This is a genomic window from Rhodospirillales bacterium (assembly GCA_016872535.1).
Classification (GTDB): Bacteria; Pseudomonadota; Alphaproteobacteria; order Rhodospirillales; family 2-12-FULL-67-15; genus 2-12-FULL-67-15.
On sequence record VGZQ01000014.1, the window covers coordinates 1 to 47152 of the forward strand.

Annotated in this window: 39 protein-coding genes and 1 riboswitch; of the genes, 17 read left to right on the forward strand and 22 right to left on the reverse strand. The window is 65.2% G+C overall.

Annotated elements, in window-relative coordinates; genetic code table 11:
* The first annotated feature begins 93 nt into the window (after positions 1–93).
* The 8 genes from FJ311_04310 to FJ311_04345 all read left to right on the forward strand — a co-directional run bounded on the left by FJ311_04310 (position 94) and on the right by FJ311_04345 (position 13729).
* Positions 94–693: a cytochrome c4 gene (locus FJ311_04310; protein ID MBM3950659.1), complete on the forward strand. Its 600-nt coding sequence runs from the start codon at positions 94–96 to the stop codon at positions 691–693.
* A 63-nt stretch (positions 694–756) separates the two neighbouring features.
* Complete coding sequence (locus tag FJ311_04315; protein MBM3950660.1) at positions 757–1944, forward strand: acyl-CoA dehydrogenase; 1188 nt, start codon at positions 757–759, stop codon at positions 1942–1944.
* Between the two features lie 8 nt (positions 1945–1952).
* Positions 1953–3650 carry a thiamine pyrophosphate-binding protein gene (locus FJ311_04320; GenBank protein ID MBM3950661.1) on the forward strand — a complete coding sequence of 566 codons (1698 nt, stop codon included), beginning with the start codon at positions 1953–1955 and terminating at the stop codon, positions 3648–3650.
* A 40-nt stretch (positions 3651–3690) separates the two neighbouring features.
* Entirely contained in the window at positions 3691–7242 is a 3552-nt protein-coding gene (locus FJ311_04325) for a pyridine nucleotide-disulfide oxidoreductase (protein MBM3950662.1), read from the forward strand.
* Between the two features lie 43 nt (positions 7243–7285).
* Positions 7286–7489, forward strand: a riboswitch (cobalamin riboswitch).
* 113 nt (positions 7490–7602) lie between these two features.
* A complete protein-coding gene (locus FJ311_04330; GenBank protein MBM3950663.1) occupies positions 7603–9636 on the forward strand; it encodes a TonB-dependent receptor in 2034 nt (677 codons plus the stop codon).
* The gene (locus FJ311_04335; GenBank protein MBM3950664.1) at positions 9636–10466 is read left to right on the forward strand and encodes a TonB family protein; all 831 of its coding nucleotides are present in this window, start codon (positions 9636–9638) and stop codon (positions 10464–10466) included. Before FJ311_04330 ends, FJ311_04335 begins: the two co-directional genes overlap by 1 nt.
* Positions 10467–10533: 67 nt before the next feature.
* A complete protein-coding gene (locus FJ311_04340; protein MBM3950665.1) occupies positions 10534–11973 on the forward strand; it encodes a multicopper oxidase family protein in 1440 nt (479 codons plus the stop codon).
* A gap of 37 nt (positions 11974–12010) precedes the next feature.
* On the forward strand, positions 12011–13729 hold the full coding sequence (locus FJ311_04345; protein ID MBM3950666.1) for a Kef family K(+) transporter: 1719 nt from the start codon (positions 12011–12013) through the stop codon (positions 13727–13729).
* A 12-nt stretch (positions 13730–13741) separates the two neighbouring features.
* Here the strand turns inward: FJ311_04345 and FJ311_04350 are convergent, their stop codons facing one another.
* A complete protein-coding gene (locus tag FJ311_04350; protein MBM3950667.1) occupies positions 13742–15253 on the reverse strand; it encodes an FAD-binding dehydrogenase in 1512 nt (503 codons plus the stop codon).
* 346 nt (positions 15254–15599) lie between these two features.
* Here FJ311_04350 and FJ311_04355 point away from each other — a divergent pair, with 346 nt between their 5' ends.
* On the forward strand, positions 15600–16925 hold the full coding sequence (locus FJ311_04355; protein ID MBM3950668.1) for a nodulation protein NfeD: 1326 nt from the start codon (positions 15600–15602) through the stop codon (positions 16923–16925).
* Positions 16915–17682 (forward strand): slipin family protein, encoded by a 768-nt coding sequence (locus FJ311_04360; GenBank protein MBM3950669.1) that lies wholly within the window; start codon positions 16915–16917, stop codon positions 17680–17682. The genes FJ311_04355 and FJ311_04360 overlap by 11 nt, the downstream gene beginning before the upstream one ends.
* A 9-nt stretch (positions 17683–17691) precedes the next feature.
* Here FJ311_04360 and FJ311_04365 read toward each other — a convergent pair whose 3' ends face one another.
* From FJ311_04365 to FJ311_04405, 9 genes are all read right to left on the reverse strand, one after another.
* Positions 17692–18303, reverse strand: coding sequence for a DUF1989 domain-containing protein (locus FJ311_04365; protein ID MBM3950670.1), 612 nt, complete (start codon positions 18301–18303; stop codon positions 17692–17694).
* Between the two features lie 18 nt (positions 18304–18321).
* On the reverse strand, positions 18322–18975 hold the full coding sequence (locus FJ311_04370; protein MBM3950671.1) for a hypothetical protein: 654 nt from the start codon (positions 18973–18975) through the stop codon (positions 18322–18324).
* Positions 18976–19003: 28 nt separating this feature from the next.
* A complete protein-coding gene (locus tag FJ311_04375; protein MBM3950672.1) occupies positions 19004–19972 on the reverse strand; it encodes a lyase in 969 nt (322 codons plus the stop codon).
* A gap of 46 nt (positions 19973–20018) precedes the next feature.
* On the reverse strand, positions 20019–20930 hold the full coding sequence (locus FJ311_04380) for a 3-keto-5-aminohexanoate cleavage protein (GenBank protein MBM3950673.1): 912 nt from the start codon (positions 20928–20930) through the stop codon (positions 20019–20021).
* Positions 20931–20958: 28 nt separating this feature from the next.
* Complete coding sequence (locus FJ311_04385; GenBank protein MBM3950674.1) at positions 20959–22905, reverse strand: TRAP transporter fused permease subunit; 1947 nt, start codon at positions 22903–22905, stop codon at positions 20959–20961.
* Positions 22906–23016: 111 nt separating this feature from the next.
* Positions 23017–24216: a hypothetical protein gene (locus FJ311_04390; protein ID MBM3950675.1), complete on the reverse strand. Its 1200-nt coding sequence runs from the start codon at positions 24214–24216 to the stop codon at positions 23017–23019.
* Positions 24217–24322: 106 nt separating this feature from the next.
* Positions 24323–24598, reverse strand: a complete 276-nt coding sequence (locus FJ311_04395; GenBank protein ID MBM3950676.1) for a hypothetical protein — start codon at positions 24596–24598, stop codon at positions 24323–24325.
* Positions 24599–24656: 58 nt separating this feature from the next.
* On the reverse strand, positions 24657–26198 hold the full coding sequence (locus tag FJ311_04400; GenBank protein MBM3950677.1) for a sodium:cation symporter: 1542 nt from the start codon (positions 26196–26198) through the stop codon (positions 24657–24659).
* Positions 26199–26354: 156 nt separating this feature from the next.
* Entirely contained in the window at positions 26355–27152 is a 798-nt protein-coding gene (locus FJ311_04405; protein ID MBM3950678.1) for a GntR family transcriptional regulator, read from the reverse strand.
* Positions 27153–27372: 220 nt separating this feature from the next.
* Between FJ311_04405 and FJ311_04410 the strand changes: the two genes are divergently transcribed.
* The 3 genes from FJ311_04410 (at position 27373) to FJ311_04420 (ending at position 30610) form a co-directional block, all read left to right on the forward strand.
* Positions 27373–28524 carry a sulfotransferase gene (locus FJ311_04410; protein MBM3950679.1) on the forward strand — a complete coding sequence of 384 codons (1152 nt, stop codon included), beginning with the start codon at positions 27373–27375 and terminating at the stop codon, positions 28522–28524.
* A gap of 77 nt (positions 28525–28601) precedes the next feature.
* The gene (locus tag FJ311_04415) at positions 28602–29690 is read left to right on the forward strand and encodes a sulfite exporter TauE/SafE family protein (GenBank protein ID MBM3950680.1); all 1089 of its coding nucleotides are present in this window, start codon (positions 28602–28604) and stop codon (positions 29688–29690) included.
* A gap of 155 nt (positions 29691–29845) precedes the next feature.
* A complete protein-coding gene (locus FJ311_04420) occupies positions 29846–30610 on the forward strand; it encodes an SDR family oxidoreductase (protein MBM3950681.1) in 765 nt (254 codons plus the stop codon).
* 6 nt (positions 30611–30616) lie between these two features.
* Here the strand turns inward: FJ311_04420 and FJ311_04425 are convergent, their stop codons facing one another.
* On the reverse strand, positions 30617–32074 hold the full coding sequence (locus FJ311_04425; GenBank protein ID MBM3950682.1) for a pyruvate carboxylase subunit B: 1458 nt from the start codon (positions 32072–32074) through the stop codon (positions 30617–30619).
* 4 nt (positions 32075–32078) lie between these two features.
* Positions 32079–33455, reverse strand: a complete 1377-nt coding sequence (locus FJ311_04430; protein MBM3950683.1) for an acetyl-CoA carboxylase biotin carboxylase subunit — start codon at positions 33453–33455, stop codon at positions 32079–32081.
* A gap of 127 nt (positions 33456–33582) precedes the next feature.
* Between FJ311_04430 and accB the strand changes: the two genes are divergently transcribed.
* A complete protein-coding gene (accB, locus tag FJ311_04435) occupies positions 33583–34131 on the forward strand; it encodes an acetyl-CoA carboxylase biotin carboxyl carrier protein (GenBank protein ID MBM3950684.1) in 549 nt (182 codons plus the stop codon).
* Positions 34132–34156: 25 nt separating this feature from the next.
* Here accB and FJ311_04440 read toward each other — a convergent pair whose 3' ends face one another.
* From FJ311_04440 to FJ311_04485, 10 genes are all read right to left on the reverse strand, one after another.
* Positions 34157–35665, reverse strand: a complete 1509-nt coding sequence (locus FJ311_04440) for a cytochrome C oxidase Cbb3 (GenBank protein MBM3950685.1) — start codon at positions 35663–35665, stop codon at positions 34157–34159.
* Positions 35646–36806, reverse strand: coding sequence for a heme d1 biosynthesis radical SAM protein NirJ (gene nirJ, locus FJ311_04445; protein ID MBM3950686.1), 1161 nt, complete (start codon positions 36804–36806; stop codon positions 35646–35648). Before nirJ ends, FJ311_04440 begins: the two co-directional genes overlap by 20 nt.
* Before the next feature lie 12 nt (positions 36807–36818).
* Positions 36819–37340 (reverse strand): Lrp/AsnC family transcriptional regulator, encoded by a 522-nt coding sequence (locus FJ311_04450; protein MBM3950687.1) that lies wholly within the window; start codon positions 37338–37340, stop codon positions 36819–36821.
* A complete protein-coding gene (locus FJ311_04455; protein ID MBM3950688.1) occupies positions 37337–37804 on the reverse strand; it encodes an Lrp/AsnC family transcriptional regulator in 468 nt (155 codons plus the stop codon). The genes FJ311_04450 and FJ311_04455 overlap by 4 nt, the downstream gene beginning before the upstream one ends.
* Positions 37801–38301, reverse strand: a complete 501-nt coding sequence (locus FJ311_04460; GenBank protein MBM3950689.1) for an Lrp/AsnC family transcriptional regulator — start codon at positions 38299–38301, stop codon at positions 37801–37803. Before FJ311_04460 ends, FJ311_04455 begins: the two co-directional genes overlap by 4 nt.
* Entirely contained in the window at positions 38298–38747 is a 450-nt protein-coding gene (locus tag FJ311_04465; protein MBM3950690.1) for an Lrp/AsnC family transcriptional regulator, read from the reverse strand. The genes FJ311_04460 and FJ311_04465 overlap by 4 nt, the downstream gene beginning before the upstream one ends.
* A gap of 2 nt (positions 38748–38749) precedes the next feature.
* Positions 38750–39928 carry a protein nirF gene (locus FJ311_04470; GenBank protein MBM3950691.1) on the reverse strand — a complete coding sequence of 393 codons (1179 nt, stop codon included), beginning with the start codon at positions 39926–39928 and terminating at the stop codon, positions 38750–38752.
* Positions 39925–40302 carry a cytochrome c gene (locus tag FJ311_04475; GenBank protein MBM3950692.1) on the reverse strand — a complete coding sequence of 126 codons (378 nt, stop codon included), beginning with the start codon at positions 40300–40302 and terminating at the stop codon, positions 39925–39927. Before FJ311_04475 ends, FJ311_04470 begins: the two co-directional genes overlap by 4 nt.
* Positions 40247–41038 (reverse strand): uroporphyrinogen-III C-methyltransferase, encoded by a 792-nt coding sequence (gene cobA, locus FJ311_04480; protein MBM3950693.1) that lies wholly within the window; start codon positions 41036–41038, stop codon positions 40247–40249. The genes FJ311_04475 and cobA overlap by 56 nt, the downstream gene beginning before the upstream one ends.
* A gap of 109 nt (positions 41039–41147) precedes the next feature.
* On the reverse strand, positions 41148–42893 hold the full coding sequence (locus FJ311_04485; GenBank protein ID MBM3950694.1) for a nitrite reductase: 1746 nt from the start codon (positions 42891–42893) through the stop codon (positions 41148–41150).
* Positions 42894–43076: 183 nt separating this feature from the next.
* Here FJ311_04485 and FJ311_04490 point away from each other — a divergent pair, with 183 nt between their 5' ends.
* The 3 genes from FJ311_04490 to FJ311_04500 all read left to right on the forward strand — a co-directional run.
* Positions 43077–45254 carry a 4Fe-4S binding protein gene (locus FJ311_04490; GenBank protein MBM3950695.1) on the forward strand — a complete coding sequence of 726 codons (2178 nt, stop codon included), beginning with the start codon at positions 43077–43079 and terminating at the stop codon, positions 45252–45254.
* Complete coding sequence (locus FJ311_04495; protein ID MBM3950696.1) at positions 45251–46249, forward strand: FAD:protein FMN transferase; 999 nt, start codon at positions 45251–45253, stop codon at positions 46247–46249. The genes FJ311_04490 and FJ311_04495 overlap by 4 nt, the downstream gene beginning before the upstream one ends.
* A gap of 191 nt (positions 46250–46440) precedes the next feature.
* Positions 46441–47152, forward strand: a 712-nt coding sequence (locus FJ311_04500; protein MBM3950697.1) for a hypothetical protein, incomplete at its 3' end; no start/stop codon positions are given.

The following is a 47152-nucleotide window of genomic DNA, read 5'->3' on the forward strand; positions in this document are numbered from 1 at the left end:
GGTTTGGAACCATAATTGGCCTTATTTTCATTATAGGTTTTGTTATATAAGAATTCGGTTGGTATCGTTAGAAATTCGGTTTCTTTCAGCGCAATGACCCGAATACCCGCGCCCCGCCCCGTCATAGCCGTTTGCGCCCTCGCCGCGGCTGTCTGGATCGCACCGCCCGCCGGCGCGGCCGACCCGGCTGCGGGCGAAACCAAGGCGGCCTCGTGCCGCAGTTGCCACGGCGCCGACGGCAATTCGCCGTTCGACGGCATACCGTCGCTCGCCGCCCAACCGGCGCCATTCATCCAGGCTCAGATCAATTTGTACCGCGAAAACCGCCGGCAGATTCCCGAAATGAACGCGGCGGTTGCCGATCTCAAGGACGGCGACGTCGCCGACATCGCCGCTTACTTCGCGCGACAGAAACCGACCGAGCCGCCCGCCGATACCGATCACGCCCGTTTGCTGCGCGGCCGGGCGCTGGCCGAGGCCCGCAATTGCCAAGTCTGTCACCAGCCCGATTTTTCGGGACGGGACAAGGTCGCGCGGCTCGCCGGCCAGCGCGAGGATTACCTCTTGAAGGCGATGCACGACTTCCTGTCCGGCGCCCGGGTCGGCACCGACGGCATCATGCCCGGCAAGATGCACGCCACCACCGAGCAGGAGATGGCTGACCTCGCCTACTTCTTCGCCCACATCCGTTGAATCCGGCTGGCCCCGGGGCGGGGTTTCCCATAGGTTAGGCGACAGTCTCCGGGCCTTCCCGTCATGAATCAAACGACGAAATCCGCATTCGACTGGAGCGATCCCTTCCGGCTCGACGATCAGTTGAGCGAAGACGAAAAAATGGTGCGCGATTCCGCGCGCGCCTACGCCGAGCACAAGTTGATGCCGCGCGTGATCGAAGCCACCCGACGCGAGCATTTCGACCGCGAAATCCTGAACGAGATGGGCGCGCTCGGTCTCCTCGGCTCGACGCTCCCCGAGGCGTACGGTTGCGCCGGAGTCAATCACGTCAGCTACGGCCTCGCCGCGCGCGAAATCGAGCGGATCGATTCCGCCTACCGTTCGGTGATGAGCGTGCAGTCGTCGTTGGTGATGTATCCGATCTTCGCCTATGGCACCGAAGAACAGCGGAGAAAATATCTTCCCCGCCTTGCCAAGGGCGAATGGGTCGGCTGCTTCGGCTTGACCGAACCCGATCACGGCTCCGATCCCGGCGGCATGAAGACGCGCGCCGAGCGCAAGGGCAACGATGCCTTTGTTCTTACCGGCACCAAGACCTGGATTTCCAACTCGCCCATCGCCGACGTGATGGTCGTCTGGGCCAAGCTCGACGGCGTGATCCGCGGTTTCATCCTGGAGCGCGGCCTGAAGGGCCTGTCGACCCCGAAGATCGAAGGCAAGATGTCGCTACGCGCCTCGCCCACCGGCCAGGTCGTCATGGAGAACGTGGAGGTGCCGGCCGCGAACCTGCTGCCCAACGTCGAGGGCCTCAAAGGGCCGTTCGGTTGTCTCACCAAGGCGCGCTTCGGCATCGCCTGGGGCGCGCTCGGTGCCGCGGAATTCTGCTGGCAGGCGGCGCGGACCTACACCCTGGAACGCTCGCAGTTCGGCCGGCCGCTCGCCGCCAATCAGCTGATCCAGAAGAAGCTTGCCGACATGCAAACCGAAATCGCCATCGGCCTGCAAGCCTGCCTGCGCGCCGGCCGGCTGATGGACGAGGACCGCTGCCCGCCGGAATTAATCTCGCTGATCAAGCGCAATTCCTGCGGCAAGGCGATCGAGATCGCGCGCGCGGCGCGCGACATGCACGGCGGCAACGGCATCGTCGACGAATTTCACGTCATGCGTCATGTGGTCAATCTGGAAACCGTCAACACCTACGAAGGCACCCACGATATCCACGCCCTGATCCTCGGCCGCGCCCAGACCGGCCTGCAGGCGTTCAACTGACGCGGCCCATGAGTTCGTCCCCGCAGATTTCCCGCACCGGCGGCCAACTGCTCGTTCAAAGCCTCGTCGCCAACGGCGCCTCTCACGCCTTCACGGTTCCGGGCGAAAGCTTTCTCGGCGCGCTCGATGCGCTCTATGACGCGCAAAACGCGATCCGCCTGGTCGCCTGCCGCCAGGAAGGCGGCGCCGCCTACATGGCCGAGGCCTACGGCAAGCTCACCGGCCGGCCCGGGATCGCCTTCGTCACCCGCGGCCCCGGCGCGACCAACGCCTCGGTCGGCGTGCACACCGCGTTCCAGGATTCGACGCCGATGATCCTGTTCATCGGCCAGATCGCGCGCCGCACCCGCGACCGCGAAGCCTTCCAGGAAGTCGACTACCGCCGCATGTACGGCCCGCTCGCCAAGTGGGCGGCCGAGATCGACCATCCCGCGCGCGTGCCCGAATACGTCAACCGCGCGTTCCACGTCGCGTGTTCGGGCCGGCCCGGCCCGGTGGTGCTGGCGGTGCCGGAAGACATGCTGACCGAAGCCGCGAACGCCGAAGTCCCCGAGCCCGCGTCCGCCGCCGCCCCCTACCCCGACCCGGCGGCGATGGCGCGATTGCGCGAACTTTTGGCGCGGGCGACGAAACCCTTGATGATCGTCGGCGGCGGCGGCTGGTCGGCGGACGCCACCCGCGACATCCAGGTGTTCGCCGCCGCCAACAACATTCCGGTCGGTTGCGCGTTCCGCCGCCAGGACGCCTTCGACAACCGCGACGACCGTTACGTCGGCGATATCGGCGTCGCCGTCGCGCCCAAGCTCGCCGCCCGCGTGCGCGAGGCCGACCTTATTCTCGCGGTCGGACCCAGGCTCGGCGAGATGACGACCAGCGGCTATACCCTGCTCGCGCCGCCCGCGCCCAAGCAGACGCTGGTTCACGTTCTGCCGGACGCCAACGAATTGAACAGCGTCTATCGGGCCGAACTGGCGATCGTCGCCGGCATGACGCCGTTCGCCGCCGCGTTGCGCGCGCAGGCGCCCGTGGAGCGCCGGGCGTGGGACGATTGGACGAAGGCGGCGCGGGCCGACTATCTCGACTACGTCAAGCCGCTCGCGATTCCCGGTCCGGTGCAGATGGCGGAAATCGTCGCCTATCTCAATCGGACGCTGCCGAAGGACGCCATCGTCACCAACGGCGCTGGCAATTTCGCGGTCTGGGCGCATCGGTTCTATCAGTTCGGCCAATACGGCACCCAGCTCGGCCCGACCTCGGGCAGCATGGGTTACGGCGTGCCGTCGGCGGTGGCGGCAAAGATCCTCAACCCCGGCCGGATCGTGGTGTCGTTTTCCGGCGACGGCTGTTTCTTGATGAACGGCCAGGAACTTTCGACTGCCGTCGCGCAGGGTGCCAACGCCGTCTTCGTCGTTGTCAACAACGGCATGTACGGCACCATCCGCATGCACCAGGAAAAACGCTATCCGGGCCGGGTGATCGGGACCGAATTGCGCAACCCCGATTTCGCCCAGCTCGCGCGCGCCTACGGCGCCTACGGCGAAACGATAGCGCGCACCGAGGACTTCGCGCCCGCCTTCGAGCGCGCGCTCAAGTCCGACCGCCCGACGGTGCTCGAAATCCGGCTCGATCCCGACGCCATCACGCCCGTCGCCAGGCTTTCGGATTTGCGCGCCAACGCCCTTGCGGCCAAGGGGGCGAAGGGCTAAATCCCCTGGGCGTCGCGAGTCTCCCCGGAGAAATCCCCAGATGACGACTTCCCAGGGCGCAGGCACCCCCGCTCCGCCCCGCCTCGCGCTCGGATTCGGCATGACGTTCGCGGACCTTTACGCCCACGAGGGTCTCGCGCGCCTGGATGCCGCCTTTCTCGCCGATTTGGGCGGGCGCGACGCGACGTTGCGCGCCAGGCTCGATGCCGCCCGCGCCGGCGCGGGCGCGCTCGCCAAGCTCGCCGAATCGGAACTCCTGCTCGCGCTGGCGCCGCACCTCGAATCCTTTCTCGCCCGTCTGTTCGGAATCGAACCCGAGATCGAGGCGCTACGCGCGCGCCAGCGTACCCTTGATCCCCTATGGGAAGTAAAGCGCAACTTCGTCCAGCGCAAAGCGTTGAAAGGCACCAAACCGGAAACGGCGGCGGCGACCGACGGCGCGGGCCTCGCGCGCGAACTCGAAACGCTGATCGGCGCGCCGCTCACCGAGCAATCGTTCGCCGAAGCCGTGGTCGCGTGGGCCAAGGACGCCGCGGCGAACGCCGACAAGCTCGCCAAGGCCGAAGCATACGCCGCGTGGGCCGTGCTGTCGCCCGAAGGCCGCAAGCGCCACGGCGCGGGCGTGCTGTTCCAGCAGCCGGGCAAAATCGATCCCGCCCATCTGGTGCGCCACCTCGACAGCCGGACCGACGAAGGGTTTACCCGTTATGCCATCGCCGAAGGACATCTGCGCCGGCGCGAGGGCTTCGCGCTGACCGATCCGGGCGCCGACCTCGTTCACGCCCTCGACCACGCCAACTACTGCATCTGGTGCCACAAGCAGGGGAAGGATTCCTGCTCGACGGGTTTGCGCGAAAAAGCCGGCGTGGACGGCGCAGCCCCGCCGTTCCGCAAGAGCGCGGGCGGCGTGACGCTGGCCGGTTGCCCGCTCGGCGAAAAAATTTCCGAGTTCCAGCTGCTCAAGGCCGAAGGCGTTCCGGTCGGCGCGCTGGCCATGATCGCGATCGATAACCCGCTCGCCGCCGCGACCGGGCACCGCATCTGCAACGACTGCATGAAGGCCTGCGTCTACCAGAAGCAGGACCCGGTCAACACGCCGGAACTCGAAACCCGGACGCTCAAGGACGTGCTCGAACTGCCGTGGGGGTTCGAAATCTATTCGCTGTTGACGCGCTGGAATCCGCTCAACCTGCGCGCGCCGTTCCCCAAACCTTCGAGCGGGCGCAAGGTGCTGGTGGTGGGCATGGGTCCGGCCGGATTTTCGCTCGCCCACTTCCTGCTCAACGACGGGCACGCGGTGGTTGGCGTCGACGGCCTCAAGATCGAGCCGCTGCCGGGTGAGATTTCCGGCGTCGCCGGCGACGGATCGCGCGTTCCTTTCCGCCCGATCCGCGACGTGCGCGAACTCAGGGAATCCCTCGACGACCGGATGATGGCCGGGTTCGGCGGCGTCGCCGAATACGGTATCACCGTGCGCTGGGATAAAAACTTCCTCAAGATCGTGCGCCTGCTCCTGGAGCGTCGGGCCGAGTTCGCGCTGTTCGGCGGCGTACGCTTCGGCGGCACCATCACCCTGGAGCAGGCCTGGGCGACGGGGTTCGATCACGTCGCGCTCGCCGTCGGCGCGGGGCGGCCGACTGTGATCGAAATTCCGAACGGCCTCGCGCGCGGCGTGCGGGTCGCGTCCGATTTCCTGATGGCGTTGCAGTTGACGGGCGCGGCACGGATGAATTCGCTCGCCAACATGCAGCTCAGGCTGCCGGTGGTGGTGGTCGGCGGCGGGCTCACCGCCATCGACACCGCGACCGAGGCGCTCGCCTATTATCCGCGCCAAGTGGAGAAATTCCTCGCCCGCTGCGAACAAATGAACGCCGAGAGAGGCGGCGGCCCCATGACCTGCGCCGACTGGGACGAGGAAGAGCGGCAGATCGCCAAGGAATTCTTCGCCCATGCCCGCGCCATCCGCGCCGAACGCGCGCGGGCCAAGGCCGAAAACCGCGCCCCGCGCATCGTCGAGATGATCCGAAGCTGGGGCGGCGTCACCATCGCCTACCGCAAGGGATTGGCCGACAGTCCCTCCTACACCCTCAACCACGAGGAAGTGGAAAAGGCGCTCGAGGAAGACATCGCCTTCGCCGAAGGCCTGGCGCCGGTCGAAGTCCAGGTCGACCGCTTCGGCCACGCTTCGGCGCTGGTGTTGGAACGCCAAAAGAAAGGCGCGGACGGTCGTTGGGTCGGCGACGGCCGCGTGACGTTGCCGGCGCGCGCCATCTTCGTCGCCGCCGGCACCCAGCCCAACATCACGCTTGCGCGCGAGGACGCCGTTCATTTCCCGCTCGACGGCAAGTACTTCCAGGCGTGCGACGAAGAGGGCCGGCCGGTCAAACCGGAACGCGCGCTGAGCAAGCCCGCGAACGCGCGCGTGCTGCTGACCCGCGCCGACGACGGACGCTTCGTCAGCTTCTTCGGCGATTCGCATCCGAGCTATTTCGGCAATGTGGTCAAGGCGATCGGCAGCGCCAAGCAGGGCTTTCCGGTGGTTTCGCGCGTGCTGGCCCAGCGCCCGCCCGCCAGCAAGGAAAGCCCGGCACGTTTCTTCGCCGCCCTCAACGACGATCTTCGCCCGATGGTGGTCAAAACCGAGCGCCTGACCCCGGACATCATCGAGTTGGTGCTCAAGGCGCCGGCCGCCGCGCGCGCTTTCCACCCCGGACAGTTCTACCGCCTCCAGAATTACGAAGCGCTGGCGCCGATGGCGGAAGGTACCCGGCTGTTGATGGAAGGGATCGCGCTCACCGGCGCCTGGGTCGACAAGGCTAAGGGCCTGATCTCGATCATCGTGCTCGATATGGAAGGCTCCAGCTCTCTCTGCCGGCTGCTCAAACCCGGGGATCCGGTGGTGCTGATGGGCCCGACCGGAACGCCGACCGAAATTCCGTCGGATGAAACGGTATTGCTGATCGGCGGCGGACTGGGCAACGCGGTGTTGTTCTCCATCGGCCAGGCGCTGCGCGCGGCGGGAAGCCGGGTGCTGTATTTCGCCGGCTATTGGAGCCCGAAGGACCGCTACAAGGTGGAGGAGATCGAACGCGCCGCCGACGCCATCGTCTGGTGTTGCAACGAAAAACCGGGATTCGCGCCGACCCGGCCGCAGGACCGCGCCTTCGTCGGCAACCTGGTCGAGGCGCTCGCCGCCTACGGCGAAGGCCGGATCGACAAGCCGCCGATCCCGCTCCGGGACGTGGATCGTATCATCACCATCGGTTCCGACCGGATGATGGCTGCGGTGGCGGCGGCGCGCCACGGCATGCTCAAACCCCATCTCAAGTCGCCGCATTTCGCCATCGGCTCCATCAATTCACCGATGCAATGCATGATGAAGGAAATCTGCGCCCAGTGCCTGCAACCGACCGTCGATCCCAAGACCGGCGAACGTGGCTACGTCTTTTCCTGCTTCAATCAGGATCAGCCGCTCGATTGCGTCGATTGGGCGGGCCTGCACGCGCGGCTGCGCCAGAACAGCGTGCAGGAAAAACTCTGCGCCCACTGGATCGCGCGCTGCCTGGACAAATTGCCGAAGGCCCGAATTTAAGCCCGTTTCGGCCGTCGTCTTGACTCGCCACCCGGCGACCGCTAGGCATGTTCCCGGCGTCGGTTCCCGAAGTTTGGGATCAAAAGGGAAGCCGGTGAGGCCCGCGCGAGCGAGCCAAAGCCGGAGCTGCCCCCGCAACTGTAAGCGGGCTACGTCGCGACCCTCGCGTGCCACTGGGATTTCCCCGGGAAGGCCGGTCGCGATCGCCCCGCAAGCCAGGAGACCTGCCGACGCCGCGGGTCAATGCGAATTCCACAGTCGGGGTGTGCTCGTGGCGGAATACTCTTCAAATTCCAAGACAGCGATTCGTTCGCGTCTCTCCGTTCGCGTTGACGTTTCTTACGCGCATCGGAGCGACAGATGTTCATCGTGGAAGTTCGGCCGCCGCGAGCGGCGCTGATTCTCGTTTTCGCCTTCGTTTTCGTTTCGGCTTTCCCCAGCGCGCGCGGTTTCGCCCAATCGGGCGGCACCCAACGTTTGCCCGAAACCGTAGTCACCGCAACCCGGCTCGGCGAAGGCATCACCGGCGCTTCAACCACCGTCATCACCGCCGAAGAAATCGAACGCTCGCCCGCCGCCACCCTGCCCGAGCTGCTTTCCCGCCAGCCCGGCGTCCAGGTGCAGACCTTGTTCGGGGGCGGAACCGGAACGCGCACCGCGGTCGATATCCGCGGCTTCGGCGCCGCCGCGACCCCCAACACGCTGGTGCTGGTCAACGGTCGCCGGCTCACCGACGTCGATCTCGCCGGCGTCGATTTCAGCACCATCCCTCGCGACAGCATCGCGCGCATCGAAATCACCCGCGGCAACAGCGGCACCGTTCTTTACGGCGACGGGGCCGTCGGCGGCGTCATCAACATCGTCACCAAGACCGGCATCGACGCCAAACCCGGCTACCGCGTCGACGGCGCCCTCGGCACATTCGATTACCGCGAAGCGTCGGCGTCGGCGGTGCAATCCTTCGGCCCGGTGTCGGCGTCGATCTACGCCAACGCCGTCAATTCCGACGGCTACCGCGACAACAACATGGTGCGCCAGCGCAACGCCGTCGCCGACGTGCGCTACCGACTCGAAAACGGAAGCGTCTATCTGAACCTGTCGGTGGACGACCAGTTTATCGGTCTGCCGGGCGCGCGCCGCGTGACGTTGACCAGCAATCAACTCGAAACCGATCGGCGCGGCGCCGCGACGCCGCGCGATTTCGCCGAACGTGAAGGCATCAACGCGACCATCGGCGCCACCCATAATTTCGGCGACAACTTGGAGTTCATTCTCGACGGCGGGCTTCGCCGGAAAACGAATCACGCCCACGTCACCACGGTGGTGGACACGGTGCTGTCGACGCTGTCCCTCACCCCGCGCGCCAACGCCCAGCATCAACTCTTCGGCGTTCCGGCGCGCGCGACCTTCGGTGCCGACCTCTACTATTCGATGTACGATTCCGACCGCCGCAACATCGCGGTCAATGTGCCGTTCAATACCTACGAGATCAATCAACTGGTTGGCGCCGTGTATGCCCAGGAGACCGTCGCCGTCCGGCCCGACACCGACGTTTCCGCCGGGCTCCGTCTGGTCGCCACCGACACCTCGGCCAACAACCGGGCCAACACCAGCGCGCCGGGCGGCAGTTTCGAAACCCAGCTCGTTCCGCTCGACGAAACCCGGAAGAACTATGCCGCCCATTTGGGAATCGATCACCGGCTGACCGAACGGTTCGCGTTGTTCGGCCGCGTCGGGCGCGGCCTCAGGTTGCCGACGGTCGACGAGCGCGTCACTTCTTCGTCCAATTTCGGGTTGCTGCCCCAGACCTCGCACGACATCGAAGCCGGTTTCCGCTTCGACATGGGACCGCTCGAATTGCAGTCGAGCGCCTACGTGATGAAATTGAAGAACGAGCTGCACTTCAATCCGTCGACGTTCACCAACGTCAATCTCGACCCGACCCGGCGCGAAGGCGTCGAAACCTTCGTGCGCTACCGGCTCGGCGATTCGGTGCGGCTCAAGGGCGGCTTCGCCTACACCGACGCCGAATTTCGCGCCGGCCCGTTCAAGGACAAGCGCGTGCCGCTGGTCTCCCAGTGGACCGGCAACGGCGGCATCGGCTGGGACGTCGTGCCGAAAATGGCGGCATTGGACCTCGACGTCCGTTACGTCGGCTCGCGCCGCTTCGATAACGACCAACGCAACGTCCAGCCGCTGATTCCAGAATACGCCGTGGTCGATTTGCGCATCGGCGGGGACTACGACCGGTTCCGCTGGTCGCTCGCGGTGCTCAACCTGTTCGACACCGATTACTTCGATTACGGCATCGCCAGTTCCTCGACCTTCGGCACCTACAACGCGTATCCGCAACCGGGCCGCACCTTCATTGGACGCGTGGGGGCGGATTTCTGATGACCTTGCGCCGCGACGCCCTCTCCGGTTTCAGCGCGTCGGCGGCGCTGCACGGCGCCGCCCTGGCGACGGTGCTGGCCTTCGGCAGCGGTTGGTGGGGCGCCGCGCAACCGTTCGCCGGCACCGCGCCGACGGTCTGGCCGGTGGTGTGGATCGATGCGGCGCTTCCGCAGGATGTCGCCGAGCCGACGCCGGAACCGGCGGCCGCCTTGACGGCGGCGAAAGAAATCGCGCCCGAACCGAAAAAGCCCGAGCCGGAAAAATCCGAGCCGGAAAAATCCGAGCCGGAGAAACTCGGGCCGAAATCCGACGCGCGCCCGCCGGAAAAACCCGAACCGAAACCCGAGGTTCGCAGGCCGAAACTGAAAAAGTCGCCGCCTGCCGCCGTCGGAGACGTGGCCGCGCCCGAACCGGCCCCGATGGCCAGCGAACCGGACACGGCCGAGGCGCTCCATTCCGATGCCGCGTCGGAGACGACGAAAAGCGACCCCCCCGCCGTGGCCGCGAGCGCCGGCGCCATCGCGGGCGAGACGGAACTCGCCGCCCTGCCCCCGCCTGCCGCCGCGCCCGCGTCGGTCGGCTGGTCGGTGGAAGTGCGCATTCCGCCGGTCTATCCGCTCGCCGCCCGGCGGCGCGGAGTCGAGGGCGAAGTGGTGCTACGCGCCGAGATCGGGGCCGATGGGGCGCCAACCGCCGTCAACGTGATCCGCGGCAGCGGCCACGCCGAACTCGACGCCGCCGCGCGTGCGGCGGTCGAGAAATGGCGCTTCCGGGCGCCGAGCGGGTCCGACGTCGAAATTCCCATCGTTTTTAGGCTCGAAAACCGCTGAATTCGCGGCGCACTTGACTCCGATCCCGACGCGGATCAAGTGAAGCGATGCCGACCGGATCGCCGCCATGACCGTCGCCCCTTTCACCCGACGCGGCCTGCTCGCGGGCGCCGCCGCCTTCGCCGGCGCGATACTGGTTCCCGCCGCAAAACCCGCGTTCGCGGCCAAGGGCTATCGATTGGAACCGGCGCCGGGGCGCGCGGCGATCGTGCCTAGCCAGCCGGAAACCGAGGTCTGGGCCTATAACGGCGCCGTGCCGGGGCCGACGCTGCGGTTCCGCCGGGGCGAACGGGCGCGGATCGAGGTCGCGAACGGCCTTGCGCACGAAACCACGGTCCACTGGCACGGCGTACGCCTGCCCAACGCCATGGACGGCGTGCCCCACGTCACCCAGCCGCCGATCGCGCCGCAAGGCACCTTCGTCTACGAGTTCGACATGCCGGACGCGGGCACGTTCTGGTACCACCCGCACGCCATGAGCGTGGAGCAACTCGAGCGCGGGCTTTCTGGCGCGTTCGTGGTCGAGGAAGATAGGCCCCCTCCGGTCGATCGCGATCTGGTCTGGGTGCTGAAGGATTGGCGGCTTGCGCGCGACGCACAGGTGGTTGGCGACTTCGCCAATTTCATGGACGCGAGCCATGCCGGCCGGATCGGCAACACCGTCACCCTCAACGGCCGAATTCCCGAATCCGTTCCGGTGAAGGCCAACGAACGCCTGCGTCTCCGCCTCGTCAACGTCGCCAACGCGCGCATTTTCGCCCTCGAGTTTCGCGGCCTCGTACCCAAAATCATCGCTCTTGACGGCCAGCCGGTCGAGTCGCACGCGCCGGAGGGCGGCCGCATCGTGCTCGGCCCCGGCATGCGCGCGGATGCCATTGTCGATATCGGCGACGTCGCGGGCGGGCGGGTCGCGGTGATCGATTCGTATTTTGCCCAGCGCACTTACAAACTGCTCGATTTGGTCATCGAGGGGTCGGCCCGTTCCTCGCTTCTCGCCGACACGATCCGCCTCCCCGATAACCCGTTGCCGCCCCTCGATCTCGCCAACGCGATCCGGCACGCGATCGAGTTCGGCGGCGGCATGATGGATCCTCAACTGATGCGCGCGCGCAGGCCCGACGGTAGCATCGACCCTGACCTCGTGCGCGGCGTGCGCGAGCGCATGGGTCAAGGCCGCATCTGGACCGTCAATGGCCGCGCCGTTCTGATGACCGGACATGGTCACGACCCGCTGTTCGCTCTGCGCACCGGACAGACGTGCGTCCTCGATCTTGCCAACGAAACCGCCTGGGCGCACCCAATCCATCTCCACGGTGTTGTTTTCCGGGTCCTGTCGCGTAACGGCCAAACACCGGCGCGGACCGAATGGCGCGACACCGAATTGCTGCACCCGGGCGAGCGCGCCACCATCGCCTTCGCCGCGACCGAGCCGGGCGACTGGATGTTCCATTGTCACGTGCTGGAACACCAGGAAACCGGCATGATGGGCATTTTTCGGATCGGATAGGTGACTTCCCGCCGGTCGCGCGCGATACTGGCGCGACATGCTGCACCACCATCCGCTGATCGCCACCGTCGTCGGGGGCTTGTTTCTTGCCTTCGTGCTGGGCTCGCTCGCGCAGCGGTTGCGCGTTTCCCCCTTGATCGGTTATTTGCTCGCCGGCGTGGCCGTCGGCCCCCACACGCCCGGCTTCGTCGCCGATCAGACGCTGGCCGCCGAACTCGCCGAGATCGGCGTCATTCTGCTGATGTTCGGCGTCGGCTTGCATTTCTCGCTGAAAGACCTTCTCTCCGGATGGACCGTCGCGATTCCGGGCGCGATCGGCCAGATCGCCGTCGCGACCCTGTTGGGCCTGGGCGTGGCGTGGCTTCTGGGATGGTCGCTTCCCGCCGGGCTGGTGTTCGGCCTCGCGCTTTCGGTGGCGAGCACGGTGGTGCTGCTCCGCGCCCTGCAGGAGCGCCGCCTGATCCAAACCGAGCGCGGGCGGATTGCGGTCGGCTGGCTGATCGTCGAGGACCTGGTGATGGTTCTGGCGCTCGTCCTACTGCCCGTCCTGGCCGGTTTCGCCGGCGGCGCGGCGACGGAAACGGTAACATCCGCGGACCAAGTTCTGACCACGATTCTCTTGACCGTCGGAAAAGTGATCGCATTCGTCGTCGTGATGTTGATTGTCGGGCGCCGGGTGATTCCGTGGATTCTGCATTACACCGCGCACACCGGATCGCGGGAATTGTTCCGGCTCGCCGTCCTGGCGATCGCGCTCGGGGTCGCCTATGGCGCGGCGGTTCTTTTCGGCGTTTCGTTCGCCGTTGGCGCCTTCTTCGCCGGGATGATCCTGAGCGAATCGGAGTTGAGCCAGCGGGCCGCCGAGGAATCTCTGCCCCTGCGCGACGCATTCGCCGTCCTGTTTTTCGTCTCGGTCGGTATGTTGTTCGATCCCGCCATCCTGTTGCGCGATCCGTGGCCCCTCGTCGCGACGCTGCTGATCATCCTGATCGGAAAGTCAACCGCCGCCTTCGTGATCGTCCGCCTCTTCGGCCGCTCGACCGGAACGGCGTTGATGATTTCGGCGAGTCTCGCCCAAATCGGCGAATTCTCGTTCATCCTGGCCGGCCTCGGCGTGAGCCTCAAGTTGCTGCCCGAACAGGGCCAAAACCTCATACTAGCGGGAGCTATTCTCTCGATCCTGGTCAATCCGGCGTTTTTTTATTTGGTCGAGCGCCTGCGGCCATCCCTCGATCGTCCGGCCCAACCCGCTTCTCCGGTGCAGACAACGCAACCGGTCACCGAGGAACCGCTGGTCCCCACCGCGCTCACGGATCATGCCGTGTTGGTCGGTTACGGGCGCGTCGGCGGCGTCATCGGCGACGATCTCCGGCGCCGAGGGATGCCGTTACTCGTCATCGAGGAAAGGCCGGAAATCTTCAAGCAAGCCCAAACGAACGGTATCGAGGCCCTGTCCGGCAACGCGGCGAACGCCGCGTTGCTCGAGGCGGCGAATATCGCCAAAGCCCGGTTGTTGTTCGTGGCTATCCCGGACGGGTTCGAGGCGGGCCAGGTGGTGGAACAGGCAAAAGCGGTCAACCGATCCTTGAAGGTCGTCGCGCGGGCCTATTCCGATGCCGAGGCCTCGCATCTTCGGCAGATGGGAGCCGATTCGATCGTCATGGGCGAACGCGAGATCGCGCTCGGCATGATGGCGGCCGCGTTTCCCAAGAGCGAAGCGGAACAGGTGCCGCCGCCAAAAGCGGCCGGTTCGTGATGGGACAGGCGCTTATTTCCCGCGCGCGAAAGCGGCGGCCGAGCGTCCGGCAATGCGGCCGAACACCGCGCCCGACATCAATCCGGTGCCGCCCGGATAGTTGAAATAAAAAAGGCCGCCGACGATCTCGCCCGCGGCGAACAGGCCGGATATCGGGTTCATCGCTTCGTCCTTCACGCGGGCTTCGCCGTCGATGCGGACGCCGCCGAACGTAAACGTGATTCCGCACGTGACAGCGTAAGCCTCGAACGACGGCTGGTCGATGGTGTTGGCCCAATTGGATTTAGGGATGCGGAGCCCGGCGGTCGAGCGGCCGTCCTTAATGTTGGGATTGAAGGGCACATTGGTGCGCACCGCGGCGTTGTATTCCTCGACCGTGCGGATAAAGGCCTTTGCTTCAACCCCTTCGAGCTTGCCCGCCAGCTCCTCCAGCGTCGCCGCCGTGACCTTGGTCACCTGCTTGATCCGGTATTCGTCGCGCAGCAGATGGACCACCTTGCGGTCGAATATCTGCCACGCGAACTGCTGGGGCTGTTCGAGAATAACCCGACCGTATTTGGCGTAAGTGTAATTGCGGAAGTCGGCGCCTTCGTCGACGAACCGCTCGCCTCGCGCGTTGACCATGATCCCGAACGGGTAGCTGTGCTTTTGGAATCCGTCGCCGACCGCAAGATCGCCGAATTCGGGCGCGTTGCGGTCCCAGCCGACCGCGTGACAGCCCGACCAGTTGCCGGCCGAGGACGCCCCGACGGCGAGCGCCATCTTGTGCCCGTCGCCGGTGTTGAAACGGGTGCCGCGCACCTTGGCCAGTTCCCACCCCGGCCCGAGGTAGCGCGCGCGCATTTCCGCGCTGCTTTCGAATCCGCCGGAGGCGAGCACCACCGCGCCGGCGCGCAAATCCTCGTCCCGTCCCGCCGTCCGCACCCGAACGCCTTCGACCGCGCCGCCCGGGGCCAGCAAGTCGATCGCCCGCGCACCGTAGCGGATGTCGATGCCGGCGGCGCGGCAGAGTTCGCTCAACCGATCGACCAGGCCAGGCCCGCCGCCCCAGGCCTCGACCGTGAGCCCGCCCCAAAACTTGAACCGGCCGTCGACCTTGAACGCCTGCCTCCCGTAAATGGGCACGAACCGCAACCCCTTGCCGTGCAACCATAAAATCGTGTCGAAGCTCCGCCGGACGAGGGTTTCGACCAAATCCGGATCGGCCCGGTACTGGGTCACCCGGAACATATCCTCGAAAAAGTCGTCTTCGGTATAGGCGCCGAAATCGGTCGCGGCGATTTCCGCTTCGGTCAAGTCAGGCATCACCTGCTTGAGATCGTCGACGCCGCCATAGGCGAAGCGGATGGCGCCGGCGGTGAAACGGCTGTTGCCTCCGCTTTCCTCGATCGGCGCGCGTTCCAGTACGCAGACCGTGGCACCGCCTTCGCGCGCCGCCAGCGCCGCGCACAACGCCGCGTTGCCACCGCCGACCACGACGACATCGACGTCGAAGTGGCGTCCGGGCACCCGTTTTTGACCCATTGTCCCTTATCCCCCAAGCCCGAGACCGTCGCATCCTCGGCGCCGATCCTCGGGCCTCGACGGTATCGCATCGCAAGACTATATATTCAAGCAATCCTCTCGCGTATGCGGCGGCGGACGCCACGGAACCCCGCCGGAAGGCTTTCCGGCGGACTTTTCTCCGTCGATCCTTTTTGAAGGCTAACCCATTGGGCGACAGGCTGTGACTTGCTCCAACCCCAACTCGCCGAAGGTCCCGTTTGCGGGATTGGTCGGCGTGCGGCTCTTTCGGGGCCTTGCCTTGCTGTTCCTGGCGGCCGTTGTCCTCGCCGCCGCTGCCGCGCCCGGCGCTACGCCGAGCGACCGAATGGGGATTGTCCTCAATATCGAAGGCGCGATCGGTCCCGCCACCGCCGACTACTTTTCGCGCGGTCTCGAAAAAGCACGCGAGCGCGGCGCCAAGCTGGTCGTGTTGCGCCTGGATACCCCGGGCGGACTCGATACGTCGATGCGCGAGGTCATCCGCGATATTCTCACGTCGCCGCTGCCGATCGCTACCTACATCAGCCCGGGCGGCGCGCGGGCCGCCAGCGCCGGAACCTTTATCATGTACGCCAGTCATGTCGCGGCGATGGCGCCGGCGACCAATCTCGGCGCGGCGACGCCGGTCCAGCTCGGCGGGCTTCCGCTGCCGGGCGACGATAGCGGAAAAGAAAAAAAACCCGAAGGCTCCAAGGATGACGGCGGCGGCACGCGGCCACAGCCCGGTCCGGGACGCGGCGCGATGGAAGCCAAACTCGTCAACGACGCCGCCGCCTATATCCGTTCGCTCGCCGAGCTGCGGGGCCGCAACGCCGATTGGGCGGAAAAGGCCGTGCGCGAAGGCGCGAGCTTGCCCGCGCACGAGGCGCACGCGGCGAACGTCGTCGATATTCTCGCGCGCGACGTGGACGACCTGCTCGCCCAGGCGCACGGTCGAACCGTGAAGATGGGCGGCTCCGAAATCGTTCTCGACACCCGGGATCTCGTCCTGACCACCATCGAGCCCGATTGGCGAAATCGGCTGCTTGCCGCCGTCACAAATCCGAATGTCGCCTTGATATTGATGATGATCGGCATCTACGGACTGGTATTCGAGTTCATGAATCCGGGCGCGCTATATCCCGGCATCGTCGGCGCCATCTGCCTGCTCGTCGGCCTCTACGCGTTGGCGGCGTTGCCGGTCAATTACGCCGGGCTCGCTCTCATGGCTTTGGGCCTTGCGCTGATGGTCGCCGAGGCGTTCACGCCGTCGATCGGCGCGCTCGGCATCGGCGGCGCGGTCGCCTTCGCTCTCGGCGCCGTCATCTTGATCGATACCGATTTCCCCGATTTCGAGATTTCGAAGCCGGTCGTTTTCGGCGTCGCCGCCGTCAGTCTCGCCCTGACGGCGATCGTCGCGCGCCTTGCCGTCACGTCGCACCGACGCGCCGTGGTGAGCGGGCGCGAGGGAATGATCGGAGCGTCCGGACAAGTCCTCGAGTGGAACGGCCGGTCGGGATACGTCCTCAGCCACGGCGAACGCTGGAAGGCGATCTCCTCCGAGCCGCTCGCGCCTAGCTGCCGGGTGCGCGTCGTCGCGCTCGACGGACTCACGCTCAAGGTCGAACCTGAAACCGACACGTCAAAAGGAGCTTCATCCCATGTGGACTGATTTCGCTTTCATCTATTTGCCGATCGCTGTCCTTTCCATCCTCTTCCTCGCGGCGGCGATCAAGATCCTGCGCGAATACGAGCGCGGGGTCGTTTTCACCCTCGGCCGTTTCACCGGAGTCAAGGGGCCGGGCCTGATCATCCTGATCCCTTACGTCCAGCAGATGGTACGCACCGACCTGCGAACGGTCGTGCTCGACGTGCCGAGCCAGGATGTGATTTCGCGCGACAACGTTTCGGTCAAGGTCAACGCGGTAATTTATTTCCGCGTCGTCGATCCCGAAAAGGCGACGATCCAGGTCGCGGATTTCATGCAGGCGACGGGCCAACTCGCCCAGACCACGCTGCGATCCGTGCTCGGCAAACACGAACTCGACGAAATGCTGGCGGAACGGGACAAGCTCAATAACGACATCCAGGAGATTCTTGACAAGCAAACCGACGCTTGGGGCATCAAGGTCGCCAACGTCGAGATCAAGCACGTCGATATCAACGAAAGCATGGTCCGGGTCATTGCCCGCCAAGCCGAAGCCGAACGCGAGCGCCGCGCCAAGATCATCAACGCCGAAGGCGAGCAGCAGGCGGCGCAAAAACTGTTGGAAGCGGCGGAAATCATCGCCCGGCGACCCGAGGCCATGCAGCTCCGCTATCTCGGCACCTTGAGCGCGATTTCGACCCAGAATTCTTCGACCATCGTTTTTCCGTTTCCGATGGAGATGTCGCGTTTCCTCGCCGGCCTGGGCGGCAAGACTTCGTGACGGCGCGATTTAAGGCGTGAAGACCGTCACGCGGATCGGCGTCGGATTGAAACCGGCCGCCTGATTGAGACGTTCGGGACAGTTGGAGAGCACCGCCAGCACGTCCATCTCGGCGCGCAGATCGACATAATCTCCTGGGCCCGACTTGCCCTCGACGATGGCGACGCCGCCGTCGGCACGCACAGGCACGTTCATGAAGAAATTGATGTTGGCGACCACGTCCTTGGCGCCGAGGCCATGCGTGGCCAATTCGCGCTCGAAATTACCCTGGCAGCCCGCGCCGTTGTTCTTGCCGAAGCGGACGTCGTCGACCTCGACCGAACAGCAGCCGTAGAGGGTGTCGTGCGACCCGCAGGTGTCGGCGACGATAGTCATCAGCTTGCGCGCCCGCACCGACCACAGGACCGCGCCCTGGCCGAGATAGACGTTGTTGTTGAGCTTGATAGTGTTGGCGGCGTTGTAACGGTCGGTCGGATCGGCGAGGCTGTAGCAGAGAAAATCGACGGCCTGTTTGCCGTGCAGATCGACGATGCGGAGCACGTCGCCCCGGGCAATGCGCGCGCTCCAGGGTTCGCCGGCGGGGATTTCCAAATCCGCGTGGATTTTCGAGGGAGGATTCATGGCTTTGTCTCGTTTTCGTCAACCGGCGGTCATTTTCCAGGGCAGTATGATCCGGAACTGCGCCCGCCATTCCGCGTCCACTTTCCCGTTCGAACGAATCAGCGGAACCGTGAGGCGATCGCGCTCGGCCGCGCCGAGCCGGCGGTAGAGAATATCGCTTTCGTTGCGCGGCTCGCCCGCGATGTACATCTGGGTGGTCAGCACGTGACCCGCAGGATGGTGCGCCTTGACATGAATGTGCGGCGCACGGCCGGGATACGACACGGGGCGAATGGTGCGAAACCGGTAGCGGCCCTCAGCGTCGGTCCGGATCGCGCCATATCCCTGAAAATCGTCATCGCGCGGACGGGACAGCGAGCGGTCGCCGGTCGCGAGATAGCGGCCGTTAGCGTCCACCTGCCAGATCTCGACCACCTCGTTGGCGACCGGGCGGCCATCGGTATCGAGCACCTGTCCGTCGAGGAGCAATATTTCGCCGCCGGCGTCGCGGACCCGGCCGGCGACGCGCACCAGATCGTCATCGGTGTCGGCCGGAAAACGATCGGGATAGAAAGGCCCTTCGCTCTGAACCGGGGTTGGCGCGAGTGCGGCCGCGAACGAAACGAGCGGGACCGCGGCCACGACGGCCGCGCCGCCGCCCGCGATCAGGTTGCGTCGAGTCCATGGGCGCATGGCATTATCCCGAACCCCCGTTGGGCGATTACTCTTTCTTGCCGGTGCGCACCAGCATCAGCCGGTCGTTGCCCGATTCCGGCAGCCAGACCTCGCCCGGCCGGCCGAGGATTTGGCGCACGGCCGCCCCGCTCCGGCTTCCCGGCACGGGAGCGAACGTTTCCGCGCGCGGATCGAAGGCCAGCGTCGCGTTGGCGCCGAAGTCGCTGACCCAGACGATGTCCTTTTCGTCCACATAGACGGCGTAGGCGCGTGGCTGTTCGCCGGGCAACCGCCACATTTTCCATTGCCGGGCCTTGGGGTCGAAACGGCTGAGCTGCCCGGAATTCCACTCGGAAACCCACAGGTTGCCCCGGCTGTCCGACCAGACCCGCCGGGCGCCTTGATCCGGCGTCGGCGGTACGATGACCTCCGCCGCGCCGCTCGCGCGGTCGATGCGGGCCAGGTGACTGCCGGCAAGCGAGACGTACCAGACTTCGCCGTCCGGCGTCGCGGCGATGCCATAGGGACCGCGGCCGTTCGGGGCTTTCCACACGTCGACTTTACCCGTTTTCGGATCGAGGCGACCGTAGAAGCCGCTTTGCCCCGTGAACCACAACACGCCATCCCGGTCGAAAGCGGCGGTGTTGAGGTTGGCGTAGCCGGTGTCCTCGGGCAGACGCCAGACGGTGACCGCACCGGTCGACGGAACGTAGCGGACGATGGCGTTCTGGCCGCTGTCGGTGATCCAGGCGTTGCCGTCGGGGCCGGCGATCACTCCGTGGGGCGACGATCCCGAACCGAGCGGCACCTGGCGAACGGCCTTCGTGCGGGGATCGAGGATGCCGAGCGCGCCCTGGCCTTGGGCCGTATACCAGACCGTGCCGTCGGGCGCCGGCGCCACATCGTGGGGGCGCGCGCTCTTGGGCACGTCATAGACCACGGTCTCGAACGCGTACGCCTGCCGGGCGAACAGCGCCGACGCCAGAGCCAAAGCCGCGAGAACGAGGCGGTTCATGCGAGCTTCGATTTTCGGCGTCGGCCGGGTTCCGGTCAACTCCCCTTCAGCGCGCGGGCGGCAGCTGCGGCGCGGGCGCCATATGAAGGATTTGGCGGGCTTCTTCGGGCGTCGCGATCTCGCGGCCCAGCTCGCGCGCGATCCGCACCGCGCGCTCGACCAATTGCGCGTTGCTGACCGCCAGAACGCCGTGGCTGTAATAAACGTTGTCCTCCATGCCGACCCGAATATTGCCGCCGAGGGTCAACGCCATGGTGCTCAACGGCAGTTGATACTTGCCGATGCTGACGATCTGCCAGCTCGATCCTTCGGGGAGCGCGTCGAGCATCGCCAGCAAGTTGGCGGGCGACGCCGGAATACCGCCCTGGATGCCCATCACCATGCTGAAATGGAGCTGGCCTTCGAGCGCGCCGCGGCGCTGGAGTTCGAGCGCGTTTTCGATGTGGCTCAGGTCGTAGACCTCGAGTTCGTTGACGATGCCGCGGCGCTTGCAGCCCTCGACGAACTGGGCGTTCCATTTTTTGGAGTTGGAAAACAGGAATTCGGTGTTCTTGTGCTCGAAGTGGAAGGTGCCGAGGTTGAGGGTCAGCATGTCGGGTGCGGGCTTGATGTCGAGCAACGCCATGCGCTCCTCGAGGGTGAACCCCTTGCCCTCCTCGCCCGGATTCTCGTAACGCACGCCGATGCCGTTGCCGACCTGGGTGATCATGCCCGGGCAGCGGTTCATGATGCCGTCGACCACCTCGTTGTAGATGTTGACATCGCTACTGGTGACACCGCGCTTGTCGCGCACGTGGATGTGGGCGACGGAAGCGCCCGCGTTGTAGCAGTCGCGGAAGTTCTGGACGATGTCCGCCGGCTGTTCGGGCAGGTTGGGATTCGCCTCCTTGCCGTGCAGGCCGCCGGTGGTGGCGACGGTGATGACGACTTTGCCCGGATTGGTGAGATTCGGCTTCATGGCTCGGGTTCCTCCGTGCAATGGGGATTCAGGATCGCGCTTGCGAGTTGGCGCCGGCGAGCGGGCGGAAATAGACCATGCCGACCGCGAGCGCGGTCAGTGCCGCGAACACAGCGTTCGATGCGTACCCTTCGTCCATCAGGGAAACGTAGCCGGCAATGGTGACCAGGGTAAACAGGGATTGCTCGACGCTCGAGAGCGTACGCCGGAAGTGGCCGAAGGCGGCAATCGAGGCACTCCATTGCAACAGCAATACGGTCGCGATGGGAATAAATTGATTCCAGCCGACCTTGGGGAATTCGAGAAGCTGCGGATAGGTCACGAACGCGAACGGGATGACGAAAGTGGTCGAACAGAGCTTCATCGAATCGATCGCGGTCTTGAGAAAACTGGTTTCGGCGAGTCGGGCCGCGGCCAGCACACTGACCGCGACCGGTGGGGTCAGCGTCGAATAGCACGCGAAATAGAACACGAAAAAGTGCGCGATGAGCGCCGGCACCCCGAGTTCCTGCAGGAACGGCACCAGGGTCAGCGCCACGACGATGTAGGCGACCGGCGTCGGTAGTCCCATGCCGAGCAGCAGGGACAGCACCATCGCGCCGATCAGCAGCAACCACTTGTTGTCGGGCAGGAAATCCAGCATCGCCGGGCCGAGACGGCCCGAAAGGTTGGTGGTCAACATCACCTGGCCCAAGGGGCCGATCGCGATCAGGAGCAGCGACAGCACCGCGACCATGACGAAACCTTCCTCGATGCCGCCGATAATCTCCTGGCGACTCGGCCGGTAGGGCCCCTGGAACACGGCTAATCCGAGAGCCAGCACGGAACCGACGATGCCCGCGATGGAAGGCGAGTAGTAGCCGACCAGCAAAACGACCACGGCGGCGAAGGAAATCACGAACGTCGGCAGCATCCGCTTGATCAACTTGAAATCGACGCTTTCGTCGAGCCGCGGCAGCTTGTGGCGATTGGCATACACTTGAACGCCGATGAACGTGCCGGTGAGATAGAGGGCGCCCGGAATCACCGCCGCCAGCGCGATTTCGACGTAGGCAACGTTGAGAATCGCGGCGATGAGAAACGCAGCAAGTCCCAGAACGGGGGGCATGATCTGGCCCGAGCACGAGGCGACCGCCTCGATCGACCCGGCCATAGAGGGGCTGTAGCCGTAGCGCTTCATCATCGGAATGGTGAAGCGTCCGGTCATGACCACGTTCGAGACCGCGACGCCCATGACGCTCGCCAGGATTCCGCTGCCGATCAGCGCCGGATAGGCCGCGCCGCCGGTCACGTAGCGCCCCGCGTACTTGCCGAGCTCGATCACCATGCGCAGCATGCCCGCGCCAAACAACGCGGCGGCGAAGATCACCAGAAAGTAGAGGCTGTCGGCCGCGTCGCGGGCGAACCAGAAGAACCCGTCGGTGGTGCCGAGACCGATGTAGTTCATCACGAACTTGGGATCGAGCGGCGGATGGCCGAATACCGGGCTGGCGATGAGGTGGCCGTAGAAGAAATAGAGAATCATAATGCCGATGATCGACGTCAGCACACCACCCCAGTGAATCCAATTCAGCATCAGCACCGACACCGTGAGGACGATGCCGACGGCGAACTGGACGTCGGTAAAAAACGGCTGGTTGATCTCGAGCGCGACCGCGTTCAGGCGCACGTACAGGCTGGACCCGGCGGCGAGAACGAGGGCCAGCACGGCAAACGCCATGTGTCCCGCCCAATGGCGGCGGGCGGCGCCTTCGATTCGTTCGTCGAGCAACGAGCGGACCGCGACCAATCCCGACATGGTCAGGACGGCGAGTACGAAATTGGAGTAATGCTCGGAGGAGTTTCGAAACAGGCCGAACGTGGCGAAGCCGAGATAGAACGTGAGCGAAAAGCCGATCAGCCAGAAAACCGCGCTGACCGCCTTGCGGCTACGCACCAGCGTGGGACGCAAAGAGTCGGCGCGTATCTGGGTCATGACTGCCCGCGCTTGCCGCCGCTCGACAGGGCTGGATGAAACGCCGCCAAAACGATCGGTTGAACGGAAATTTCCCGGCGGCCGGTCAAGGCCGCCGGGAGATTCGTGCGATCAATTGATCTTCGGATAGGTCATCGGCGGGTATTTTTTGTGCTCGTCCCACCAGCCGAGCTCGACATAGGCCTTCTTGGCGCCGGGATGGACGTTTTCCTCCGACAAGCCGTGGAGCATGGTCTCCTTCGACCAGATGCGCCACAACCCGTGCAGGTCGCGCATCTGCGGGCCGTATTTGGCGACCGCCTTGACGATCTGATAGGCGACATCGTCGGGGAAGGTCTCGTGCGTCGCCTTGAAACCGCGGTTGTAGCCGACCGAGATTTCCCGATCCTGGCCCGGCAAGGTTCCGGCCTTGATCTTGAGCGGCAAGAACGTAGTCGAGAACTTCTTGTTGACCTTGTCGAGGGCGGCCGCGTCCACGTCGATGTAGTGGATTTTCTTGCCGGTCGCCTCGAGCTGGCGCAGGAAGCCGCCGATCAGCCATTCCTTGTTGTTGGCTTCGGCGCCGACCGCCGTGGTGGTGACGTCGGTGGTGCCGTCGATCAGCTGCTGAGTCAACACGCCCGGCGTCACGTGCCGGATGTCGGAGTTCTGCGGCGTGATGCCATAGCCATGCTCGAGCACCAAGCGCGAGAACACCCCCCAGTCGCTCTGCCCGCGCAGGCCGAGCGAGATGCGCTTCCCCTTCACGTCGGCCATGGTCTTGATGGCGGGGTTGAAGGTCAGGAAGATCTTGCCCTGGATCCAGAAAGCCTCGCCGTAGAGCAGCTTGAACTTGATCGGCACCTTTTCCGGCAGAAATTCCTTCAATTCGGGCGAGCCGCCCTGGATCGCGAGTTGGATGACCGTATCCTCGGTGCCGAAAACGCTCGTCTTCCAGCGGTTTTGCTCGGCCATGGCCCGGATATTGTACATGTAGCCGGGCGTTTCCTGGGCGGCGAGGACGACCCGCTCGCCGCCGCGCGCCATCATGGTGTTGAGCATGGTATCGGATTCGGTGACGCCGCACCCGAACGGACACAACAGGTTCGGCACGATGATCGGCGGTTCGGCGGCGACGGCGGGCGCGGAAATCCCGAAACCCGCGGCAATCAAGAACGCCGCGCCCGCCAGGCGGAAGCCGCGTCCCATATTCGTGGTAATCGTGGTCGTCATGGAGTCCTCCCCGAAATAGTTTTTCCCACCCAAACTCACGGATGCGATCCACCCGTTTGTATTATTGTCTCGTAATCTAACAGGAAAACTACACTTCATAAAAAAACTGAAAATGAATAAGATTGTTCTTTAACTTCAGGATTCTTGATGATGTCCATGTATTTTATCGGTTCCGGCCGTGCGGCTTGGCCATTTGATCCCGGTATCAGCCTAATCCGCGCAACGCCTCCCGCAGCGCCGGCAGCCGATAAGCCGTACCCATGCCAAGAATGACGAGCAGCGCGGCGACAGCCACCCAGTATCGCCAGTAGTATTTGACGGCCTCGCGCGGCAATCCCTCGCGGACCGGGAAGCTGATGGCGGCGAGGAATCCGCTTTCTTCCTGGCCGGTGGCCTTGGCGCGCCAATAGCCGATCGTGATCCGGTAATAGACGATCAAATAGAGAACGGCGAAGAGGAGCACGATCAACAGGATATCCATTTCGTGCTCCTCCTCATCCGATTCAGCCCATCCTACGGTCGGCGGCGGTGGTCACCGCTTACTTGGCAAATGGCCAGGGCGCGCTCGGGTCCCACACCGGGATGCCGAGAAACGCGTACCAAGGCGCCATGACGAGAATTCCGTAGGCGATCGCCAGCACCACCGCCATCCAGCCGACCTTGGCGTAGTCGGTCGAGGAGAAGGTCCCGGTCGAATAGGCGATGACCGCGACCGTGATCTGGGTCGGCAATATGTAGGCGAACGTATCGGTATCGGCGACCAGCATGGTGAACGCGACGGGGTGCAGCCCGACCTTGGGCGCGAGCGCGAGCAGGATCGGCGCGAACAGCGACACCGCCGCGACGTTCGACAGCATCCCGAGCCGGATGATGTGCGTGCCGACCATCAGGATCAGCAGGACCGCCCACCACGGCTTGCCGACGGCGACCGGTTCGATCGCCGCCGCCAGCCATTTGCCGAGACCCGAGCTCGACATCGCCGAGGACAGCGAAAGCGCTCCACCCAACAGGATGAACGTGCCCCAGATCGTGCGTTCCTCGAGCACCTTCCAGCGGAAGTGCATGAACCCCGGAACGAACATCACCGAAAGGCTCATAATCGCGATCATCAGGGTCGGGATCTTGTGCCATTTTTCGGTCATCCACAGGATCGCCGTCACGACGAAGATCGCCAGGATCGTGTATTCGGTCGTGCTCGTCCTTGGCAATTCGTCATGAGACTTCTTGATCATCTCGGCGCCGCCGCGGATCGCGAAATGACGGGTCTTGAAGTGATATTGAACCCACCATTGGGTCACCACGAACATGCCGAGATACGGCCATTGCATCAGGAACCAGTCGAAATACGTGATCGTGATTTTCAGTTCCTTCTCGAACAACCCGACCAGAATCAGATTGGGCAGATGCGCGGTCATCAGGCACATGCCGGAGATCATCGAGGCGTACACCATCGACTGGATGACGATGGCTTTTTTGGCTTGTTGTTCTTCCGGCGTATCGCCGAGCAGCGCGGTGATTCCGTTCATGATCGGCAGCAGGATCGCGCCGCGCGGATTGGCGCCGGGGATGATCATGGCCAGGATCAAATTGACCGCGAACATCCCCCAGATCACGCCGTTCACCGTCTTGATCCGGGCGCGATGCAGGATTCCGAGCGCGATTCGCTTGTCGAGCCCCGAAACCATGATGATCGCCGCGACGATGAAGGCGACCAGGGTCAGAAGCGCCGGATTGGAGTTGATGCCGCTGACGGCGGCGCCTAATCCGGGCACGGCCTTGGTCTGAACCAGCAGCATCGGGATCATCAGCCCCGAGATGCCGACCGGCACGCACTCCGAAACCCAGGTGATGCACGCCCAGGTCACGACCGCGAGCGTCGCCTTGCCAGCGGGCGAAAGTCCCTCGGGTGTAGGCATGACGTACAGAATGAAGAAAAACGCCGCCCAGGATAGTGCGAATCCGATCAGTGACTTTTTGGGATCGCGTTCGGCTGATGCGATGTTGGTTACAAGCCGGTTGTAAATGGCGCCGAGTATCGTATTGCCGGAAACGGTTACCCTCGATTGCCCCGTCGATTGCATGACATTAATCTCCCCATTGTTTTTCTCGAAGCTCCCTTTGCACGCGAAGTTTGTTATTTTCCGCGGTCCATTGACGTGGCCGCAGTCGCTGATCGTTACGTCGCCGACAAAGCGTTTGTTTTACGTCTTGCACCCTCTTCGGATTCCGAACAACAGTTACGACACCATGCTGAACTGACTCTTCAGGCGCACGGTGGCACCGGCCGCGCGTGCCTTTTGCACGTGCACCGCGTAACGAAATTTATCGCCCCGGTAATACAGCAGCGTATAGCTGACCGGCCGCCGCTCCTCGGTATAGACCGTGCGGTGGACGAGAAACACCGGGTCGTGCGCCTTGACCCCCAATGCCTTTTGCACGCGTTGCGGCGGAACGGACGCCTCAAATTGATAATCCGCTTCGAGCAGGGAGATTCCGTACTTGCCCTCGAGCAGCGGGAAGATGCCGTGCTGCGTCAGATCCTCGGACGCGATCTTGACGCCGATTTCGATCGGCAGAAACATAATGTTGAACAAGATGGCTTCCTGATCGGCGTAGCGGATTCGTTCGATCTTCTGCACCGGTTTTCCAGGCGGGATCGCGAGATGATTGGCCGCATCCGCGCTCGCCGGTACTTGGCCGATGTCGAGAACCTTCGCCGAGGATTGATGGTGGAGCTTTTCCATCTCCTCGGCGAACCCGGCGAGATGGTCCAGCTTCTGCTCGATCGGCAGCGCGCGCACGAAGCTGCCTCGACCGTGCTCCTTGACCACAAGGCCTTCAAGTTGGAGGTCGTCCAAGGCCCGTCGCACTGTGATCAGGCTCACGCCCAGGGCGAGCGCAAGGTTCTTTTCGCTTGGAAGTTGATCGCCGGACTTCAGGCGACCAGCGATGATCGCGCGGCGGATACTTTCGCGCGCCTGATAAAACAACGGATGGTCGGAGCCCTTCACAGCCGGCTGGACGAGTAGGGGCATGATTTGACCTTGGCGTGAAACCGTATTATTCTAACTCATTATGAAGACATTAAGCTATATGATCCTGAAGGCAACCACCACTCGGGTGTATCTTGGCTTAATTTTTACATTTCAAATAGTTAGTCCGATTTCGCCCGTCTGCGTGGCGCGCGCGGGCGGCGATTAACACCAGCTCCGCCGAACCGGCGACATCAACCCACCAGGGAAAAGAGGAAACACGATGCCAATAGTTCTCAAGGAAAAACCGATCTTCATCGTCGGCGCCGAACGGTCCGGGACCACGCTGGTGATGGCCATGCTCGGCGCTCACCCGCGCATCGCCACGCCCGAGGTGGTGTGGTGGTACACGCGCATCCGGCCTTACCTCTTTAGCTACGGCGACCTCTCCAAGGACGTCAACTTCCGCACCCTCGCCGATGAGATGATTTTCGGTCTCAAGACCCCGTTCTGGGACATGAAGGTCAACCCACGCACCATCGTCGATGAAATTCTCGCGGATCTTAAGGAACGGAGTTACGCGGGAATTTTCTGCGCCATGCACGAACGCTACGCGCGGAGCATGAACAAACCGCGCTGGGGCGAAAAAACCCCGCATAATGTATTTTTCATCAAGGAAATCCTGGAGGATTTCCCTAATGCTCAGTTCGTGATGGTTACCCGCGACGGTCGCGACGCGAGCGCCGATTACATCGAATCGTCGTTTGGGCCGACCAACATCTTCGCCGCTGCGGAAAGTTGGGCGCTGTGCCAGAACGCGGCTAAGCCATGGCGCAAGAAACTGAAATCTTCGCAATGGACCGATGTGAAGTACGAAGATCTGGTCCGCAATCCGAAACCGGTCCTCAAGAAGCTTTGCGATTTTCTCGGCGAGAAATACAACGATTCGATGCTCGAATTCTACAAGGGCGGAATCGCCAAGGCCCGCGGCAAAACTAAGGACCATAAACCCCTGGGCCACGCCGCCAGCGATAAATACATCGGTATCTACAAGAATCTTCTCAGCATCCGCGATCAGCGCATCTTCGCCTGGGTCGCGGGCAAGGAACTCGCGGAAGCCGGATACAAGTCCGACGTCGAACCGATGCCGTTGACGGACGAACAGGTCGCGTTTTACCGCGAAGTCGACGGGCGGTTCCGCGCTGCGATGCTGACCGCGCCCGAAGGCCATATCGTCTTCGAGAGTTATAACGATTGGCTGATCGACCAGCGCGAGGAACGGCGCAAGAAGGGTCTTTGGGGCCCCAAGGACGTGCCCAAGCATTTCATGATCGGCCATCCGCACGAAGAAATGATCGCGGGCATGCGCGCCTGGCGGAAATGGAAAGAGTATTTCTGCGTTAAGCGCCAATACACCGGCCGTTCCGCGCTTTAGGCCGGGTTCGGTCGCGGGTATATTCGAACCGACGGCATGGCCTGTATCCGCCGGCTGCCGGAAGGGGGATTGATTCGGTGAAACGCGAAACTTCAATCCGTCGGGAGCTGCTTGTCGAACAACTCCCGATGTTCGCCGTGCTGATGGGGCTCGGCTTCGCCGCGGCCTACGCGCAGCACGGCTTTCTTCCCGGCGGCGAGGTGGCGTTTCCGCTGGCCGGAACCCGGGTACCGATCTGGCACCTGGTGTGGATGGGATTCTGGACCGGCTACACCATGGCGGTCGTGGGCGAGGCCGCCGGGATTTTCGCGCTGCCCTACCAGATGTCGGTGTTGCAGTTCACCGCCGCTTCGGTCACGCCGACCACCCAGTTGCTCACCTTCATCAACCCGATCGGCGCCTTGTTCGGATTCGTCCGCAACAAGCAATACAACTGGGATTTCGCGCTCTGGGTATGCGCGGGCGGCGCGGCGGGCGCCTTGATCGGCCCGTTCATCCGGCTGACCGTGCTCGCCGATCCGGGGCCGTTCAAGGTGGCGGTCGGACTGGCGCTCGCCATCGCCGGGGTTCATTTGTGCTGGTCGGCGTTCCGGCGCGCCAACCGCACCCGGGGCATCGAGGGCAAGTTCGCGGCCGAAGCCAAGGCGAGCCGCGCGCAAGGCGCGGGCGCACCCTATGCCATCCCCGCCGGCATCCCGATCGAAACCGTCGCCAAGGATGGCTTTCATCTCACCATCGGCTTCTGGGGCGAAGCCTGGCGCATGCACCAGCCGACCCTGTTCCTGATCGGCTTCGGCGTCGCCATTTGCGCCTCCGCCCTCGGCGTCGGCGGCGGGTTTCTGCTGGTGCCGATCTTCGCCGCCGTCTACGGCCTGCCCATGTACGTGCTGGTGGCGGCGTCGATCCCCTACGTGATCATTCTTTCGGCCGTCGCCATCTTCACCTACACCGTCATCGTTCCGATATTTTCGGGGCAGACCATCTACGCCGAATTCGCCTGGGGGTTGTTCGCCTCGGCTGGCGGGGTGTTCGGCGCCTGGCTCGCGGCCAAGACCCAGCGTTTCGTGCCGCAGCATTTCTTGAAATTGATGCTGGGCGGAATTACCGGGGCGGCCGGCATTCTCTACATCTACGATTTCTTCCAACCACTCCCGTTCCGAATTTGACGATGGCCGACATGATGAAACGCGGTCTCCACCTTCTTCCTTATCTTCCCTTCATCGTGCTCGCGCTCGCCGTCGCGGTCGCCGCCTACCATATTCGCGTCTATTGGTAAGATGGCTCTCGTGTTCGCCGGGCTTATCCGGCAGGATGGCGCGCCATGACCGATTCCCTGTTCGATCTCGAAGGCAAGTCGATCGTCGTCGCCGGCGCGGCCGGCGGCCTCGGCTCGGTGCTGTCGCGGGCGTTCGCCGAACGCGGCGCGCGCCTGGTATTGGGCGACATCGACAAGGCGGCGCTCGACCGCCTGGCCGCCAATTGGCCCAAGGACAAATCCACCCCGCCCGCGCATTTCATCACCTTCGACATCCGCGACGAAGCCGCCAACGAGGCGCTCGTCGGCAAGGCGAGCGAGGCGTTCGGCGGCGTCGACGGCGCGTTAAACGCCGCGGGCGTGTTCGCCCTCGCGCCCGCGCTCGAGTTGCCGGAGGCCGCGTTTCGCGATTCGCTCGACGTCAACGTGACCGGCTCGCTGCTGTTCTCGCGCGCGGCGCGCAAGGCGATGAAGCGGGGCGGGCGCATCGTCCACCTCGCCTCGGTTTCCAGTTTCGTCGCCAACACCAAGTACGCGGCCTACGCCAGCGCCAAGGCATCGCTTGCCCACCTGATCAAGGTGCTGGCGCGCGAATGGGCGCCGGACGGAATCACAGTCAACGGCATCGGTCCGGCGATGGTCGAAACCCAGATGATCGCGCCTTACCTCAAGGATCCGGCGTTCCGCGCCGCCGCGCTGTCGGTCATTCCCATGGGCCGCTTCGCCGTCCCCGAGGACCTGATCGGCACCGCCGTGCTGCTGCTGTCCGAGGCGGGCCGATTCATCACCGGCCAGACCATCTGCGTCGACGGCGGCCGTACCTTGGTGTAAGCGGCCTTATTCGGCGGCGGCGCTCCTGACCAGGTGGAAGCCCTTGATCGAGGGCCGCGCCGCCAGTTCCCGCACCAGGGTCAGGAGCGGCGTTTCCATCAGCGGATAATCCGTCTTGATCGGGCCCGCCGCCTTGAGCGCGTCGTATTGGGTTGTGTCGTAATAGGCGGCCAGCAGCAGATCGTCGTCCGACGCGAAGGGGCCGCGCGTCCTGCGGATGCGCTCGAGCGCGGGCGGAACCCGCGCGCCGGGCCGTTCGCGGATCGGCTCCGCCCCGCGTGCGATCTTGTCATAGAGGGTGGGGTCGATCGGCCCCGCGATTTCACCGTAGCCGCCGCGCACGTAGAGCCGCACTTCGTCCGGCACCGTGTCGTAGCGGCCCTTGCCCTTGTCGCGGCCGATCACGTTGAGCACCGATTGGGTGACGATGTATTGCGCGAACGGGCTGACCACGATCGGATAGCCGAGATCGGCGCGGACGTGGCCCGCTTCCTCCATCACCTCCTCGAGGCGATGGGCGAGCCCGACGGTTTCCAACTGATGCTTGAGGTTCGAGATCATGCCGCCCGGAATCTGGTGGTGGTAATGGAATTCGTCGTATTCCGCCACCTGGCCGACCGGCTTGCCTTCCCGGGCGGCGATGTAGGCGAGGCGCTCGGCCACCTCGCGCACCGGCGCGAGATCGATGGCGACCTCGTGGCCGCGCTGGTGGCAGTTGGCGGCGAACAGTTCGGTCGGCGAATGGGACGCGCCGTTGGCCAGCGTCGAGGTCGCGGTATGGACAACGTCGACGCCGCGATTGACCGCCTGCACGGCGGTGTAGGGCGCAAGACCGGAGAGGCAATGCATGTGCAGCTGCAGCGGCAGATCGCCGATCGCCGCCTTGAGCGCGGGTATCAGAGTAGCGACGCGCTCCGGCAGCAACAGGCCGCTCGGGTCCTTGAGGAAGATACCGTCGACGCCGATTTTGACCAGTTGCTTGGCCTTGGCGACGTAATAGGCGTCGGTGTGGACCGGGCTGTGGGTGTAGACGATACCCGGCACCACGTGCAGGCCATGGCGCTTGGCCTCGCGAATCGGGATTTCCAGGTTGCGCATGTCGTTGAGCGCGTCGTAGGGCGTGTGGTAGCGCATGCCGTTGGCGGCGAACCGTTCGGCCGACAGCGCGACCACGTCGTCGGCGAAGAATTCGAACGTGAAAAGGCTTTGGCCGCGGGTGTGAACGATCAACGGCGTCTTTTTCACCCAACCGGACAGGATCCGCATCCGCTCCCACGGGTCCTCACGCAGGTAGCGCACGCAGACGTCGAACACCGCGCCGCCGACCAAGTCGATCGCCTCGAAACCGGCCTCGTCGAGCCGGGGCGCTATTTCCTTCATCATGGCCGTGGTCATGCGGGTCGCCCACAGGCACTGGTGGGCGTCGCGCAGCGTCACGTCGATCAGGCGGATTTTCCGTCCCATCGTTTTATTCTCCCCCGTTAAGCGCGCGTTGCAGGAACGCGGTTTCGACCCAGCGCGTGTGCACGGCGCCCGATTTAAAATCGCCATCGTCGAGCAGCCGGCGGTGGAAATCGAGGGTGGTGGCGAGGCCCTCGACCTCGAAGCGCGCCATGGCGTCCCGCGCCTTGGCCAGCGCGGCGTCGCGCGATTCGCCGTGTACGATCAGCTTGCCGAGCATGGAATCGTAGAACGGCGGCACGACCGCGCCATCGTGGGCGAAGCTGTCGATGCGGATGCCGGGGCCGACCGGCGGGCGCCAGCGCTTGAGCGTGCCCGGCATGGGTCGGAAATTGTTGCGCCAATCCTCGGCGTTGATGCGGAATTCGATGGCGTGGCCGCGCGCCCCTTCGGGCGGTAGGGCCGCCGCGAGTTTTTCCCCGCGCGCAACCCGGAATTGCTCCTGCACCAGATCGTGGCCGATCAGCATTTCCGTCACCGGATGCTCGACCTGGATGCGGGTGTTCATCTCGATGAAGAAGAACTCGCCAGAGGCGCTGTCGTAGATGAATTCGACCGTGCCCGCGCCGAGATAGCCGACCCCCTTGGCCAGTTTTTCGGCGGCCGCGAGAATACGCGCGCGGGTCGCGGCCGACAGCGCGGGCGAAGGGCCTTCCTCCACCAGCTTCTGGTGGCGACGCTGGATGGTGCAGTCGCGCTCGCCCAAGGCGCGCACGGTGCCATGGGCGTCGCCAAACACTTGTACCTCGATGTGGCGCACGGCCGGGAAGAAACGTTCGAGGTAGACGGCGCCGTCGCCGAACGCGGCTTCGGCCTCGCGCGCCGCTTGGTCGAACAGCGCGACGAAGCCGTCGGGCGTTTGGGCCGCCCGCATGCCGCGCCCGCCGCCGCCAGCGCGCGCCTTGAGCAGGAGGGGAAAACCGATCTTTTTCGCTTCCGCTTCGGCCGCCTTGGCGTCGGTAAAGGCACCCTCGGAGCCCGGCACCACCGGCACGCCCAGGCGAACTGCGGTCGCCTTGGCTTCTGCCTTGTCGCCCATGATGCGGATCACCTCGGGCGTGGGCCCGACGAAAACGAGTTTTTCCTCGGCGCAAGCGGCGGCGAATTCGGCCCGCTCGGAAAGGAAGCCGTAACCCGGATAGACCGCGTCGCAGCCGGCCGCCTTGGCGAGATGGAGAAGCCCCGGCACGTTGAGATAGCTCTTGGAACTCGGGCCCGGCCCGATGCGGTAGGCGTGGTTGGCGGCCCACACGTGCGGGCTCGCCGCGTCGGCGTCGGAATAGACCGCCACCGTTTCGAGGCCGAGCGCACGCGCGGCGCGAACGGCGCGCAACGCAATCTCGCCCCGGTTGGCGATCAGCACCCGCCGGAACCCTTGCGCCATAGATTTGCCCTTTGCCGCCATAATCCCCTCGCGCATACGCGAACGGAGACAATTGATTTCGCGTCGCGGAGCCCGCATAGTTTGGCCCGCCGACCGGACTGTCAAGAATACGCTTCCGGTGCGATCGATGCGACGGCCGAACCAAGCCGCCCGCGACGCAAGGGGGGAACGACGCGTGCCGCTGAGCTACAAGGAAGTCGCCGAAATCCTCAAAATCATCGACGCGTCGCAATGCGACGAAGTCGTTTTGGAATTGGGCGATACCCGTCTGGTGGTGCGCCGCGGCGCCGACGGGCGAGCGATTGCGACCACCGGAACGGGCGAAACCGTCGCGGCGCCCGCGCGCGCGCCGTCGGCGTCCTCTCCGGCCAAAACCGCTCCCGCCAAGGCGCCTCCCACCAAAAGCGCGGGTATGCCCGTCGCCGCAGCCGCGGGACAGATCGAAATCCGTTCGCCCATGGTCGGAACCTTCTATCGCCGGCCATCGCCGCGCGATCCCGCCTTCGTCGAGGTCGGGCAAAAGGTCGCGCGCGGAGCCCCCTTGGGCTTGATCGAGGTGATGAAGCTCTACACCACCATCGAGGCCCAAACCGACGGCGTGGTCGAGCAAATCGCCGCCGAGGACGGCGCCCTGGTCGAATTCGATCAGCTCTTGTTCCTGATCCGCCCGGCGTGAGTCGTCTCTCCCGAACCGGCCCTAGTCAATGGCTGGTGCCGGCGGAGCGGGTGATCTTGTTGTGGACGTTGTATTTGCCGGACGGCTTGCGCATGGCGAGCCGCTTGACCTCGGCGAACGTCGCCGCGTCGTAGACCACCAGCGCGCCGTCGTCTTCCCACACGCTGACCAGGGCATAGCGGCCGTCGCGGGTGAATTCCACGTGCGCCGCCGTCTTGCCCGGCGCCGGCGTGAGGGTGCGCACGATTTCGAGGGTGCGCTTGTCGATCACCTGGAGCGTGTCTTTTTTCGCCGGGCTGAGGAAGGAATCGGTCCAGGCGTAGGGCGTGTTCTCGTGGCTGCGCATGAAGAACCCCGGTCCGGCGGTGGCGATCCGCTTGATCGTCCGCCAATCCTTCATGTCGACGATGCTGACCGCGCCTTCGCGGATATGCGGTGTCGCCAGCACCTGCCGGCCCTCGTGCTCGAACGTGATGCCGGAACCGAGGTGCGGCATGCCCGGTAGCGCCACGTCGGCGATCTTGCGCCCGGCGTCGAGATCGACCACTTGGCCTCGCGCGCCGTCGCGCGAGGCGCCGATCAGGTGCCTGTAGGCTTGGTCGAAAAAGAAATCGTCGATCGATTCCTCGAGCCGGATGCGGCGTACCGGGAAAGAATCCGAGCGGGATTTGTCCCGGTAGGACACCTCCCAGATCTCGGGAATGTCGCGAAGGGCGAGGATGAAGCTTTTGCGCGGCTCGGCGTCGTAGACCGCGCTGACCCGCGAGGTGGTGCCCCCGTCGTCCTTGACCGCGATCACCTCGCGCACGGAAAAATCGTCGGCGTCGAGGATGGCGAGCGTCGGCGGCAACCCGTTGCCGGCCGCAACCCAACGCCCGTCGGAGGAGACCGCGATGTTGCGGGTGTTGACCGCGACCCGCGCCTCCAGCACCGGCTTCAAGCCGTAGAGATCGTATTTGCCGACCCAGCCGTCGCGCGAGCCGAGATAGACGAAGCGGCCGTCGGGCGAATACTTAGCGCCGCCGTGAAGCGCGATCCGCGACGCAAAGCGCCAGAGCGGCTCGAAGCGGTCGCCGTCGAGGACGGTGACGTGATGATCGCCGATCTCGACCACCGTGAACAGGTTGAGGGGATCGGCCTTGTGCACGGGCTTGGCCGGCAATTCGGCCGGCTTGGCGTGCACCACCCGGCTGGCGGCGATTTGCCGCTCGCCCCACTCGGGGATCGGGATCGGCGTGTAAATCCATTTGGCCAGCGCCGTTATTTCGTCTCCGCTCAGGCGGTCGGCGAAGCCCTGCATCTGGCTTGCCGGCCGGCCGTCGGCGATGACCTTGGCCGCCGCCTCGGGCTTGAGCCGACCGAGGTTTTCCGGCAGCAGCGCCGGGCCGCTTTCGCCGAAGCGGTCGGCGCCGTGGCAAGCGGCGCAATGTTCGCGATAAAGCGCCGGCGCGTCCGGGGCCGCGAACGCGGCGGACGCGGCGAACGAGGCCAACAACGCGATCCCCTGGATCAGGCTATTCCGCGGCCACGGCATCGTTCGCTCCGATTTCGGCGTCGGTGAGATAGCAACCGGGATCCGCCGCCCACGGATCGCCGGTCAGCTTGAGCGCGCGCACGCGGGTGTTGCCGCCGCAAATGGCGAAGTGCCCGCACCCGGCGCAGCGGCCGGTGATCGCGCGCGGGCGGCGCTTGAGCCCCGCCATGATCGGATCCGACACGTCCATCCAGATTTCCGAGAACGGCCGCGCACGCACATTGCCGAGGGTGTGGTGGCTCCAGAACGTGTCGGGGTGGACGTCGCCGAGATTGTCGATGTTGGCGACGTTGACGCCGGAAGCGTTGCCGCCCCATTGCTCGAGCTTGGCGCGGATATGCTCGGCCCGGTCGGGGAAGCGCCGCCGTACCCAATGCAGCAAATAGACGCCGTCGGCGTCGTTATTGCCGGTGACGAAATCGTTGGGGCAGCCGCGCGACACGGCATTCCAGCAGGCGTCGAACAGCAGGTCCATCGCCCAGCGGGTGGTGCGGTGGTGCGCGTCCGACCCGCGATTCCTGTCGCCGCGGCCGGCGTAGTTGAGATGCGAGAGATAAAATCTTTCGATCCCTTCCCGCTCGATCAGGTCGAGCAATGCCGGCAGCTCGTGGGCGTTGTCGAGGGTCGGCGTGAAGCGGACGCCGACCTTGATGCCGCGATCGCGGCAAAGGCGCAGCGCCGCGAGGGACGCCCGGTAGGCGCCTTCCTTGCGGCGAAAGCCGTCGTGGGTCGCGCCGATACCATCCAGGCTGATGCCGACGTAGCCGTAGCCGGCCTCGGCGATGGCGTCGATGTTGTCGGGGCCGATCAGGGTACCGTTGGAGGACAGCGCGACGTAGAAACCCATTTCCTTCGCCCGGCGCGTGATGGCGAAAATATCCGGACGCATCAGGGGCTCGCCGCCGGAAAGTATCAGGGCCGGCACGCCGAAGCGGCGCAAATCCTCCATCACCGCGAACACTTCGTCGGTCGAAAGCTCGCCCTTGAAATCGACGTCGGCGGAGAGCGAATAGCAGTGCTTGCAGTTCAGGTTGCAGCGCCGGATCAGGTTCCAGATCACCACCGGGCCGAGCGGCGCGCGCCGCGGGCCGACCGGGGTCGGCGTCTTGATCTCCTGCATGAACTGGCTGATGCGGAACATAAGGGCGGTCCTTCAATCGGCGAGCCGGAGCCCGGTCTTCTTCAGGATGCGCGTGCTGTAGAGCACGTCGTGGGCGCGCGTGGCGGGGCCCAGGACACCGGCGATGGTAGCGATTTTTTCCGCCACCTCGTCGCGATTCCGGCCGTGCACCATGGCGAACAGATTGTAGGGCCAAAGCGGCCGGTGGCGCGGGCGGCGGTAGCAATGGGTGACGAACGGGAGCGCGCCGACTTCGGGCCCGAGCCGTTCGATTTCGGCGTCGTCCACGTCCCAGACCGACATGCCGTTGGCCGTGACGCCGAGCCTGTAATGGTTGGGCACCGCGCCGATCCGCCGGATGACGCCGCGTGCCAGCATGCCCGCGAGGCGGGCCATCACGTCCTCGGCCGCGAGGCCGAGTTGGCCGGCAAGCGCGCGGTAGGGATCGCGGCAGAGCGGCAACCCGGCCTGCGTCGCGCGGATCAGGCGCCGGTTGGTCGCATCGAGCGCGGTGGGCGTCGGGGCTCGATCCGGGGCCGGAGCGATAACATTCATAGGCTCAACCTCAGTCCGACGAAATATTCGCGCTCCTTCGGCATGTTGACCACGTCGAGCCCGGTTTCGCGTTCGATCTCGGCGATCACTTCGGCGATCCGTTCGGGGCGCTCGGCGGACACCACGAACCACATGTTGAGCGCATGATCGCGGGCATAGTTGTGGGCAACCTCGGGATGCGCGTTGACCAGCGCCGTCACCTCGTCGAATCGTTCCGCAGGCACCGCGAGCGCCGCCAGCGTCGCGGCGCCGCCCAGCTTTTCCGCGTCGAACAAGGGACCGAAGCGGCTGAGACGCCCGTCGGCGCACATGGCTTCGATGCGCGCGATCAATTCGTCCTCGCCGAGATCGAGGCTTTCCGCCGCCCGGGCGAAGGGGCGCTCGCACACCGGAAAATCGCCCTGGAGCGCGTTGACGATCCGGCGATCGGTCTCGTCGCCGACGAAGGTTCCGGTTCCGCTCATTCCGCCGCCTCCATGCGAGTCGCGTGCGCGTAACGCGCGCCCCGCTGCTTGAAGCGCCGTCGGCTGAACAGGACCGCGTGCGGATGGCACCCGAGGGCGGTAGCGCGGTTGAGGATCGCGATCTGCTCCAGAACCGCGTCCCGGTCGCGGCCGTGGATCATGCAGAAAAGATTATAGGGCCATTCCGGCAACCGGCGCGGGCGGCGGTAGCAAAGGGTAACGAACGAATATGTCGCGGCTGCCTTGCCGATGGCGTCGGCGTCCGCGTCCGGCACGTCCCACACGCACATGGCGTTGGCGGTGAAGCCGAGTTCGTGGTGGCGCACCACCGCCCCGAAGCGGCGGATGACGCGGCGCGCCACCAGGGCTTCGAGGCGGGCGATCACCTCGCCTTCGCCGATCCCGAGGCGCGATCCGATCGCCGCGTACGGTTCCGGCACCAGCGGCAGGCCGTCGGCGATCTCGGCCAGCAGGCGGCTATCGAGCGAATCGATCATGCGAGCGGAAATCCCAAATCGATGTGGTAGGAGCGGACCAGCGGCAGATCGAGGGCCGCGAGCCCGGTCAGGTTTTCGATGCGGCGCAGTACCTCGGCGACCGCGCCGGCATCGGCGGCGGTGACGACGAACCAGAGATTGTAGGCGTGCTCGCGCTCGTAGTTGTGGTTGACCTCGGGCTGCGCGCTGACGAGCGCCGCGACTTCGACGAGGCGCTCCGGCGGCACCGCCAAGGCGGCGAGCGTGCTGGCCCCGGCCGCGTTGGGGGTCACCACCGCGCCGATCCGGCTGAGGGCGCCTTCTTCCTTGAGGCGGGCGTAGGCGGCGATCACCTCGGCCTCGCCGAGGCCGGTCGCCGCGGCGATCGCCGAAAACGGTCGCGACACCAGCGGAAAATCGCGCTGGTAGCCATCGAGCAGCTTGAGGTCGGCCGGGTCCAGGTTCATGGCTACAATCCGATCCGGTTGGCGCGCGCGGCGAACAGGATGCCGGACGGCTTTTCCGCCGGGAGCGACGCGATCCGGCGAAAATCGCGGGTATCGAATACGTCGACGCGGTCTTCGTCGCGCACCGAGATCCAGACCTGCTCGCCGCGCGGCGTGAATTCCATGTGCAACACCGCCTTGCCCGGCTTGAACGCGTGCACGATCTTGAGCGCGACGGTGTCGATCACCTGCACCGCGTCGTTCAAGGGATGGGCGAAGTTGACCCACACCTGGCGGCCGTCGGGCCGGGCCATGACGAACACCGGCTGGCCGTGGACGGGAATGCGCGCGACCTCGACCCAGTTCCGCGCGTCCACCACCAGCACTTCGTGGCGGCCGATGGCGGGAAGGAACACATAATCGCCCGCCTTCGCCCAACCGCGCAGGTGCGGCATCTTGTAAACCGGCAATTTCTCCGCGCCCTTGCCGTAGTCGCCGAGAATCCGGCGCACGCCTTGTTCGGGCTTCCACAGATCGAGCAGCGCGACGCCGTCCTCGCCGAACAAGCCGGCGAGGTAATGACGCCCATTGGGCGTCACCAGCCCGTCGTAGGGAAGCCTGCCGATGTCGCGATGCTTGACCAGGGTCGGCTTTTGGGGATCGGCGAGATCGGCGATCCAGATTTCGCCCCCGTCATAGAGCGTGAACGCGAACCGCTGCCCGGGCAAATCGGCCAAGCCCACCACCTTGGAGCGCGCGCCGCCGTCGCCCCAGGTCGCCGGAATGTCGGCGACAGGCGCGAGCGTCGCCGAATCGAACACGCGCACGCCGCCCGGTTCGTAATTGGCGACCGCGATCAGGGTGCCGTCCTGGGAAATGGCGCCGCCGATGCTGTTGCCCGCCTGGACGATGCGCTTTTCGATCCGCGCCAGCAGCAAATCGACCTTGCTCAGGCCGCCGTCGCGACCGAACACGTAGGCATAGCGCCCGTCGCGGGAAAAAACCGCGGTGGCGTGGCTGAGATCGCCGAGCCCGCTCACGCGGCCGAGACTGGTGCGCCCGGTCGTTTCGACGATCTGTATCGAGCCGCTCGCGCGCTCGACCACGATGCCGAGATCATTGGTGCCGCGCACGCCGTCGGCGATAGCGGTCATGGGCGCGAGCCCGACGACCACGGCAAGGGCGCGAATCCACGATGTCATGGCAATCCCTCCTTCAACGCGCGCGCGATCCAAACGGCTTCCGCTTCGGTCAGCATCGGCCGCCACGGGGGCATGGGCGTGCCCGGCATGCCGTCGAGAATGACCGCCGCGAGAACGTCTTCATGCTTGTCGGCGAGTGTCTCGGGCAGCAGCGGCGCGCCGAGCCCGCCCTTCATGGTCATGCCGTGGCACGACCCGCAGTCCTGGCGCACGAGATAGGTCAGCTCGCGCTCGCGCGCGGGCGACAAGCGGCCGTCGGCGGCGACGACCGGAACGACGGCCGCCGCGATCAGCGTCGCGGCGAGCGCGATCGCGCCGTTATTCCGCCGCCGCGAACGCGCCTCGTCGAACCTTGTTGGCTCCAGCCTCAACATTCCCCTCCTCCGTTTCCTCGCCCGGCCGAGCCATCCCCGCGGTGCGGCCGACGATGAAAAGAACCGGACCATCGAATCCCGCTTCCGCCGCGCGGGCGGCGATGGTCCCAAGCGTGGCGCGGACATGGCGCTGGCGCGGCGTGGTGCCGTTGCAAACGGCGACCGCCGGCGTGGCGGGATCGAGCCCGTGCGCGATGACGCTCCACGCGATCCGCTCGATATTGGCGAATCCCATGTAGACGACCAGCGTCGTGTCGGCATCGGCGAGTCCCCGCCAATCGAAGTTCAAATCCGCGTCCTCGCGGCAATGACCGGTAACGAAACGCACGCCCGTCGCCAGCCCGCGATGGGTGAGCGGCACGCCAACCGAAGCGGCGCACGCCGAGGCCGAAGTCACGCCCGGCACCACCTCACATAGAATGCCGGCGCCGGTCAGCGCCGCGACTTCCTCGGAGCCGCGCCCGAACAGCAGCGGATCGCCACCCTTGAGACGGACGATGCGGCGGCCGTCCTTGGCCAGGGCCACCAGCAGCGCGTTGATGTCTTCCTGCGGCACCGGATGATGGCCCGGGCGCTTGCCGACGTCGAAGCGCGCGGCTCCCGGCGGGACCAAGGCCATGATCTCCTCGGACACCAGCCGGTCATAGACGACGATGTCGGCCTCGTTGATCAGGCGGCGCGCCTTGCAGGTCAGCAGTTCCGGATCGCCCGGCCCCGCGCCCACCAGATACACCACCGCATCGCCGCTCGGTTTTTTCACGTTCGTCTCCTGCCCTCCGTCGATCGAAGTCGGAAAGAAACCGGCGGGACGGAGGGGGTTGCCCCGCCGGTTTCCCCGAAGACGCTCAGTACACGTCCTTGCGGGTGTTGTGGACGTTGAACTTGCCGGTCGGTGTGATCAGCCGCTTGTCGCGGATGACCGTCTTCGGCTTGAGCGTCTTGTCGTCGACGACGACGATCGCCGATTCCTGTTCTTTCGCGTTCCACACGGAGAACCAGATCTCGTCGCCGTTTTTGTTGTATTCGCCCTGAACGATGCGGCGCACGCCTTCCTTGATTCCCGACCACTCGCCGATCGGAAGCGTCTTGTACGGCGCGTCCAGGTTCTTGATGTCGAACACCGCCACCGACGACGCGAGGCTCGCTTCGGGATGCAACGGGGTATCGACGTAGAGATGATTGGACTTGGGGTGAGTCTTGATGAACAGCGACCCGCCGCCCTGGCCCTTGAGGGCCTGCACGACTTTCCAGGCGTGCTGCTTGTTCTTTTCCGGATCGGTGCCGATGATCGCGATGGATTCATCGCCGAGATGGCTGGTGGCCCAGACCGGACCGAACTTGGGATGGACGAAGTTGGCCCCGCGCCCCGGGTGCGGCGTCGCGCCAACTTCGACCAACCCCATCAGCTTGCGATCCTGGGTGTCGACCACCGCGATCTTGTTGCGGGCGTTCGCCGCGACCATGAAATAGCGCCCGGTCGATTCGAACCCGCCGTCGTGCAGGAATCGCTCCGCGCCGATGGTCGCGACCGACAGATTCTTGAGGTCGGAGTAGTTGACGAGCAGGATCTTGCCGGTCTCCTTGACGTTGACCACGAATTCCGGGTGCTTGTGGGACGCGACGATGGCGGCGACGCGCGGTTCGGGGTGGTATTCCTGGGTATCCACCGTCATGCCGCGGGTCGAGACGATGGTGAGCGGCTCGAGCGTGTCGCCCTTCATGATCGCGAATTGCGGCGGCCAGTACGAGCCGGCGACGGCGAACTTGTCCTCGAATCCCTTGAACTTGGAGGTTTCGACCGAGCGCGCCTCGGCGCCGACCTTGATTTCGGCGATCGACGCCGGTTTCTCCATCCACAGGTCGATCAAATCGATCTTGGCGTCGCGGCCGATGACGTAAAGATAGCGCCCCGACGCGGAAACGCGCGAAATGTGAACCGCATATCCGGTCTTGATGATTTCGACGATTTTCTTGGTTCCGCCGTCGATCAAGGCGATCTCGCCGGTGTCGCGCAGCGTGACCGAGAACAGATTGTCGATATCGATATTGTTCATCTTCTTGGTCGGACGCTTGTCGACCGGCACGTGCACCTTCCAGGTCGCCTTCATCTCCGCCATGCCGAATTCGGGCGGTTGCGGCGGATCGAGCAGCAGGTACTTGGCCATGATCTCGATGTCTTGTTCCGACATCGCGCCCGATTCGCCCCAGTTAGGCATGCCGGCGGGCGAGCCGTAGGTGATGAACGCCTTCAGGTAATCGAAGCCGTTTTGCTTGGTGACGTCGGGCGTGAGCGGCTTGCCGGTCGCGCCCTTGCGCAACACGCCGTGGCAACCGGCGCACCGTTCGAAGTAGAGCAGCTTGGCGCGCTCGAACTCGGCCTTGGTGAGCTGCGGCTCGTCGGGCCGGGCGCCGGGCTGCGGCGCATCCTTGAGCACGTCCATGCGCGGCTGATAGCGGTCGCCCGGAGTGGTTTTGTGCTTTTGCAGATCGGAAGCCTTGGGCTGGGCCTTGGGCGACTGCTGCGCCTCAAGAGAAGCCTGCGTGAACACGAGCGCGGCGGGTAAAATCAGGGCGCCTAAAATTCGATGCATCTAATCCTCCGGAGGTAAAGCGTGTTGTTCGGTCAGGTTAATTTCACCCCCCTGTCTCCCGCCTTGACCGAAATCAATCCCCTGTTTCCCTTTGGGATTAGGCTTGCGCGCCCCTTAGGGTCGGGGCCGGAAACCGCCGGTCCGTGATAGGATTTACCGGACCCCGGAAATGGGATTTGGGAGATGAACAAGGCCGCGATGGACGAAAATCCGGCAATACCCCCCATCGGTCATTTTTTCCGGCCGCGGCCCAGCGCGGTTCTTCGGGGCCTCGTCTTGATGGTCATGGGTTTCACCGCCTGCTCGTGGGGGGGATCGGCGGCGGCGCAGACCGTCACGCCCGAACTTCCGCGCGCGTATTCCTCGGCCGGCTTCGCGCGCGAAGCCCCGGTCGCGCCCGATGTCCTGCGGATCGTCTTTCCCGGCGCGACCCGTGTCGGCGAGTTTTCCGGAACGCCACCGGCGGCGATCGCGTTCGAAAACGAGGCGCCCATCGGCTACGTCTTTTCGACCCGCGCCGTGATCGGGTCGGTCGGATTCTCGGGCAAGCCGCTCGACGTCCTTGCCGGGCTCGGCAACGACGGCCTCATTCGCGGCGCCGTTCTCCGCCGGCACAGCGAACCGATCCTCGTGATCGGCATCCCGGAGGAGCAGTTGAACCGCTACGTCGCCGCCCTCGCGGGGCTCGACATCCGCGCCACCCAACTCGGCGCGATCCGTCCCGGCGCCCGGGACACCCCCGACATGATCGTCGGCGCTACCATTTCGAGCGCGGTGATCCGCGACGCGGTCGTGCGCTCGGCGCGCGCCGTCGCCCGCGCGCGCGGATTGTTCGGCATGCGCGCGGCCGCCCGGCTCGATCGGGAAACCTTCGAGCCGACCGGCTGGCGCGATCTTCTGGCCGACGGTTCCCTGGTCGCGCGCCGCTTTACCCGCGCCGACGCCGGGCTTGACGGCGATCCGTCGGAAACCTTCGTCACTATCCATGCGGGATTGCTGACCCCGGCGCGCGTCGGCCAGAACCTGCTCGGTGCCGTCGATTTCAACGCCCTGCTCGCCGAAATGGGCGCCGACGACCAGGTCGTTCTGATCGCCGCCGACGGCCTCTATTCCTTCAAGGGCACCGAGTGGGTGCGCAGCGGCGTGTTCGAGCGCATCGAAATCCGGCAAGCCGAACGCACCATCCGCCTGACGCGCGAACGGCATCGCAACGTCGAACGCCTGCGCCCGCCCGACAGCCCGGCGCCGCGCGAGATCGGAATGTTCATCGTTCCGGCGGACACGGGATTCGATCCGCTTCTGCCGTGGCGCCTGTCGTTCCTGGTCGAGCGCGAAGGAAAGCCTCCGACAACCCTGGAACTCCCCTACCGCCTGCCCGAACGTTACCGCGTTCCCGCGGACGTCGACGCGGACGAGGCGGCCGCGCCCGACGAATTGCTTTGGCAGCGGATCTGGAAGGAACGGGCGGGGCCGATCGCCGGGCTGGCGGTGATGCTCGGGATTCTGTCCGCCATTCTCGTTTTCCAGGATTGGCTCACGTCGCATACGCCCCGCTATCGTTTCGTTCGTTTCGTCTTTCTTGCCGTCACGTTCGTCTGGCTCGGCTGGTTCGCGGGCGCGCAGCTCTCCGTCGTCAATGTCCTTACTTTCGCGCACGCCCTGTTGACCGGATTTCATTGGGAGTTTTTCCTGATCGATCCGCTGATCTTCATCCTCTGGGGCTATGTGGCGGTCACGCTGCTGTTCTGGGGGCGGGGCGTCTTTTGCGGTTGGCTATGCCCGTTCGGCGCGCTTCAGGAACTCCTCAACGAGATCGCCCGTCGCTTGCGCGTGCCGCAATTCGCGATCCCGTTCGCGGTCCACGAACGGCTCTGGCCGATCAAGTACATCATCTTCCTCGGCCTGTTCGCGCTCTCGCTCCACTCGACGACCATGGCCGTGTATGCCGCCGAGGTCGAGCCCTTCAAAACCACGATCGTGCTGCGCTTCGCCCGCGCCGGGCCGTTCCTCCTTTACGTCGCGCTTCTGCTCGCGGCCGGTTTGTTCGTCGAGCGGTTCTTCTGCCGCTATCTCTGCCCGCTCGGCGCGGCGCTGGCGATCCCCGCGCGCCTGCGCATGTTCGAATGGCTCAAGCGCCGCCATCAGTGCGGACGCGAGTGCCATATCTGCGCCGTGCGCTGCACCGTCCAGGCGATCCATCCGAACGGCGCGATCAATCCCAACGAGTGCATCTACTGCCTCAACTGCCAGTCGGTTTATCACGACGCTCATACGTGCCCGCCGTTGATCCATCGCCGCCAACGACGTCAAGCCCAGGATGCATTGCGCGCCGCGGCCTCTCAGGATCCCGCCCCGTCATGACCCGAACCGCCGCCGCTCCCGCCCGCTTCTCCCGCCGCCGCGCGCTCGCCGTGCTCGCGGCGGCCGGCGCGACGCTCCTGACCGGACGGCCGGCGAAGGCCGCGCCGGCGCGCTGGGAATGGCGGGGGCAAGCCATGGGTGCGGACGCGCGCCTTATTCTGTTGCACCCCGACCAATCCGTTGCGCGCGCCGCCGCCGATGCGTGCGCCGCCGAGATCGCGCGGCTCGAAGCCGAGTTCAGCCTCTACCGCGCCGACTCCGCGCTCAGCCGCTTGAATCGTTTTGGCCGGCTCGACCATCCCGGCCACGACCTGCGCCGGCTGCTGGCCGAGGCGCTCGGCTTCGCGCACAGCACCGACGGCACGTTCGATCCCACCGTTCAACCGCTCTGGGAACTCTACGCCGAGCACTTCGCCCGGACCTCGGGCGCGATCCCGTCGCCGGAGGCCGTGGCGGCCGTCATGGCGGCGGTCGGTTGGCGGCGGGTCGCCTTTTCGGTCGAAGCGATCGCGCTCGCGCCCGGGACGCGCCTCACCCTCAACGGCATCGCGCAGGGCTACATCACCGACCGCGTCGCCGATCTGTTGCGCGCGCGCGGTTTCGAGCGCGTGCTGATCGACCTCGGCGAGACCCGCGCGCTGGGCGCGGGCCCGCGGAACGCGCCTTGGGCCGTCGGGATCGCGGAACGGAGCGGCGGCTCCGCGCTGTTCCGAATCCCGCTTGAAGATCGCGCGCTCGCCGTTTCCGCGCCGGCGGGAACCGTGTTCGAGCCGTCCGGCCGTTGGCATCACCTGCTTGACACCGCGACCGGCGCGCCGGCGTCTTCCTGGCGCCTGGTCGCGGTACGGGCGGCGGACGCGACCACGGCGGATGCCCTGTCGACCGCGCTGGCCGCCTCGCCCCCGGAACGGAGCCGGACGATCCTCGGCGCGCATCCCGGGGCGGAAGCCTGGGCCATGGACGGAAACACCACGCTCCGCCGCATCGCCGGATAAACCGGGCCGACGACCGGCGTTCCGGAAGACCCGGCGCCGCTATCCCGCTTTTTGGGCGATTTTCCTCGGCCGGATCTTGCCGGTTTGATCCCTGTCAAGGAGCCCGGCGGGAGGCCTTGCTAGCCATATCGGACTCGCGAAGCCCGGGACGCGCCCGGCCGCCCCATTCGACCACGCCGGAGGAACGACTCATGATCAGGCGCTTGCTGCAATTCAAAATCCTCGGGATCGGCCTGGTCGCCGGCGGAATCCTGTTCGGCGCCGGCATCGTGTTCTGGGGCGGCTTCAATACCGCGATGGAAGCGACCAACACCCTGGGGTTCTGCAAGTCGTGCCACGAAATGCGGACCATGGTGTTCGCCGAATATTCCCTGACCGGGCACTACGAAAACCGCACCGGCGTGCGCGCGACGTGCTCGGACTGCCACGTTCCCGATCCCTGGGTTTACAAGTTCGTACGCAAGGTTCAGGCGACCAATGAGCTGTACCATTGGGCGCTCGGCTCCATCGACACTCCGGAAAAATTCGAAGCCAAACGCCTGACGCTGGCCAAGAACGTTTGGCAGTCGATGAAGGCGACCGATTCGCGCGAATGCCGCAACTGCCATTCGTGGGAAGGCATGAGCACCGCTAATCAGAAACCGCGCGCGGCCAAGCAGCACGCCGACGCCCGGAAGGAAGGCGCGACCTGCATCGACTGCCACAAGGGCGTGGCGCACCGCGCCATCCACAAAATCCTGCCCGACGATTATCCCGTCTACGACGGCAAGCCGGATACCCGTTTCAAGCTCGCAGTGGTCGGCCCCGAGCAGCTGAAGGCCGAAATCGCCGCCAATCGCGGGATCACGCTGGCGTCCGCCGCAGCCGCCCCGGCGGCGGCCCCGGCCGCCGCGACCGCCGTCC

Coding starts and splice junctions, on each gene's coding strand:
- FJ311_04310 (MBM3950659.1), top strand. CDS start 94: ATGACCCGAATACCCGCGCCCCGCCCCGTCATAGCCGTTTGCGCCCTC.
- FJ311_04315 (MBM3950660.1), top strand. CDS start 757: ATGAATCAAACGACGAAATCCGCATTCGACTGGAGCGATCCCTTCCGG.
- FJ311_04320 (MBM3950661.1), top strand. CDS start 1,953: ATGAGTTCGTCCCCGCAGATTTCCCGCACCGGCGGCCAACTGCTCGTT.
- FJ311_04325 (MBM3950662.1), top strand. CDS start 3,691: ATGACGACTTCCCAGGGCGCAGGCACCCCCGCTCCGCCCCGCCTCGCG.
- FJ311_04330 (MBM3950663.1), top strand. CDS start 7,603: ATGTTCATCGTGGAAGTTCGGCCGCCGCGAGCGGCGCTGATTCTCGTT.
- FJ311_04335 (MBM3950664.1), top strand. CDS start 9,636: ATGACCTTGCGCCGCGACGCCCTCTCCGGTTTCAGCGCGTCGGCGGCG.
- FJ311_04340 (MBM3950665.1), top strand. CDS start 10,534: ATGACCGTCGCCCCTTTCACCCGACGCGGCCTGCTCGCGGGCGCCGCC.
- FJ311_04345 (MBM3950666.1), top strand. CDS start 12,011: ATGCTGCACCACCATCCGCTGATCGCCACCGTCGTCGGGGGCTTGTTT.
- FJ311_04350 (MBM3950667.1), bottom strand. CDS start 15,253: ATGGGTCAAAAACGGGTGCCCGGACGCCACTTCGACGTCGATGTCGTC.
- FJ311_04355 (MBM3950668.1), top strand. CDS start 15,600: ATGGGGATTGTCCTCAATATCGAAGGCGCGATCGGTCCCGCCACCGCC.
- FJ311_04360 (MBM3950669.1), top strand. CDS start 16,915: ATGTGGACTGATTTCGCTTTCATCTATTTGCCGATCGCTGTCCTTTCC.
- FJ311_04365 (MBM3950670.1), bottom strand. CDS start 18,303: ATGAATCCTCCCTCGAAAATCCACGCGGATTTGGAAATCCCCGCCGGC.
- FJ311_04370 (MBM3950671.1), bottom strand. CDS start 18,975: ATGCGCCCATGGACTCGACGCAACCTGATCGCGGGCGGCGGCGCGGCC.
- FJ311_04375 (MBM3950672.1), bottom strand. CDS start 19,972: ATGAACCGCCTCGTTCTCGCGGCTTTGGCTCTGGCGTCGGCGCTGTTC.
- FJ311_04380 (MBM3950673.1), bottom strand. CDS start 20,930: ATGAAGCCGAATCTCACCAATCCGGGCAAAGTCGTCATCACCGTCGCC.
- FJ311_04385 (MBM3950674.1), bottom strand. CDS start 22,905: ATGACCCAGATACGCGCCGACTCTTTGCGTCCCACGCTGGTGCGTAGC.
- FJ311_04390 (MBM3950675.1), bottom strand. CDS start 24,216: ATGAAGTGTAGTTTTCCTGTTAGATTACGAGACAATAATACAAACGGG.
- FJ311_04395 (MBM3950676.1), bottom strand. CDS start 24,598: ATGGATATCCTGTTGATCGTGCTCCTCTTCGCCGTTCTCTATTTGATC.
- FJ311_04400 (MBM3950677.1), bottom strand. CDS start 26,198: ATGCAATCGACGGGGCAATCGAGGGTAACCGTTTCCGGCAATACGATA.
- FJ311_04405 (MBM3950678.1), bottom strand. CDS start 27,152: ATGCCCCTACTCGTCCAGCCGGCTGTGAAGGGCTCCGACCATCCGTTG.
- FJ311_04410 (MBM3950679.1), top strand. CDS start 27,373: ATGCCAATAGTTCTCAAGGAAAAACCGATCTTCATCGTCGGCGCCGAA.
- FJ311_04420 (MBM3950681.1), top strand. CDS start 29,846: ATGACCGATTCCCTGTTCGATCTCGAAGGCAAGTCGATCGTCGTCGCC.
- FJ311_04425 (MBM3950682.1), bottom strand. CDS start 32,074: ATGGGACGGAAAATCCGCCTGATCGACGTGACGCTGCGCGACGCCCAC.
- FJ311_04430 (MBM3950683.1), bottom strand. CDS start 33,455: ATGGCGCAAGGGTTCCGGCGGGTGCTGATCGCCAACCGGGGCGAGATT.
- accB (MBM3950684.1), top strand. CDS start 33,583: ATGCGACGGCCGAACCAAGCCGCCCGCGACGCAAGGGGGGAACGACGC.
- FJ311_04440 (MBM3950685.1), bottom strand. CDS start 35,665: ATGCCGTGGCCGCGGAATAGCCTGATCCAGGGGATCGCGTTGTTGGCC.
- nirJ (MBM3950686.1), bottom strand. CDS start 36,806: ATGTTCCGCATCAGCCAGTTCATGCAGGAGATCAAGACGCCGACCCCG.
- FJ311_04450 (MBM3950687.1), bottom strand. CDS start 37,340: ATGAATGTTATCGCTCCGGCCCCGGATCGAGCCCCGACGCCCACCGCG.
- FJ311_04455 (MBM3950688.1), bottom strand. CDS start 37,804: ATGAGCGGAACCGGAACCTTCGTCGGCGACGAGACCGATCGCCGGATC.
- FJ311_04460 (MBM3950689.1), bottom strand. CDS start 38,301: ATGATCGATTCGCTCGATAGCCGCCTGCTGGCCGAGATCGCCGACGGC.
- FJ311_04465 (MBM3950690.1), bottom strand. CDS start 38,747: ATGAACCTGGACCCGGCCGACCTCAAGCTGCTCGATGGCTACCAGCGC.
- FJ311_04470 (MBM3950691.1), bottom strand. CDS start 39,928: ATGACATCGTGGATTCGCGCCCTTGCCGTGGTCGTCGGGCTCGCGCCC.
- FJ311_04475 (MBM3950692.1), bottom strand. CDS start 40,302: ATGTTGAGGCTGGAGCCAACAAGGTTCGACGAGGCGCGTTCGCGGCGG.
- FJ311_04485 (MBM3950694.1), bottom strand. CDS start 42,893: ATGCATCGAATTTTAGGCGCCCTGATTTTACCCGCCGCGCTCGTGTTC.
- FJ311_04490 (MBM3950695.1), top strand. CDS start 43,077: ATGAACAAGGCCGCGATGGACGAAAATCCGGCAATACCCCCCATCGGT.
- FJ311_04495 (MBM3950696.1), top strand. CDS start 45,251: ATGACCCGAACCGCCGCCGCTCCCGCCCGCTTCTCCCGCCGCCGCGCG.